49 protein-coding genes are annotated in these 55,948 nt (G+C 73.8%); 30 read left to right on the top strand and 19 right to left on the bottom strand.

Annotated features, from left to right (window positions below):
* Both ACFWIS_RS05460 and ACFWIS_RS05455 read right to left on the bottom strand, forming a co-directional pair.
* Positions 1-1,265 (bottom strand): putative Ig domain-containing protein (locus ACFWIS_RS05460; protein ID WP_380451667.1); only part of this gene is annotated, 1,265 nt, incomplete at its 3' end.
* 186 nt (positions 1,266-1,451) lie between these two features.
* Positions 1,452-2,348, bottom strand: a complete 897-nt coding sequence (locus tag ACFWIS_RS05455; RefSeq protein ID WP_380451669.1) for a hypothetical protein — start codon at positions 2,346-2,348, stop codon at positions 1,452-1,454.
* Between the two features lie 179 nt (positions 2,349-2,527).
* Between ACFWIS_RS05455 and ACFWIS_RS05450 the strand changes: the two genes are divergently transcribed.
* Entirely contained in the window at positions 2,528-3,649 is a 1,122-nt protein-coding gene (locus ACFWIS_RS05450; protein WP_380451671.1) for an alpha/beta hydrolase, read from the top strand.
* Positions 3,650-3,816: 167 nt separating this feature from the next.
* The gene (locus ACFWIS_RS05445; protein WP_380451673.1) at positions 3,817-6,297 is read left to right on the top strand and encodes an ArnT family glycosyltransferase; all 2,481 of its coding nucleotides are present in this window, start codon (positions 3,817-3,819) and stop codon (positions 6,295-6,297) included.
* A 191-nt stretch (positions 6,298-6,488) separates the two neighbouring features.
* On the opposite strand, the gene ACFWIS_RS05440 is transcribed toward ACFWIS_RS05445, so the two are convergent.
* The 3 genes from ACFWIS_RS05440 to moaA all read right to left on the bottom strand — a co-directional run bounded on the left by ACFWIS_RS05440 (position 6,489) and on the right by moaA (position 10,156).
* Complete coding sequence (locus ACFWIS_RS05440) at positions 6,489-8,054, bottom strand: alpha/beta hydrolase (RefSeq protein ID WP_380451675.1); 1,566 nt, start codon at positions 8,052-8,054, stop codon at positions 6,489-6,491.
* Positions 8,055-8,175: 121 nt separating this feature from the next.
* Positions 8,176-8,928, bottom strand: a complete 753-nt coding sequence (locus ACFWIS_RS05435) for an HNH endonuclease family protein (protein WP_380451677.1) — start codon at positions 8,926-8,928, stop codon at positions 8,176-8,178.
* Between the two features lie 232 nt (positions 8,929-9,160).
* Positions 9,161-10,156 carry a GTP 3',8-cyclase MoaA gene (gene moaA / locus ACFWIS_RS05430; RefSeq protein ID WP_380451679.1) on the bottom strand — a complete coding sequence of 332 codons (996 nt, stop codon included), beginning with the start codon at positions 10,154-10,156 and terminating at the stop codon, positions 9,161-9,163.
* 237 nt (positions 10,157-10,393) lie between these two features.
* Between moaA and ACFWIS_RS05425 the strand changes: the two genes are divergently transcribed.
* The 5 genes from ACFWIS_RS05425 to ACFWIS_RS05405 all read left to right on the top strand — a co-directional run bounded on the left by ACFWIS_RS05425 (position 10,394) and on the right by ACFWIS_RS05405 (position 15,570).
* Positions 10,394-10,966 carry an NTP transferase domain-containing protein gene (locus ACFWIS_RS05425; protein ID WP_380451876.1) on the top strand — a complete coding sequence of 191 codons (573 nt, stop codon included), beginning with the start codon at positions 10,394-10,396 and terminating at the stop codon, positions 10,964-10,966.
* Positions 10,967-11,139: 173 nt separating this feature from the next.
* The gene (locus tag ACFWIS_RS05420) at positions 11,140-12,000 is read left to right on the top strand and encodes a hypothetical protein (RefSeq protein ID WP_380451681.1); all 861 of its coding nucleotides are present in this window, start codon (positions 11,140-11,142) and stop codon (positions 11,998-12,000) included.
* Positions 12,001-12,246: 246 nt separating this feature from the next.
* Positions 12,247-13,083, top strand: coding sequence for a hypothetical protein (locus ACFWIS_RS05415; RefSeq protein ID WP_380451683.1), 837 nt, complete (start codon positions 12,247-12,249; stop codon positions 13,081-13,083).
* A gap of 170 nt (positions 13,084-13,253) precedes the next feature.
* The gene (locus tag ACFWIS_RS05410; RefSeq protein ID WP_380451685.1) at positions 13,254-14,249 is read left to right on the top strand and encodes a (2Fe-2S)-binding protein; all 996 of its coding nucleotides are present in this window, start codon (positions 13,254-13,256) and stop codon (positions 14,247-14,249) included.
* A gap of 229 nt (positions 14,250-14,478) precedes the next feature.
* Positions 14,479-15,570 (top strand): DUF2637 domain-containing protein, encoded by a 1,092-nt coding sequence (locus ACFWIS_RS05405; RefSeq protein ID WP_380451687.1) that lies wholly within the window; start codon positions 14,479-14,481, stop codon positions 15,568-15,570.
* A gap of 31 nt (positions 15,571-15,601) precedes the next feature.
* On the opposite strand, the gene ACFWIS_RS05400 is transcribed toward ACFWIS_RS05405, so the two are convergent.
* Positions 15,602-17,866, bottom strand: coding sequence for a SpoIIE family protein phosphatase (locus ACFWIS_RS05400; protein ID WP_380451689.1), 2,265 nt, complete (start codon positions 17,864-17,866; stop codon positions 15,602-15,604).
* Positions 17,867-18,242: 376 nt separating this feature from the next.
* Positions 18,243-18,758, bottom strand: coding sequence for an ATP-binding protein (locus tag ACFWIS_RS05395; RefSeq protein ID WP_380451691.1), 516 nt, complete (start codon positions 18,756-18,758; stop codon positions 18,243-18,245).
* 550 nt (positions 18,759-19,308) lie between these two features.
* On the opposite strand from ACFWIS_RS05395, the gene ACFWIS_RS05390 reads away from it, so the two are divergent.
* The 4 genes from ACFWIS_RS05390 (at position 19,309) to ACFWIS_RS05375 (ending at position 23,488) form a co-directional block, all read left to right on the top strand.
* Positions 19,309-20,019, top strand: coding sequence for an urease subunit gamma (locus tag ACFWIS_RS05390; protein WP_380451692.1), 711 nt, complete (start codon positions 19,309-19,311; stop codon positions 20,017-20,019).
* Complete coding sequence (locus ACFWIS_RS05385) at positions 20,016-21,737, top strand: urease subunit alpha (RefSeq protein ID WP_380451694.1); 1,722 nt, start codon at positions 20,016-20,018, stop codon at positions 21,735-21,737. The genes ACFWIS_RS05390 and ACFWIS_RS05385 overlap by 4 nt, the downstream gene beginning before the upstream one ends.
* A gap of 26 nt (positions 21,738-21,763) precedes the next feature.
* Entirely contained in the window at positions 21,764-22,810 is a 1,047-nt protein-coding gene (locus tag ACFWIS_RS05380) for an agmatine/peptidylarginine deiminase (RefSeq protein ID WP_380451696.1), read from the top strand.
* A gap of 78 nt (positions 22,811-22,888) precedes the next feature.
* Positions 22,889-23,488, top strand: a complete 600-nt coding sequence (locus tag ACFWIS_RS05375; protein ID WP_380451698.1) for a TetR/AcrR family transcriptional regulator — start codon at positions 22,889-22,891, stop codon at positions 23,486-23,488.
* A 167-nt stretch (positions 23,489-23,655) separates the two neighbouring features.
* Here the strand turns inward: ACFWIS_RS05375 and ACFWIS_RS05370 are convergent, their stop codons facing one another.
* The gene (locus ACFWIS_RS05370) at positions 23,656-25,275 is read right to left on the bottom strand and encodes a hypothetical protein (RefSeq protein ID WP_380451700.1); all 1,620 of its coding nucleotides are present in this window, start codon (positions 25,273-25,275) and stop codon (positions 23,656-23,658) included.
* A 327-nt stretch (positions 25,276-25,602) separates the two neighbouring features.
* Here ACFWIS_RS05370 and ACFWIS_RS05365 point away from each other — a divergent pair, with 327 nt between their 5' ends.
* From ACFWIS_RS05365 to pth, 4 genes are all read left to right on the top strand, one after another.
* A complete protein-coding gene (locus tag ACFWIS_RS05365) occupies positions 25,603-26,109 on the top strand; it encodes a hypothetical protein (RefSeq protein ID WP_380451702.1) in 507 nt (168 codons plus the stop codon).
* Between the two features lie 100 nt (positions 26,110-26,209).
* Positions 26,210-26,872 carry a DUF3105 domain-containing protein gene (locus ACFWIS_RS05360; RefSeq protein WP_380451704.1) on the top strand — a complete coding sequence of 221 codons (663 nt, stop codon included), beginning with the start codon at positions 26,210-26,212 and terminating at the stop codon, positions 26,870-26,872.
* Positions 26,873-27,024: 152 nt separating this feature from the next.
* On the top strand, positions 27,025-27,657 hold the full coding sequence (locus ACFWIS_RS05355; RefSeq protein ID WP_380451877.1) for a DUF305 domain-containing protein: 633 nt from the start codon (positions 27,025-27,027) through the stop codon (positions 27,655-27,657).
* Positions 27,658-27,752: 95 nt separating this feature from the next.
* Positions 27,753-28,337, top strand: a complete 585-nt coding sequence (pth, locus tag ACFWIS_RS05350) for an aminoacyl-tRNA hydrolase (RefSeq protein WP_380451706.1) — start codon at positions 27,753-27,755, stop codon at positions 28,335-28,337.
* Positions 28,338-28,401: 64 nt separating this feature from the next.
* On the opposite strand, the gene ACFWIS_RS05345 is transcribed toward pth, so the two are convergent.
* Positions 28,402-29,922 carry an MFS transporter gene (locus tag ACFWIS_RS05345; RefSeq protein ID WP_380451708.1) on the bottom strand — a complete coding sequence of 507 codons (1,521 nt, stop codon included), beginning with the start codon at positions 29,920-29,922 and terminating at the stop codon, positions 28,402-28,404.
* Between the two features lie 144 nt (positions 29,923-30,066).
* Here ACFWIS_RS05345 and ACFWIS_RS05340 point away from each other — a divergent pair, with 144 nt between their 5' ends.
* Together ACFWIS_RS05340 and ACFWIS_RS05335 are read left to right on the top strand one after the other, a co-directional pair.
* Complete coding sequence (locus ACFWIS_RS05340; protein WP_380451710.1) at positions 30,067-30,582, top strand: MarR family winged helix-turn-helix transcriptional regulator; 516 nt, start codon at positions 30,067-30,069, stop codon at positions 30,580-30,582.
* A gap of 76 nt (positions 30,583-30,658) precedes the next feature.
* Positions 30,659-31,168: a GNAT family N-acetyltransferase gene (locus ACFWIS_RS05335; RefSeq protein WP_380451712.1), complete on the top strand. Its 510-nt coding sequence runs from the start codon at positions 30,659-30,661 to the stop codon at positions 31,166-31,168.
* Positions 31,169-31,189: 21 nt separating this feature from the next.
* On the opposite strand, the gene ACFWIS_RS05330 is transcribed toward ACFWIS_RS05335, so the two are convergent.
* From ACFWIS_RS05330 to ACFWIS_RS05315, 4 genes are all read right to left on the bottom strand, one after another.
* On the bottom strand, positions 31,190-31,699 hold the full coding sequence (locus tag ACFWIS_RS05330) for a methylated-DNA--[protein]-cysteine S-methyltransferase (protein WP_380451714.1): 510 nt from the start codon (positions 31,697-31,699) through the stop codon (positions 31,190-31,192).
* Positions 31,696-33,279, bottom strand: a complete 1,584-nt coding sequence (locus tag ACFWIS_RS05325; RefSeq protein ID WP_380451716.1) for a DNA-3-methyladenine glycosylase 2 family protein — start codon at positions 33,277-33,279, stop codon at positions 31,696-31,698. The genes ACFWIS_RS05330 and ACFWIS_RS05325 overlap by 4 nt, the downstream gene beginning before the upstream one ends.
* Before the next feature lie 422 nt (positions 33,280-33,701).
* Positions 33,702-34,823 carry a ribosome small subunit-dependent GTPase A gene (gene rsgA / locus ACFWIS_RS05320; protein ID WP_380451718.1) on the bottom strand — a complete coding sequence of 374 codons (1,122 nt, stop codon included), beginning with the start codon at positions 34,821-34,823 and terminating at the stop codon, positions 33,702-33,704.
* Positions 34,824-35,302: 479 nt separating this feature from the next.
* Positions 35,303-36,337, bottom strand: a complete 1,035-nt coding sequence (locus ACFWIS_RS05315) for a cytochrome c oxidase assembly protein (protein WP_380451720.1) — start codon at positions 36,335-36,337, stop codon at positions 35,303-35,305.
* 322 nt (positions 36,338-36,659) lie between these two features.
* Between ACFWIS_RS05315 and ACFWIS_RS05310 the strand changes: the two genes are divergently transcribed.
* Complete coding sequence (locus ACFWIS_RS05310) at positions 36,660-38,396, top strand: FtsW/RodA/SpoVE family cell cycle protein (protein WP_380451722.1); 1,737 nt, start codon at positions 36,660-36,662, stop codon at positions 38,394-38,396.
* Positions 38,397-38,711: 315 nt separating this feature from the next.
* Here the strand turns inward: ACFWIS_RS05310 and ACFWIS_RS05305 are convergent, their stop codons facing one another.
* Positions 38,712-40,007, bottom strand: a complete 1,296-nt coding sequence (locus tag ACFWIS_RS05305) for a YihY/virulence factor BrkB family protein (RefSeq protein WP_380451724.1) — start codon at positions 40,005-40,007, stop codon at positions 38,712-38,714.
* A gap of 260 nt (positions 40,008-40,267) precedes the next feature.
* On the opposite strand from ACFWIS_RS05305, the gene ACFWIS_RS05300 reads away from it, so the two are divergent.
* From ACFWIS_RS05300 to ACFWIS_RS05250, 11 genes are all read left to right on the top strand, one after another.
* A complete protein-coding gene (locus ACFWIS_RS05300; RefSeq protein WP_380451879.1) occupies positions 40,268-40,351 on the top strand; it encodes a putative leader peptide in 84 nt (27 codons plus the stop codon).
* Between the two features lie 197 nt (positions 40,352-40,548).
* Positions 40,549-42,282, top strand: coding sequence for a nitrite/sulfite reductase (locus ACFWIS_RS05295; protein ID WP_380451725.1), 1,734 nt, complete (start codon positions 40,549-40,551; stop codon positions 42,280-42,282).
* A gap of 99 nt (positions 42,283-42,381) precedes the next feature.
* A complete protein-coding gene (locus ACFWIS_RS05290; protein WP_380451726.1) occupies positions 42,382-42,561 on the top strand; it encodes a hypothetical protein in 180 nt (59 codons plus the stop codon).
* Positions 42,542-43,243, top strand: a complete 702-nt coding sequence (locus ACFWIS_RS05285; protein ID WP_380451728.1) for a phosphoadenylyl-sulfate reductase — start codon at positions 42,542-42,544, stop codon at positions 43,241-43,243. The genes ACFWIS_RS05290 and ACFWIS_RS05285 overlap by 20 nt, the downstream gene beginning before the upstream one ends.
* Positions 43,244-43,290: 47 nt before the next feature.
* Positions 43,291-43,872 (top strand): adenylyl-sulfate kinase, encoded by a 582-nt coding sequence (cysC, locus tag ACFWIS_RS05280; protein ID WP_380451881.1) that lies wholly within the window; start codon positions 43,291-43,293, stop codon positions 43,870-43,872.
* A complete protein-coding gene (gene cysD, locus ACFWIS_RS05275) occupies positions 43,869-44,825 on the top strand; it encodes a sulfate adenylyltransferase subunit CysD (protein WP_380451730.1) in 957 nt (318 codons plus the stop codon). Before cysC ends, cysD begins: the two co-directional genes overlap by 4 nt.
* A complete protein-coding gene (locus ACFWIS_RS05270) occupies positions 44,826-46,154 on the top strand; it encodes a sulfate adenylyltransferase subunit 1 (RefSeq protein ID WP_380451732.1) in 1,329 nt (442 codons plus the stop codon). It abuts the gene before it with no gap.
* Between the two features lie 246 nt (positions 46,155-46,400).
* Positions 46,401-47,564: an aliphatic sulfonate ABC transporter substrate-binding protein gene (locus ACFWIS_RS05265; RefSeq protein WP_380451734.1), complete on the top strand. Its 1,164-nt coding sequence runs from the start codon at positions 46,401-46,403 to the stop codon at positions 47,562-47,564.
* Positions 47,565-47,684: 120 nt separating this feature from the next.
* Positions 47,685-48,488 (top strand): ABC transporter ATP-binding protein, encoded by an 804-nt coding sequence (locus tag ACFWIS_RS05260; RefSeq protein ID WP_380451736.1) that lies wholly within the window; start codon positions 47,685-47,687, stop codon positions 48,486-48,488.
* Positions 48,475-49,377, top strand: coding sequence for an ABC transporter permease (locus ACFWIS_RS05255; protein WP_380451738.1), 903 nt, complete (start codon positions 48,475-48,477; stop codon positions 49,375-49,377). Before ACFWIS_RS05260 ends, ACFWIS_RS05255 begins: the two co-directional genes overlap by 14 nt.
* Positions 49,378-49,388: 11 nt before the next feature.
* The gene (locus ACFWIS_RS05250) at positions 49,389-50,117 is read left to right on the top strand and encodes a sirohydrochlorin chelatase (RefSeq protein WP_380451740.1); all 729 of its coding nucleotides are present in this window, start codon (positions 49,389-49,391) and stop codon (positions 50,115-50,117) included.
* 13 nt (positions 50,118-50,130) lie between these two features.
* Here ACFWIS_RS05250 and ACFWIS_RS05245 read toward each other — a convergent pair whose 3' ends face one another.
* Positions 50,131-50,379 carry a PIN domain-containing protein gene (locus ACFWIS_RS05245; RefSeq protein ID WP_380451742.1) on the bottom strand — a complete coding sequence of 83 codons (249 nt, stop codon included), beginning with the start codon at positions 50,377-50,379 and terminating at the stop codon, positions 50,131-50,133.
* 33 nt (positions 50,380-50,412) lie between these two features.
* The gene (locus ACFWIS_RS05240; protein ID WP_380451744.1) at positions 50,413-51,429 is read right to left on the bottom strand and encodes a hypothetical protein; all 1,017 of its coding nucleotides are present in this window, start codon (positions 51,427-51,429) and stop codon (positions 50,413-50,415) included.
* Positions 51,430-51,544: 115 nt separating this feature from the next.
* Here ACFWIS_RS05240 and ACFWIS_RS05235 point away from each other — a divergent pair, with 115 nt between their 5' ends.
* On the top strand, positions 51,545-52,417 hold the full coding sequence (locus tag ACFWIS_RS05235; protein WP_380451746.1) for a helix-turn-helix transcriptional regulator: 873 nt from the start codon (positions 51,545-51,547) through the stop codon (positions 52,415-52,417).
* 75 nt (positions 52,418-52,492) lie between these two features.
* Here ACFWIS_RS05235 and ACFWIS_RS05230 read toward each other — a convergent pair whose 3' ends face one another.
* The 3 genes from ACFWIS_RS05230 to ACFWIS_RS05220 form a co-directional block, all read right to left on the bottom strand.
* Positions 52,493-53,206 (bottom strand): ricin-type beta-trefoil lectin domain protein, encoded by a 714-nt coding sequence (locus ACFWIS_RS05230; RefSeq protein ID WP_380451748.1) that lies wholly within the window; start codon positions 53,204-53,206, stop codon positions 52,493-52,495.
* A gap of 273 nt (positions 53,207-53,479) precedes the next feature.
* Entirely contained in the window at positions 53,480-55,213 is a 1,734-nt protein-coding gene (locus tag ACFWIS_RS05225; RefSeq protein ID WP_380451750.1) for a DEAD/DEAH box helicase, read from the bottom strand.
* A gap of 168 nt (positions 55,214-55,381) precedes the next feature.
* A complete protein-coding gene (locus ACFWIS_RS05220) occupies positions 55,382-55,588 on the bottom strand; it encodes a cold-shock protein (RefSeq protein ID WP_196949043.1) in 207 nt (68 codons plus the stop codon).
* Positions 55,589-55,948: the final 360 nt, after the last annotated feature.

Below are 55,948 nucleotides of genomic sequence, written 5' to 3'. Positions count from 1 at the left end.
TGCGACAGCGAGTCGGTGTGGGTGCTGCCGTACCCGTCCAGGTACGCCTTCCAGCTGCCACCGTGGGCCGGCTCGGAGGAGCTGTTGTCCACCACGCCGCTCGAAGCCGTCCACGGCGAGGCCGTGCCGGTCTCGAAGCCCGCGTTGCCGAGCAGCTGGGCCGGGGTGCAGCTGCCCCCGCCACCACCGGCGACCGTCCAACCGAAGCTGGTGGTGGCCGACTTGCCGGCGGCGTCGGTCACCGTGACGGTGACGGTGGAGCTGCCGGCCGTGGTGGCGGTGCCGGAGATCAGGCCGGTCGAGGAGTTGATCGACAGGCCGGCGGGCAGGCCGCTCGCGGCGTAGGACAGCGGGGCGGTGCCGCCGGAGGCGTTGAGCTGCAGGTTGACCGCGCCACCGACGGCGGTGGACTGGTCACCGGGGCTGCTCAGCGAGACGGAGGCGCCGGCCGGCTTGGTGAGCAGGCAGCCGGGCACGTTGAGGTCGATGGCGCGGGCGGAGTTCAGGCAGGTGGTGAACCAGTAGGTCTCCTCGCCGTAACTCTGGCCCTTGAAGGCCTTGGTGGAGCCGTCGGCGGCAACCTCGCAGGGGTTGTTGAGGGTGCACATCTCACCGTCGTCGTTACCGGTGTTGTTGATGCCGACGATCCGCCCGCTCGCGGAGTCGATGATCGGCGAACCGGAGGTGCCGTGGGTGGTGTTGCAGCCGGAGCTGTAGCGCAGCGAGTCGTGCCAGGTCCACTGGTCCTCGCGCAGGGTGGGCACGAACCCGTTGACGGAGCAGTTCCAGACCTGCTTCCAGTACGAGGACGGGATGTACATCGAGGCGCCGTCGGTCGGGTGGGTGTCGTTGACCGTGAGGGCGGTGGCGCCGTACTTGGAGGTGATCGAGGCGTAGGTGTCGGTGAGTTCGTAGAGGGCGACGTCGGTGCCGGTCATCGTCGCGTAGATCACCTTGTCGGCCTGGACGGTGCCGAGGGTGTTGCCGGCGCCGTCCAGCAGGGTGCCGCTGCGGCTGGCGCTGACGTTCTGGATCACCTGCCCGTACGGGGGCATGGACGGCAGGCAGTGCCCGTTGGTGAGCATCATGGCCCGGTCGCCGGCCGCCGAGACGGGGAACCGGACCAGCGAGGCGGAGCAGTCGTCCAGGGCGATGGTCGACGTCAGGTCGGCGGCCTGGACGGCGTGTGCGGGGGCGGCGGCGAGGACCAGCCCGCTCGCGACGACGGCGCTCGTGCCGGCCATCGCGACAAGTCTCTTGAACATGGCTCTCCTTGTGGGGGATCGCGGACTGCCCGGCTGGTCGCCGAGGCCCGCGCCCGCACGAAAGTGCCATGGTCACTTCAAGCGGTCAACAGTTCCCGCACAACTCGCCACTGCACGGGACGGGTTGTGCCACCGGTTGGCAACAACCCGTCCTGGTATGCCCGTTACGGGCGGTGGCGGCGAACGCTACGGCTGGGGAAGCGGACTGGATTTCATCCACTCGATGTCGCGCCGCTCCTTACCGTCCGGCGAGATGACGGTGAGAGTCCAGATCGTGCCGCCCCGGTCCGGCGTGAAGTCGTGCGTACCCGTGAACCTGGCGAACGCGCAGCCCTGGGTGAATTCCTTCGCCCCCGAGTCCCAGTCCACCCCGGTGGTGAAGTAGAAGTCGTACACCCCGTCCGCGATGCCCTCGATGGTGGCCTGCTGCCCCTTGGCCGCGTACACCGACGCCACCGCGGTGCCGTTCGCGGCGATCGTGAAGACCGCGTCCGTCTGCCCGGTGTTGTCGACCTTCACCACGCCCTTGCCGCCCTTGCTTCCTTCCCGGACCGCGGTGCCGTTCTCCAGGCTCCGCGACTGCGCCTGCGGCTTGGGCAGCTCCGGAACGGCGAAGGCGGTCCGGTAGCCGGCCGCCGTCAGCTTGGCGAGCGCCGCCGAGACCCCGGCCACCCCTTGGCCCGCGCCGAACTGCGCCAGTCCGCCGCCGACGGAGCACACCTTGTGCACCGAGATGTCCTTCCGGACGGCCTCGGTGTCCGTGGCGAGCGCGGTCAGGGCGGTCGCCAGGTCGGCCCGCCCCGCGGTGGCTCCGGAGGGCGCGGTGGCGGCGTTCACGTTCCGCGCGGCCCGGTTGGCGTCGGACGCCAGGCGGGACAGCACGGTGTCGAGGTCGAAGGCGCTCTTGGCCGAGGCCGCCTCGTCGAAATCGGTGCCGACCGGCGCGAGGGCCTGGTCGAGCGACGTGCCGAACGGCGTCGCCGCGGCGGACGGCGTTGCACTCGGCGCAGCCGCACCGCCGCCCCCGCCCGAGCACGCCGCGAGCAACAGCGCCGCACCGACGGCCAGACCGGACCTACCCATGGACCCCGAGAACTTCACAACCCCACCCGGCTGACACCGTGCGCACACCCCGTGCACATGCGGAGCGAGATGATGCCGATCATGGACCGCGCGGTCAACCGGTTTGAATCCGATCACCGAACCCGATCACCGAAGGGGCCGTCCCGGGCCGCCCGTCGGGGTCAACTACGATCGGGCCCGTGCTCAGTCTCACCGGACTCCCCCTGCAGATCATCACCTCGGTCATCGCGATCGTCGTCTTCGCCGCCACCATGTGGTTCTGGCCGAAGTTCGGCGGCAAGGGCTGGAAGTCCTGGGTGGGCCGGATCGGCGCCTTCCTGGCCACCCAGCTGGCGGTGCTGGCGGCCATGGGCCTGATCGCCAACAGCTACTTCGGCTTCTACAGCTCCTGGACCGACCTGCTCGGCACCAGCGGCGGCCTCGGCACGGTGGTCGACCACCAGCCCAACGCCTCCGGTGTGACCGTCACCGGCGAGCAGAAGTTCTACTCGTCGCAGGGCTCGGAGCCGGACCGCTCCGGGCAGATCCAGAAGGTCGACGTCAAAGGAGCCGGCACCGGTCTGAGCACCGAGGCGTACGTCTACCTCCCGCCGCAGTACTTCCAGCCGGACTACGCCAAGCAGCGCTTCCCGATGGCCGTCGTGCTCACCGGCTATCCGGGCATCCCGGAGAAGCTGATCTCGCTGATGCAGTACCCGGCGTCGGCCCTGGACGCCATCGAGCAGAAGAAGCTGCCGCCGACCATCCTGGTGATGACCCGGCCCACCCTGGTCGACAACCGGGACACCGAGTGCGTCGACGTGCCGAACGGCCCCCAGGTCGAGACCTTCTTCACCACCGACCTGCCCAAGGCCCTCGCCACCACCTACCGGATCGGCACCGACCCGGCGAACCGGGCCGTGATCGGCAACTCCACCGGCGGCTACTGCGCGCTCAAGTTCGCCCTGCGCAAGCCCGACTCCTACCCGGCGGCGGTCGCCCTCTCCGGCTACTACAGCGCGGCCCACGACCCGACCACCGGCGACCTCTTCGGCGGCGACGACAAGCTCAAGCAGGAGAACGACCTGCTGTGGCGGCTGAAGAACCAGCCGGCCGCCCCGGTCTCGCTGCTGCTGACCACCGCGTACGACGAGAACAACTACGACGAGACCAAGGCGATGGTCGCCGCCTTCAAGGCCCCCACCAAGATGTCCACGATCACCCTGGACACCGCGGGCCACAACTTCCACACCTGGACCCGGGAGATCCCCCCGGCCCTGGAGTGGCTGGGCAAGCACATCACCATGCCGGCCGCCGCCTGATCCCCGAGGCCGACCGGACGCCGGACACCTGACGCCGGACGCCGGACACCTGACGCCGGACGAGAACCGGTCGAGCCCGTCACCGGAAGGGTGAAGCGGGGCACATCACACCCGTCTCACAGCCGTATCTCACGGTTCTCTCAGCCACGCCACGCACGGTATGGCGCATGACCACGAGCAGCTACTCCCCTCCGGCCGGCGATCCGTGGCCCGAGGCCGCGAACTACCCGCCGCCGGAGGTGCAGCCGGACGCGGCCCGGCCGGACCCGGCGCCGCTCTTCCCCGAGCAGCCCCTGCCGCCCGTCGGCCCCAAGGGCCCGGCCTCCTGGTCCGGACGGCTGCGCACCCTGCCGGTCCGCGCCTGGCGCGGGCGCGCGGACGACCCACGCTGGGTGCGCCCCGCCCTGCTGGCGCTGCTGGCCGCCACCGTCGTGCTCTACCTGTGGGGCCTGGGCGCCTCCGGGTGGGCGAACGCCTTCTACTCGGCGGCCGTCCAGGCCGGCAGCCAGAGCTGGAAGGCCTTCTTCTTCGGCTCCTCCGACGCCGGCAACTTCATCACCGTCGACAAGCCCCCGGCTTCGCTGTGGCCGATGGCGCTGTCGGTGCGGCTGTTCGGCCTCTCCTCCTGGTCGATCCTGGCCCCGCAGGCGCTGATGGGCGCCGCCACCGTGGGCGTGCTGTACGCGACGGTCCGCCGCCGCTTCTCCCCGCTCGGCGGGCTGCTGGCCGGCGCCGCGCTGGCGCTCACCCCGGTCGCGGCGCTGATGTTCCGCTTCAACAACCCGGACGCGCTGCTGGTGCTGCTGCTCACCCTGTCCGCGTACGGCATGGTGCGGGCGGTCGAGACGGCGAGCACCCGGTGGCTGCTGTTCACCGGCGCGATGTTCGGCTTCGCCTTCCTCGCCAAAACGCTGGCGGCGTTCCTGATCCTGCCGGCCTTCGCGGTGATCTACCTGGTCGTGGCGCCCACCGGCTTCTGGCGGCGGCTGCGGCAGACCCTGCTCGCGGGCGTGGCCCTACTGGTCTCCGGCGGCTGGTGGGTGGCGATCGTGGAGCTGCTGCCCGCCTCGGCCCGCCCGTACGTCGGCGGCTCGCAGGACAACGACTTCCTGTCGCTGACCTTCGGCTACAACGGCCTGGGCCGGGTCGACGGCAACGAGCGCGGCAGCGTGGGCGGCGGCGGCCGGATGCCGGCCGGGCTGGACCTGCCGGCCGGCGCCGGGCACAACCGCGGCTGGGGCCAGACCGGCATCACCCGGCTGTTCGGCAGCGACATCGGCGGGCAGATCGCCTGGCTGCTGCCGGCCGCGCTGGTCCTGCTGGTGGTCGGCCTGTGGGCGACCCGCCGCTACACCCGTCCGGACACCGCCCGCGCGGCCTTCCTGGTCTGGGGCGGCTGGCTGATCTCCACCGCGCTGATCTTCAGCTTCATGTCCGGGATCTTCCACCAGTACTACACGGTGGCGCTGGCCCCCGCCGTCGCGGCGCTGGTCGGCATGGGCGTGGACGGGCTGTGGCGGGCGCGGCACCGGCTGCCCTACGCGCTGGTGCTGGCGGGCGTGCTGGCGGTGACGGCCGGGTGGGCGTTCGTCCTGCTCGGGCGCAGCTCCGGCTTCCTGCCCTGGCTGCGCTGGGCGGTGCTGATCGGCGGGCTGGCGGCGGCGGCCGCGCTGGTCGCCGGGCAGTTCGCCGGCCAGGTGTCCGGACGGACCGGGGCGCGGATCGCCTCGGTGGCGGGCCTGGTGGGCCTGGCGGCGGCGCTGGGCGGGCCGGCCGCGTACGCGGTGGACACCGTGGGCACCGCGCACAACGGCTCGATCATCACGGCCGGGCCGTCGGTGAAGGGCGCGGGCTTCGGACCGGGGTCCTTCGGCCGCAAGGGTGGCAACGGCGCAGCCGGCAACGGCCGGATGTTCCCCGGCGGCGGCCAGGGCGGCTTCCCCGGTGGCGGTCAGGGCGGCGGCCAGAACGGCCAGGGCTTCCCGGGCGGCTTCGGCGGTGGCCAGAACGGCCAGGGCGGCCAGGGCGGCTTCGGCGGCGGTCAGAACGGCCAGGGCTCGCACCGTCCGGGCGGCTTCGCCGACGGCTCCGGCCGGGGCTCCGGCGGCACCGCCCCCGGCGGCCGCCACGAGCGCGGCGCGGGCGGCTCCACCGGCTCCGGCGGCGCCACCGGTGTGCCCGGCTTCCCCGGTTTCCCCGGCGGCCAGGGCCCGGAGGGCGGCGCGGGCGGCTTCGGCGGCGGCATGGGCGGTCTGCTCGGCGGCACCAAGGTGAGCTCCGAGGCGGCGGCGCTGCTCTCGCAGGATGCCGGCCAGTACACCTGGGCGGCCGCCACCACCGGTTCGCAGAACGCCGCGAGCTACCAACTCGCCACCGGCAAGCCGGTGATGGCTCTGGGCGGCTTCAACGGCACGGACCCCTCGCTCAGCCTGGCGGGCTTCCAGAAGTACGTCCAGGAGGGCAAGGTGCACTGGTTCATCGGCGGCGGCTCGCACCGCGGCTTCGGCGGGGGCGGCGCGAACGGCGAGGGCGGCGAAGGCGGTCAGGAGACCGAGGCGGCCCAGATCGAGGCCTGGGTGACCGGCCACTTCGCCGCCAAGACGGTCGGCGGCGCCACCTTCTACGACCTGACGGCCCCGAAGTCCTGACCCCGCAGTCCTGAACGACGGAGTCCTGACCCCGGAGCCGTCGTCCCGAGACCCGGGCTTCCGGAACCCTGACCGGGAGCCCGAACTCCCCAGGGGGCGTGCCGCGTTCGCGCGGCACGCCCCCTCTCGCGTTCCCCTCTCGCGTTCCCCTCTCGCCCTCCCCGCCGTGTTCCCCCGCCGCGCGGCCCGGCTCAGTCCGAGGCGCAGTGCGCCCCCGCGGCCGGCAGCGCGCCGTCCACCAGGAACGCGAGGACGGCGTCGCGCACGCACCCGCTGCGGTCCCAGGACATGTGCCCGTCGCCGTCGCGGGTGAGCAGCACGCCGTGCTGCAGTCCGGCGGCCATCCGCTGCGCCCACGGGTAGGGGGTGACCGGGTCCTCCGTCCCGCCGATCACCAGGATCGGGGCGCTGCCGGGGGCCGTGACGGTGTGCGGCCGCTCGGTGGAGCGGTACGGCCAGGGGCGGCAGTCCGGGTCGAGCAGGGTGACCCGGGTGTCGTGCCGGCTGATCAGCGGGGCCCGGGCGGCGAGGTCGGCGAGAGCCGCGCGCAGGTCGGTGTCGGTGGGGGCGAGCGGGGCGTCCGCGCAGTGGATGGCCGCGTAGGCGTCGGCGGCGCTGTCGTAGTGGCCGTCCTCGTCGCGGCCGGTGGTGGCGTCGGCGAGCTTGAGCAGTTCGTCGCCCTCGCCGCGGTCGAGGGCCGGGTCGAGGGCGGCGCGCAGCCGGGGCCAGTTGCGGCGGCCGTCGGCGAGCGAGTCGGTGACGCCGGTCCAGGCGAGGGCGGCGGTGACGGTGCGTCCGTCGCGGGCGGGCAGCGGGTGGTCCTTGAGGCCGTCGAGGAAGGTGGCGAGGCGTTCGGGGGCGGCGGCCGGGTCGCTGCCGAGCGGGCAGCCGTCGTCCTCGGTGGCGCAGCCGGCGGCGAAGGCGCGGAAGGCGGCTTCGGTGGCGACGGCCTGCTCGCCGTTGAGGTGCATCAGGTCGGTGCTGCGTTCGACGGCACCGTCGAGGACGAGTCGGCCGGTGCGGTCGGGGAACTCCTCGGCGTAGAGGGCTCCGAGGTAGGTGCCGTAGGAGAGACCGAAGAAGTCGAGCTTGCGTTCGCCGAGGGCGCTGCGCAGCACGTCCAGGTCGCGGGCGGTGTCGCGGGTGCCGAGGCGGGGCAGCACGTCGGCGTACTTGGCCTCGCAGGCGTGGGCGAGGATCCGGCCGCGGTCGTAGGCCGGGTCGTCGGTGCTGGTCCACTGTTCGCGGGTGCGGTCGTCCAGGCAGTGGACGGGGAGGGTGCCGCCGGCGGCGCGCGGGTCGAAGCCGACCAGGTCGAAGCGCTCGTTCAGCGGGCTGCCCTGCCAGCGCCGGGCCATGCTGACCCCGGAGATGCCGGGCCCGCCGGGGTTGATCAGCAGGGGGCCGATCCGGTGCGCGGGGTCGGTGGCGGGGATCTTGGCGACCGGGACGTCGATGCTGCGGCCGCCGGGGTCGGCGTAGTCCAGCGGGGCCTTGAGGGTGGCGCACCGGGGGGCCGTCTCGTCCTGGTCGTCGCCCGGGTCGGCCGCGCCGTCGCAGGGCACCCAGTCGAGCCGCTGGTCGTAGTAGGCCCGTAGGGCCGGGGAGGCGCCGGCGGAGACCCGTTCGGCGAGCGGCGGACGGCTCGTCGGTGCGCCCACGGGGTGCGTCGCGCCCGGGCCGGAGCAGCCGGCGGGCAGGGCGAGCAGCAGGGCCGCGAGGGCGGGAAGGGCGCGCCGCGGCAGGCGGCGGGTCATCGGGGGCACCGCCCACGAATACCATCCGGCGTGCGGTCGGGTCACCTCGCCCTCCCCGTCCTGCCGCGTCCTTGGCGCGGCCGCACGACCGAGGGGGTGTCCGGCGGGGAGGATCGTTTCCTCAACCGCCGCACTGCTGGAGCATCGCCTTCTTGTCGGCCTCGGTGACCGGCAGCTGGTACTTCAGCGAGACCTGGGCGAAGCGCACCGCGTAGGAGCAGCGGATCTCGGTGCTGGCGGGCAGCCAGTCGGTCGGGCCGGAGTCGCCCTTGGAGCCGTTCTGCGAGCCGTCGGCGGGGATCAGGTTGAGCGGGTCGTTGGCGATCCGGACCCGCTTGGCCTTGTCCCACCGGGCGGCGCCCATCTGCCAGTCGTACGACAGCGGCATCACGTGGTCGATCTGGATCTTCGAGGCCTGCTGTTTGGTCCACTGGACGGTCTTGCCGGTGTACGGGTCGTGGATGGTCATCGCGGTGACCACGCAGTCCGAGCCGTCCTTGCGCTCGACGCCGCTGCCGTCCCGGGCGAGCAGGTCGTTGCGGGTGTCGCACTTGTTGCCGCCGAACGGGACGCCCTCGACGCTGTCCGTCCAGGCCGGGCCGAACTCGTTGCGGTCGTAGCCGTCCTTGGGGCCGGTCCGGGCGGTGGCGACCTCGGCGATGAGGTCCCGGGCGGCCTTCTGCTCCGCGGGGGTGGTCAGCGGCGCCAGGCCGGGCTTGGTGCCGTCCGGGTTCTCCAGCGGGCTGGTGCCGATCCCCGCCGCGGAGCCGCCGGTCGACGCGCGGTCGCGGCCTTCGACCAGCCAGCCGACCAGGGCGAGCACGCATATCAGGAAGACGGTGGCGGCGGACAGCCAGGTACGGCGGGCGGGCACGGAGAACTCCCGAGGTCAGCGGCGGGTTGACGGCGAACCAGCAGACCAGCCGCCCCAAGAGGAGGTCAAGCCGACGCCACGGGGAGGCCAAGGAGCATGTCGAAGCTCACACCCCGCCAGACCGGTTCGCCCGAAACCGAGTCGGCGGCGCCCCGCCGCTCAGCCGCCGCCCACCCGTCCGCACCCCCGCGCCCCGCCGCTCAGCCGCTCAGCCGCTCAGCCGCTCAGCCGCTCAGCCGCCGATCGCCGACATCGGCCGCTCCGGCCGCACGAACTCCGCGCTGCCGATGGCGTGTCCGGGCCCCTTGCCCGCCACCGAGGCCCGCCAGGCCGCCTCGATCCGCGCATCGTCCGCGCCGCCGCGCAGCAGGGCGCGCAGGTCCGACTCCTCGGTGGCGAACAGGCAGTTGCGCAACTGCCCGTCGGCCGTCAGCCGGACCCTGTCACAGCCGCCGCAGAACGGCCGGGTGACGGAGGCGATCACGCCGATCACCGTGTCCGTCCCGGCGATCCGCCACTCCTCCGCGGGGGCGTTGCCGCTGCGCCCCACCGGCACCAGCTCGAAGCGCTCGCCCAGCCGGGCCAGCACCTCCTCGGCCGTCACCATCGCGGCGCGGTCCCAACTCCCCTGCGCGTCCAGCGGCATGGACTCGATGAAGCGCATCCGGTAGCCGTGCTCGACGGCGAAGGACGCCAACTCCGGTATCTCGTCCTCGTTCACGCCGCGCACCGGCACCGCGTTGACCTTCACCGGATCCAGCCCGGCCGCCTTCGCCGCCGCCAGGCCCGCGAACACGTCGGCGATCCGGTCCCGCCGGGTGAGCGCGGCGAACCGGTCGGCGCGCAGGGTGTCCAGGCTGACGTTCACCCGGCCCAGCCCGGCCTCCCGCAGGCCGGCCGCGGTCCGCGCCAGGCCGATGCCGTTGGTGGTCAGCGACAGTTCCACGCCGAGCGCGGCCAGCCGCCCCACCAGGCCCACCAGGCCCCGGCGCAGCAGCGGCTCCCCGCCGGTCAGCCGCACCGAGCGCATCCCCAGCCGCTCCACCGCGACCCGCACCAGCCGGACCACCTCGTCGTCGTCGAGCGTGTCCGCCCGGGGCAGCCAGTCCAGCCCCTCCGCCGGCATGCAGTACGTGCAGCGCAGGTTGCAGCGATCGGTCAGGGAGACCCGCAGATCGGTGTGGACCCGTCCGAAGCGGTCCACCAGCGGGCGCGGTGCGGTGTTCATCGCCCCAGTACAGGGGCAAGCGCGCCGCGGGACCAGCGGCCGAACCGCCGGGGAGCACCCGCGACCTGCGCCTTCGCCTTGTGGATTCGTACAACCGCCGACCCGCTGCGCGGCCGCCCCCGAACCGGGCAGGCTGGGCCCATGCAGACCCCGCACGGCCCGGCCCCCGCCCCGGCCCCCGCCCTGGCGGCCGCCCCGGCCCCCGCCCTGGCGGCCGCACCCTCCGCCGTCCCCGCCCTGGTGCTCGCCGCCGGGGGCGGGCGGCGGCTGGGCGGGCGGCCGAAGGCGCTGCTCCGGTACGCGGGGCGGCCGCTGGTGGAGCACGCGGTGGCCACCGTACGGGCCGGCGGCTGCCCGGACGTCACGGTGGTGCTGGGCGCGGACCGCGAGCGCGTGCGCTCCACGGCGCACCTGCCGGGCTGCCGGCTGGTCGCCAACCCGGACTGGGCGCAGGGCATGGGCTCCTCGCTGCGGGCCGGGCTGGCCGCGCTGGCGCCGGGCGCCCCGGCGGTGCTGGTGATGCTGGTGGACACCCCGGGCGTCACCCCGGCCGCGGTGGCCCGGCTGCTGGCCGCGCACCGGGGCGGCGCCGAGCTGGCCGCGGCGGCGTACGGCGGGAGGCGCGGGCACCCGGTGCTGATCGGCGCCCGGCACTTCGCCGAGGCCGCCGGGGGCGCCACCGGCGACGCCGGGGCCCGCGCCCTGCTGACGGCGCACGCCGCGGAGCTCGTCCTGGTCGAGTGCGCGGACATCGCCGTCCCGGACGACCTGGACACCCCCGCCGACCTGGCACGCTGGTCGGCCGGCTGACCGCCGTCCGTACGCCGACCGCGCATCCTCCCCGCGAAGGGTCCGGCCTCAGCCTGCCCGGTCACCGGCCCCTGATCCATCCCTGAGGATTGCCCCATTCCGCGCCCAGGACCGGAGGTTTCGGGGAGCATGGGAAGCACCCACCCACCCCACACCGACGGACGGAGCCCGCGATGGCAGGACTGCCCGACGACTTCACCGGACACGACCCCGCGCGGCCAGGGCCGGGGGCGGGCGGTGCCGCCCGGGCGATCCGCTGCCCCGCCTGCCGCCGCGAGCACCTGTACGAGCCGCCGTCGCTGCCCTGCCCGTGCGGCGCCTCGCTGAAGGTGCCGCTGCTGCGCGGCGGGGTCCCGGTACAGGTGCGGTTCCGGTCCTGGGAGGACTCCTGGCTGAGCATGCGCTGCCCGCACTGCGGCCGCTCCGACCAGTGGCCGCAGCCCGAGTTCACCTGCAACTGCGGCGCCACCGTCCGGCTCCCGGTGGACCGCACCACCCGGCTGAGCGGCGGTACCGCCGGTCCGCTCGCCGCCCCCGGCCCGCAGGCCGCCCGCCCGTACCCCGCCCACCCGGTGAACGCCCCGGCGCCCGCCCCGCCCGCGGCGCCCGGCGGGTCGACGGCCCGCTCCCGCCCGTTCCGCCACCGCGCCCCGTTCCGGCCGCACCCGGTGCGCACCTCCCAGGACGCGGTGTTCACCGCCGCCCGCTACCTGGAGTGGCTGGGCTTCGACGACCTGGAGCTGACCGAGGCCCAGGAGCGCGAGGGGGTCACCCTGTTGGGCAGCCGGATGGTCGCCCAGGTGGACACCTGGACCGAGCCCGCCGACGTGAAGTCCGTCGAGTGCCTGTGGCTGCAGACCCTGCACGCCGAGGAGATGGCCGCCGCCATGTTCACCCTGGCCGGCTACTCCCACCAGGCCACCGTGCGCGGCGAGCAACTGCTGGTGGCCCTGTTCAGCCTGGACCTCGCCGGGGTGCCGCAGCCCGCCAACGGCGCCGCCGAGGCCCTGATGGAGACCGGCTGGACCTCCTGACCACCGACGGGCCTCTCTAGATCATCTCCTTGGGAAAAGCAACAACCTCCGCTCGTGATCTGGTGCACAAGCTCACCCCCGTGTTGAATTGCCGCCACAGCGTGGGCCTTTCGCCCTGCCGTCGCCATGCCGTTGTGCTGCCGTTTCGCTGCCACAGCGCAGCCGTTCCGCAGCGGCCGGTCGCGCACGGCAGGGCACCAGGGGCAGGCCCGCGTCCTGCTGGATGGCGCACACAAGGAGGTGGCGTTGTCAGAGCACGGATGGAGCCCGAGCGGCCCGGAGGGGCGGGGGCGAGCGGCAACGGGGGAACCGGGCGACACCGTGTGGCGACTGCGGTCCCGGGCGTGCTGGCAGGAGGCCGCCGAACTGCTGCGCCCCGCCGCCGAACACGACCCGCCCGTGGCCCTCGCACGCGCCGAACTACTCATCGAACAGTGCCTGTTCACCGCCGCCCAGTGGACCCAGGCGGAACAGGCGTTACGACTGGCGGAGGCCCTGGCGGAGGGCACCGAACAGCGCGCCGCCGCCGCCTGCGCCCGCGGCTTCCTCGCCTACCTGGCCAGCGTGCTCGGCCCGCGCGACCGGCTGGACGAGGCCCAGGCCGCACTCGGCCGCACCTCGGCCCTGCTGCCGCCGGACGCACCGGGCCGCCCGCTGCTGGACTTCCGGCGCGGACTGGTGGCGGAGAACCTGCTGCGCGACCGCAGCGCCGCCTGGATCGCCTACCGCCGGGCGCACGAGGGCGCCGGGGAGCGCGGGGACGAACTGCTGCGCTCCTACACCTGGCGCCACCTGGCCGCGCTGGCGCTCTCCCGGGGGGACCGCGGCAACGCCCGGGAGGGCTTCGACGCCTCACTGCGACTGCGCGAGCAACTCGGCTTCACGGTCGGGGTGGCGCCGGCGCTCGCGGCGCTCGCCGAGGTGTCCGAACCCGCCGAGGCGGCGCGGCTGCGCGCCGAGGCCACCCGGCTGGTGCACGCCCTGGGCGGGGTGCCGGTCTGGCTCGCGCGCCAGCTGGGGCGCGCGCCGGGGCCTCCCCCGGACGGGCGCATCACCCGCGAGACCAGGGGGACAATCAGCTAAGGTGAGCCTTACCTGTCCGGGGTGAGCAGTACCCCGGACAGGTCGCCTTGCTGTCCCCCGGGCACCGCCGTGCCCCGGTCCGGCAGGCCCCGGCCCGGCGGCCCCATCGCCCCGGCCGGGCCCGCCGGACGGTCCGCACGCGGCCCCGGTCGACCCGATGGGGCCCGCCCATGACCGCGAGCAGCACCCGGCCCGGCCCAGCGCCGTGCGCCCCCCGCACCACCGAGGCGCACGACCACGCCCACACGCCGGACAGCCCCGCCCCCTGCGCGCCGTCGTACCACCGGCTGACCGCGCTGACCCCGGTCCTGAGCGTGCACTGCGCCCCGCCCCGCAGCGGCGACGGCTGGCTGCCGGTCGCCGACCTCACCACCGACCCGGCGGCGGTGCGCGAACTGGTCGCCCACGACGCCCGCCAGGGCCTCGCCCGCTACGGGCGGCCGCTGCGCCCGGACGTGGCGGCCGGCTTCGGACTGCACCGCTTCGTCTGGCCGGTCTCACTGCTGTTCACCCTGCCCTGGTTCCTGGAGCGGCGCGTCCCGCTGCTCGGCCCCGGCGGGGTCTCGGTGCGGCGCGGCCCCGGCTCGATCGAGCTGACGGTGCTCCCGGAGGCCTTCGTCTGCCTGCCGGACGACTCGGCGGCCGGCTCACCGGTGGCCCGTACGGCGCCGGACGAGAACGCGCTGGCGGCCGAACTGCGCTGCGCGCTGGCCGAGTTCCTCGCACCGGTGCTGGCCGCCTTCGGGCCGGAGGCGCGGCGCGGGCCCCGGGTGCTGTGGGCGATGGCCACCGACGCGGTCGTGGAGGGGCTCTGCCACGCGGGCGGGCTGCTCGGGGAGCCGGAGCGGGCGCGCACCGAACTGTCCGCACTGCTGGCCCCCGGGCCGTCGAGCGCGCCGTCGGTGCCGTCCGCGCCGGGCGCGCCGTCCGTGCCGCCGCCGCCCGTGCCGTCGGCACCCGGGGGGCGGGCCGCGCGCACGCCCGGCGCGGGCCGGGGGCCCGCTCCCGCCCCGGCCCCCTTCACCCCGGGCGCCGGTTTCGCACCCCCGGCGCCCGGCCGCACCGGTGCTTCGGGTACGGACCGGGCCCGAGCCAGCTGTTGCCTCGTCTACACCGCCGAACCGGGGGAGATGTGCGGCGGCTGCCCCCGCGTCACGCGACGTTGACGAAAACACGTCCGATTACGGATTCGAAAAGCCCGTGATTCCGGGAATGCCCCACACCGAATTCATATGACAATCCGATTGGCGACAGGTCAGAAATCCCCCTCCCCAGCGCATTGACAGCGAATCAGTCATTCCCCCGCCGAGCATCCGTCATGATGGTCCCCGCCGCGCTGCTGGAACGCAGTGGGCGGCGCAGGACGCGACGCAGAAAGCGAGGCTGGTTCCGGCAATGAAATTGTCCGACATACCGCTCGGCTGGGCCGTCACCGGGGTAGCGGGGCTGCTGGTCAGCGCGCTCCTGGTGGCCCTGGCCCGAAGCCGGGGATCCGCCGCCGGCGCGGATTCCTGGGAGCGTTCCGAGGAACGGCGCCGCAACAAGGAATCCCTGTACGGCGCGGCCTCCTACACGCTGCTGTTCTGCTGCGCCGGGGTCGCGGCCGCACTCTCCTTCCACGGCCTGGTCGGCTTCGGCGTGCAGAACCTCGGCCTGTCCGGCGGCTGGGAGTACCTCGTCCCGTTCGGGCTCGACGGCGCCGCGATGTTCTGCTCGGTGCTCGCCGTCCGCGAGGCCAGCCACGGCGACGCGGCGCTCGGCTCCCGGCTGCTGGTCTGGCTCTTCGCCGGCGCCTCGGCCTGGTTCAACTGGGTGCACGCCCCGCGCGGCTTCGGCCACGCCGGCGCCCCGCAGTTCTTCTCCGGCATGTCGCTGTCCGCCGCGATCCTCTTCGACCGCGCGCTCAAGCAGACCCGCCGGGCCGCACTGCGCGAACAGGGCCTGGTACCAAGGCCGTTGCCGCAGATCCGGATCGTCCGCTGGCTGCGCGCCCCGCGCGAGACCTACGCGGCCTGGTCGCTGATGCTGCTGGAGGGCGTGCGCAGCCTGGACGAGGCGGTGGACGAGGTCCGCGACGACAAGCGGGAGCGCACGCTGGAGAAGGAGCGCCGCAAGCTGGCCGGGCGCCGGGAGCGGGCCGAGATCCGGGCGATCAACCGCAGCAGCGGCTGGCGCGGACGCGGCGGCGCCGCACGGCAGTTGGAGTCGGCCGGCTCGGAGCCCGCGATAGCCGGCGGGCCCGGGGCGGAGCGGCCTGCGGGCGCCCGGGAGGTCGGGCCCGCGAGCTCTCCCGAGGCGGGCGCCCGCGAGGTCGAGGCGGGCGCCCGCGAGGTCGGTGAGGTCGAGGGCACGGTCGTCGAGCCGGGTCTGCCGGCCCGTCCGGAACGGCGCACCATCGATCTCACCGTCGACGAGGACACCGTCACGCTGCCCCGGCTGGACTCGCTGGAGCGCAAACTGAAGGACCTGGAGCAGCAGTTCGGCTGACCAACCCCCCAGGGGGTGACCCCGGGGGCGGTCAGGCCGCGCTCGTCCCGCTGAGCTCGAACCACATCCGCTTGCCGGACCCGCGCGGCTCCACGCCCCAGGCGTCCGCCAGCGCCTCGACCAGCATCAGCCCGCGCCCGGAGGAGGCCTGCTCCCCCGGCGTCCGACGGGTCGGCCAGAGGTCCGACTCGTCCTCCACCTCGACCCGCAGCCGGGCCCGGCCGCCGTCCGAGGCCGACTCCCGGTAGAGCCGGGCGGTGAACATGGCGTCCCGGTCGGTGTGCCGGATCGCGTTGGTGACCAGCTCGGAGGAGAGCAGTTCGGCGGTGTCGATGAACTCGGCGACGCCCCAGCGGCGCAGCGCGTCGCGCAGTTCGGCCCGCACCTCGGCGACCCGGGCGAGGTCCGCCTGGCCGATCCGGCGGCGCAGCTGCTGGGCGGCCAGGCCGCCCTCCGGGCCGTCCCAGCGGAGCAGCAGCAGCGCTATGTCGTCCTCGCGCTCGTTGGAGTCGGCGGCCTGCGAGGCGATCCGGTCGGCCAGTTCCTCCAGCGGGTCGCGGGCCGCCTGGTCGGCGACCGGCAGCGGACGGGCCAGGACACGGGCGAGCCGGCCGATGCCCTCGTCCAGGTCCATGCCGCGCGCCTCGACCAGGCCGTCGGTGCACAGCAGCACCGTCTCGCCCGGGTCCAGACTGAACCTGGTCACCCGGTACTCCTGGTCCGGGTCGATGCCCAGCGGCAGCCCGCCGGCCACGGGCAGCACGGCGGCGGTGCCGTCCGCCCGGCGCACCATCGGGTCCAGGTGGCCGGCCCGGACCGCGTAGACCACGCCGTAGTCCACGTTGACCTCGGCGTAGGTGCAGGTCGCGAAGTGGTCGGTGTCCAGGTCGGCGAGGAAGCGGGAGGCCCGGGCCATCACCGCGGCGGGCGGGTGGCCCTCGGCGGCGTAGGCGCGCAGCGCGATCCGCAGCTGGCCCATGATCCCGGCGGCGTGCACGTCGTGCCCCTGGACGTCGCCGATCACCAGGCCGACGTGCCCGCCGGGCAGCGGCACCACGTCGTACCAGTCGCCGCCGATCTGCAGGCCGGAGCCGGCCGCGAGGTAGCGCACCGCGGTGGTGACCCCCGGCACGGAGGGGACGGTGCGCGGCAGCATCACCCGCTGCAGGCCGGCCGCCAGCTCGTGCTCGGCGTCGTGCAGCCGGGCCCGGGCCAGCGACTGGGCGACCAGCCCGCCCAGGGTGGACAGCAGGGTGCGCTCGTCCGCGTCCAGCTCGCGCTCGTCGTCGAAGCTGACCACGCAGACGCCGATCGCCCGGCCGCTGGCCACCAGCGGCAGGTACGCCCAGGAGCCGCGGCCGGTGCGGCTGGTCTGCTCCCAGACGTCGGGGTGGCGGTCGCGGAAGTCCTCACGGTTGGAGATGAAGACCGGGGCGCGGTACTTCAGCGCCTCGGCGGCCGGGTGGCCGGCCGGCAGCACGGTGCGGTCCCACACGGCGAGGGCCTGCGAGCGGTAGCCGGAGGCGCCCAGGATCCGGGCCCGGCCGGCCTCGAAGGAGGCCAGCACCAGGCCGTCCGGCGGCAGCCCCGGCAGCGGCAGCTCGGTGAACACCCGGGCCACGTCACGGACGGTGACCGCTTCGGAGAGGGCGCGCGCGGCCTCCTTGATGAACCGGGAGCGCTCCTCGCGCAGCAGGGCCATCCGGTCGGCGCGGTCGCGCTTGTGCAGCTCGACGGTGGCGTCCCAGACGAAGCCCACCATCCGGGAGGCCCGGCCGAAGGCGTCCGCGAGCACCCGGCCGCGGAAGCGCACCGCGCGCATCGTCCCGTTCGGCCCGACGGTGCGGTAGTAGGCGCCGCACTGGCCCAGCTCGGCCACCGCGCGCTCGACCCGGCGGCGCACCACGGGCGCGTCCTCGGGGTGCAGCAGGGACAGGAAGGAGGCGGCGGTGCGGTCGAAGCGGTCCCGCTCGACGGCGTCCAGACCGATGATCGCGCAGGCCCGCTGGTCGCCCTCCAGGACGTCGCGGCGGATGTCCCAGTCGAAGGAGCCGATGCCGTTGGCGGCCATCGCGGGCTCCAGCCAGTCCGGCATGGAGTCGGTGGAGGACGGCGGCAGGCCGCCGGACAGCACGGGCGCCAGCCGGCCGGAGGCGAGCACCGGGGGCGTGCGCGCGGAGTTGCGGCGGGTGGCCTGCGCGGGCGGGCGCGGGGCCGTTGGCTGCGGCTGGTGCGGCTCTGCGGCGGACGCGCCGGGAGGAAACGCCGGCCCCGGCGACTCGGGCTCAGTGGGCATGCTGCTCCTGCCGCTGCCGTGGCGGACCGCGCCGACCGTCCGGACGGGCCGCATGGCGGTGTGATGGGTCGTGCTGGATCGGACGGTGCCGACGGACGGTGGTCAGTCGAGGTTCGGTCTCCCCGCTGCTTCCCGCACGTGGACACACATTCCCACCATCCTGTCCAATGTTCGGCCGAGCGGCAATGGCAACGGGCCGGAAATCTTGCGCTCCACCTTGCGTTCAGGGCTTGCTTCGGGAACGGATCGATCGACGGCGAACAATCGTACGGGCAGTGCGTTCCGGCGGTGCGTACGGACACCACGCATGGACACCGCGTGCGGGCAGCGCGTACGGGGAGTGCGCACGGAGGCTCCGGGCACGGCCGGGACGGGACTACGGCAGGGCGAGTTCGAACCAGGTGACCTTGCCGTCCCCCCGCAGCTGCACCCCCCAGGAGTCCGCGAGCGCCTCCACCAGCAGCAGCCCGCGCCCCGAGGTCGCGTACTCGGCCTCCGGATCGCGCCGCCGCCCGGGCAGCCGGCTCGCGCCGTCCTGCACCTCGATCCGCAGCCGGCCGTCCACGTCGAGCACGGCGTCGAAGACCGCGCCCTTGCCGGTGTGCAGCAGCGCGTTGGTGACCAGCTCGGACGAGAGCAGTTCGGCGGTGTCGGACAGCTCCGGCACCCCCCAGTGGCTCAGCGCCGTGCGCAGCCGGTGCCGCACCGAGCCCACCGCGACCAGGTCGGCCGGGTCGAGCGCCAGGTGCAGGCGTCGGTGCAGTGCGCACCCCGGGGCCGAGGCGCCCGGCAGGGTCGTACCGGCGCCGACGGCCGGGCCCTGGGCCGGCCCGGACCGGTAGGCGTCGCCCGAACTCGTCCGCTGCCGCGGGAATCGCGACTGACCGTCCATCAACACATGCCCCCGCCCTCAAATCCGGGCCCCCGCCTCCGGATCCCCCGCCGGCCGGGTGGCCCCCTCGTTCTGACCACCCATCCTCATGCCCAGTTGACGGCGTTTGCAACAGTGTGCGTCCGATCACGTGGGGTGAAAGGGGCACGGGGAGGTTCACGTGATCCAACTGCCCGCGCCGGACGGGTTTGCGAAGCGCAGAGGCTGTTTTCGAGCCCGCCCCCGCCCGATCCCGCGCACACCCGGCGCCCGTACGGACCGTGCGCGGGGCCGCGCGCCCCGCGCTCCGCCGCGCCGTGCGCCGCCCTCCACTCCGCCGTGCGCCGCCCTCCCGCGTCGTTCTCGGGCGTCGCCCTTGCGCGCGGCCCGCCCCGGCCCGGTCACCCCCGCCGCCCACCCGGGGAGCCGAACCCCCGGGGAGCGGCAACGCTGGACACGGCGCCCCGGTGCGGGTTCAATGACCCCGAGATGTTTGAACGCCGTTCTAACATCATCCGGAAGCCACCGGCCCCGAGCCGACCCCCTCCCCGGCGACCGCGAGCGAGGAACCGTGCGACTGACCCCCACCGAGCGGGACCGGCTGCTGATCTTCACAGCAGCCGAACTGGCCCGCGCCCGCCGTACCCGGGGCGTGCGCCTCAACATCCCCGAGGCGACCGCCCTGATCGCGGACACCGTCTGCGAGGCCGCCCGCGACGGCCGCCGCCTGGCCGAGGCCATCGAGGCCGGCCGCTCCGTACTGACCGCCGACGACGTGCTGCCCGGCGTGCCCGACGTGGTCACCGTCATCCAGGTCGAGGCCGTCTTCGAGGACGGCACCCGCCTCGCCGTCGTCAACGACCCCTTCAAGGGCGCCGGCTCGCTCGGCGACGAAGCCCCCGGCGGTGCGCTGGCCGGCGACGGCGCCGGCTACGACCCGGTCGAGGAGACGCTGGTCATCCCCGTCCACAACACCTCCCAGGTGCCGATCTCGGTCACCTCGCACTTCCACTTCTTCGAGGCCAACCCGCGCCTGGCCTTCGACCGCGCCGCCGCCTACGGCACCCACCTCGCCGTCCCGGCCGGCTCCTCGGTGCGCTTCGACCCCGGCGCCACCGTCGAGGTCGGCCTCGTCCCGATCGGCGGCGCCCGCGTCGCCATCGGCTTCGCCGGGCTCGTGGACGGCCCTCTGGACGCCCCCGGCGCCAAGGAGGCCGCCCTCGCCAAGGCCCGCGCCACCGGCTACCTCACCGGCTTCGACGACACGGAGGTGCCGTCATGAGTTCGATCACCCCGCACGACTACATCTCCGTGCACGGCCCCCGGGCCGGCGACCGGATCCGGCTCGGCGACAGCGGACTGATCGTCCGGGTCGAATCCGACTCCCAGGCCCCCGGCGACGAGTTCCTGGCCGGCTTCGGCAAGACCGCCCGCGACGGCCTCCACCTCAAGCCCGCCGCCGTCCGCGACACCTGCGACGTCGTGATCAGCAACGTCCTCGTCATCGACGCCGTCCAGGGCATCCGCAAGACGTCCATCGGCCTGATCGGCGGCCGGATCGCCGCCATCGGACGGGCCGGCAACCCGGACACCCTGGACGGCGTGGACGTGGTCGTCGGCACCGGCACCACCATCGTCTCCGGCGAGGGCCTGATCGCCACCGCCGGCTCCGTCGACACCCACGTCCACCTGCTCTCACCGCGGATCATGGAGGCTTCGCTCGCCTCCGGCGTCACCACGATCATCGGCCAGGAGTTCGGCCCGGTCTGGGGCGTCGGCGTCAACTCGCCCTGGGCGCTGCGCCACGCCTTCAACGCCTTCGACGCCTGGCCCGTCAACATCGGCTTCCTCGGCCGCGGCTCCTCCTCCGACGAGGCCCCGCTGATCGAGGCCCTGGCCGAGGGCGGCGCCTCCGGCTTCAAGGTGCACGAGGACATGGGCGCGCACACCCGAGCACTGGACACCGCGCTGCGCGTCGCCGAACAGTACGACGTCCAAGTCGCCCTGCACACCGACGGGTTGAACGAATGCCTGTCGGTCGAGGACACCCTGAAGGTGCTGGAGGGCCGGACCATCCACGCCTTCCACATCGAGGGCTGCGGCGGCGGACACGTCCCCAACGTGCTCAAGATGGCCGGCGTGCCGAACGTCATCGGCTCCTCCACCAACCCCACCCTGCCGTTCGGCCGCGACGCCCTCGGCGAACACTTCGGCATGATCGTCTCCGCGCACGACCTCAAGGTCGACCTGCCCGGCGACGCCGCCATGGCCCGCGACCGGATCCGGGCCGGCACCATGGGCGCCGAGGACGTCCTGCACGACCTCGGCGTCATCGGCATCACCTCCTCCGACGCCCAGGGCATGGGCCGCGCCGGCGAGACCGTGCGCCGCACCTTCGCCATGGCCGGCAAGATGAAGGCCGAACTCGGCCCGCTCGACGGCACCGGCTCCTACGGGACCACCGAGAGCGGCGACGACAACGAACGCGTCCTGCGCTACATCGCCAAACTCACCATCAACCCCGCCATCGCCCACGGGCTCGCCCACGAGGTCGGCTCGATCGAGATCGGCAAACTCGCCGACATCGTGCTCTGGCGCCCCGACCACTTCGGCGCCAAACCGCAGCTCGTCCTCAAGTCCGGCTTCCCCGCGTACGGCGTCGTCGGCGACCCCAACGGCTCCACCGACCGGTGCGAACCCCTCGTCCTCGGACCGCAGTTCGGCGCCCACGGCGCCACCGCCGCCGACATCTCGGTCGCCTTCGTCGCCCAGGCCGCCGCCGACGCCGCATACCTCGACCGCCCCGCCGACGGACTCCCCACCCGTCGGCGGCGCGTCGGCGTCCGCGGCACCCGGGGCATCGGACCGCGCGACATGGTCCGCAACGCCCGGACCGGCCAGGTCGAGGTCACCGAGACCGGCCTGGTCTCCCTCGACGGCGCACCACTGCGCTCCGAACCCGCCGACAGCGTCTCGCTCAGCCGCCTCTACTTCCTCTGACCCTCCCCGTCTCCTCCAAGGATCCGATGATGACCACCCCCACGCCCGCCGCCCTCGGCTACCGGATGCCCGCCGAGTGGCACCCCCACGACCGCACCTGGATGGCCTTCCCCACCGCCAACCCCACCTTCGACACGCCCGAGAGCCTGCACACCGGGCGCCAGGCCTGGGCCGCCGTCGCCAACACCGTCGTCCGGTACGAGCCGGTCACGCTGGTCGTCAACACCGGCGAGACCGCCGACGCCCGCAGGTACGTCACCGAGGCCGTCGAGATCGTCGAACGCCCCCTGGACGACGCCTGGATGCGCGACATCGGCCCGTCCTTCCTGATCGACGGCAACGGCTCGCTCGCCGCCGCCGACTGGATCTTCAACGGCTGGGGCGCCCAGTCCTGGGCCCGCTGGGACAAGGACCAGCACATCGCCGAGCACATCAGCGAACTGACCGGCGTCCAGCGCTTCGCCTCCCGGCTGATCAACGAGGGCGGCGGCATCCACGTCGACGGCGAGGGCACCGTCCTCGTCACCGAGACCGTCCAGCTCGGCGAGGGCCGCAACGCCGACTGGACCAAGGAGGACGTCGAAGCCGAACTGCACGCCCACCTCGGCACCACCAAGGCCATCTGGCTGCCCCGCGGACTCACCCGCGACTACGACGAGTTCGGCACCCGCGGCCACATCGACATCGTCGCCTCCTTCGTCCGCCCCGGCGTCGTCGTCGCCCACGTCCAGCCCGACCCGGCCCACCCCGACCACGCCGTCTGCCAGGAGCTCGTCACCATCCTGCGCGCCGCCACCGACGCCCGCGGCCGGCAGCTCGACGTCATCGAACTGCCCGCCCCCACCGTCCTGTTCGACGAGGACGGCGAGCCCGTCGACTACTCCTACATCAACCACTACGTGGCCAACGGCGCCGTCGTCCTGTGCGCCTTCGACGACCCGCGCGACCAGGAAGCCGCCGACATCCTCGCCAAGGCCTACCCCGGCCGCACCGTCGAACTCGTCGACGCCCGCGAGATCTTCGCCAACGGCGGCGGCATCCACTGCATCACCCAGCAGCAGCCCAAGGCCTGACCGCCCCGGGGTGGGGGCACCCGCCCCCGCCCCGGTAGCCTTCGGACCTCCCCCTCCTCCCAGGAAGCAGCCCCACCAATGGCCGACCCCCGCCCGCGCCGCCCGGCGCGCCCCCGCGAGGAGGTCTACGCCACCGCCCGGACCGCCATCGCCGAACACGGCCTCGCCAAACTCACCATGGCCGGACTCGGCAAACAGCTCCAGATGAGCGCCGGACACCTCCTCTACTACTTCGGCAGCAAGGACCAGCTCCTGCTGGAAACCCTCCGCTGGAGCGAGGACCAACTCGGCACCCGCCGCCGCCAGGCCCTCACCGACCCCGCCCTCGACCCCTGGCAGCGCCTCGACGCCTACCTGCGCCTCTACCTGCCCGAAGGCCCCGGCGACCCGCGCTGGATCCTCTGGGTCGAGGTCTGGGGCCGCTCCCCCGCCAGCGCCGAACTCCGCCGGGGCCAGCAGGAGATCGAAGCCCCCTGGCAGGCCGACCTGGTCACCCTCATCGAACAGGGCACCGCCACCGGCCACTTCACCCCCGGCCCCGCCGCCGACCGCGCCGTCCAACTCCGCGCCCTCCTCGACGGCCTCGCCGTCCCCCTCGCCATCGGCCTCCCCGACACCCACCCCCCGACCGCCCTCACCCACGCCACCACCGTCGCCGCCGCCCTCCTCCGCACCTGAGGCCGGTACGGCCGGCGCAGGGGACGAGCTCACACGGCCGGCCTTGCGCGGGCAGCCACCGTCATCACCCCGTACCGCCGAACCGCCGGGCCGCCGAGCCGCCACGCGGACGCGGGCCTGGCACCAGAAGTCGAATGGGCCGACTTCCGGTGCGGGCCCGCCTGGCTTCATTCGGTCCAGATGGCGGCGGCAGTGCGGTCGTCGGCGTAGCCCTTGGCGCGGACCTGGACCTGGCGGAGGAAGTCGACGGTGCCCGGGGGGTGGGGGTGGGCCCAGTGGGAGGAGAGGAAATGGGCGACAGCGGGCTCGTCGGCGATCGGGCGGGACAAGCCTGGGGTGCAGAGCAGCAGGATGTCGCCCGGGGTGGCGGGGACGAGACGGAAGCGGAACGGGCGCGGGTCGGGGACGGGGGCTTCCGGGGCGGGCGGCTGGCCGTCCGGGTGGTGGAGCAGCCGGGCCGCGTAGGCGTCGATCCAGTGGCCGGAACGCAGCAGGTAGAGCCCGCCGGGGCCGACGCCGAAGGCGGCGCGGTAGCCCGCCGCCGGGTCGAGCGACACCAGCAGGCAGTGCAGTGCGGCCGGGGACGGGGTGTCGTCCCCGTCGGCCCGGGGAGCCAGCGCGCGCAGCGGGGCGACGGCGCCGGTGGCCAGGCGCTGGAGGCCGTAGCGCAGCCGGTCGCGGGCGCCGTCGCGCAGGTCGGTGGCGAGGCCGGTGCGGCTGCGCCCGATGGCCGCGGCGAGTTGGCGGCAGGCCTCGCCACCGGCGGCGGAGACGGCGTGCGGGGTGAGCGACTCGTCCTCTGCGGCGGTGCGGTCGTGGCCGGCGAGGACGGCGAGCAGCAGCCCGTCGGGGCCGTCGCCGAACCGGGTGACCAGCAGGCTGTCCCGGCGCGGCTCGCCCCGGTAGCGGGCGGAGTCGCCGCGGACGGAGACGGCGCGCAGCACGGTCGTCCCGTACTGGGCGCCTTCGAGGGCGGTGTCCGGCAGGACCGTGGCGAGCGAGGCCGGGTCCGCCTCCGGTACGGCCGTCGGCTCGGGCCCGTAGGTCGGGGGGCGCTCGCCGACGTGGGGGACGGCGGGCGGGGTGCGGATGGCGAGACGGGGGTCGGGGATGGGGACGGCGGCGGGCTCGGGGTCGGGCTGCGGCGCGTGGTCGGGCTCGGGTTCGGGAGTGGGTTCCTCGACGGCGGCCGGGGGTTCGGGGGTGGGTTCCGGTTGAGGCTCGGGGTCCGGTTCGGGGTCGGGGTCCGCTGCCGCAGCGGGTTCGGGCTCGACGGCGGCCGGGGGTTCGGCGGCCGGGGGTTCGGCGGCCGGGGGTTCGGGGGCCGAGGGTTCGGGGGCCGGGGCGGGCTTCTCCAGGGAGACCGGGACAGCCGGCGGCTCGGGCTCGGGCGCGGGCTCAGGAGCGGGCGCGGGTTCGACGGCGACGGTGACGGTCTCGGTCGAGGTGCGCTGGTGTCCGATACCGCCGGTGACCCCGGTGCCGCCCGTGTCCTCGATCACGCCGAGCGCGTCGTCGAACCAGTCGTCGAGGCTGTCCCGTGCCTCGGCGGGCTCGGCGGCGACATCCGCAGTCGGCTCGGCGGCCAGCTCGGCGGCCGGCTCGGCCGGCGCCGTGCGCTGGGATCCGATGAGCCCGGCGGCGGTGTCGAACCAGTCGTCGACGCTGCCGTGGCCGGGGTCGGCGTGCGGGGTGTCGGAGAGGGTGCCCGCCGGACCGTCGTAGACGGTGTCCCACCAGCCGTCGTCGGGCCGGGGCGGCTGTGCGGGTGCACCCTGCTTGCTCATCTGGCGGCTCCTGGTCGGTCCGTGGTCGCGCCGCCCCCGGCGGGGCCGGACTGGCGTCATTGTCTCCAAGTGCAACGACGCTGTCCGGGTTTCGGCGACAACCGGTCACCGATCGGATCATCCCGGCCACCGCGCTCACCTGCCGGTTCACGGCCAATGGGGTGGAGGGGCGGCGTGGGTGCCGACGCGGCGTCCGGTTCCGTTCCGTCCGTGCTTGCCGGGTCTGCCCCGAGCAGGGCGTTTCCTGGCCATTACGGGGTGTTGGGGGTTGAAAATGTGGGCCGAGGAGGGGCATCGCTTCACCCGTTCGGCTGATTAAATGTGCGCATGACCGCGTCGGCCCCGAGCTCGCCCCGACCGGGGAGGGCCGCACCTGCGGGCCACCCGGCGGGTGCGCTGTTGGTCCTGCTGCTGGTCGCCCTGCTGACCGCGCTGCCGTGTTCGGGCCTGGCGAAGGCGGACGCTCCCGTGCGCCCGGCCCCGGTTCCGGTGAGCGCCGTGTCGGTGGTCACCGCGGCGGAGGCCACTGCACCGGCCCCGCACGCCCGCGACACCGTCCGGGTGTCCGATCACCAGCACCGGCTCATGGGTCGGCAGGACCACTGGATCCTGTGCACCGCCGACGGCCGGCCGCCGAACGACAACGGCTGTTCCAGCCACCCGTTCTGTCCGCAGGACGCCCAGCTCCCGAATCCGCCGCCGCACCCGCAGCCCGCCGTGTCACCGCTGGCCGCCCCGGCGCCCGAGGCGCTGCCCCGGGTGGTGGCCGCGGGTCTGCTGGACGGTCCGCGCCCGGCGCCGGATCTGCACGCGCTCCAGGTCCACCGGTCCTGAGCGGAACCCACCGCCGACGTGCCGTCGGCGGGTCCGCCCCTCCCCCCACTTCAGCCGACCGCTGCCACGTCCGTGTGCGGCGGGGACAAGGACAACCATCATGGGTTCCGCCTCCAAGCAGTCCAACAAGCCCGGAGACAAGGGCGGCGTCGACCGCCGTGCCCGGATCGCCGAGCTGCGCGCCGCCGAGCAGCGCCGCGACCGCCGCAACAAGATCGTCGCCTCGGTGGCCGCCGGTGTGCTGGTGGTCGGCGCGATCGCCACCGGCACCTGGCTCGTCATGGACCAGAACCAGAAGCAGAAGGACCGGGTGGCCGCCTCCAACGCGGACATCCCGGGCGTGAAGACCTTCGGCGACCTGAGCCGCAACCACGTCACGAACAAGGTCGACTACCCGATGACCCCGCCGGTCGGCGGCGACCACAACGCGGTCTGGCTGGACTGCATGGGCCACGTCTACGACAAGCCGGTCGAGAACGAGCGCGCCGTCCACTCGCTGGAGCACGGCGCGGTCTGGGTGACGTACAACGGCAAGGCCACGGCGGACGACATCAAGACGCTCTCCGACAAGGTCAAGACCACCCCGTACTCGCTGATGAGCCCGTACCCGGACGAGCAGGGCACCATCACCCTGAACGCCTGGAGCACCCAGCTGATCGTGGACAGCGCCAGCGACCCGCGGGTCAACGAGTTCTTCACCAAGTACGTCCAGGGCAAGCAGACCCAGGAGCCGGGCGCCTCCTGCACCATGGGGGCGATGTGACCGCCGACCGGTCCCGCCCCGAGAAGCCTGCGGAGAAGCTCACCGCGAAGCTCGCGGCGGACCTCCCCGAGGACCTCCCCGACGACCTCGCCGGCCCGGACACCGAGCAGCCCGAGGGCGCTGCGGCCCCCGCCCGCCCCGGCCGCCGCCGGCTGTGGTGGCCGGCCGCGGTGGCCGCCGCGGTGGCGCTGGCGCTCGGGGTGCCGGCCCTGGTGGCCGGCGGGACGTCGGCCTCCGGCTCGTCCTCGCTGGCCGTCCCGGCGGACGACTCCCCCGAGGCCGGGTTCGCCCGCGACATGGCGACCCACCACCAGCAGGCGGTGGACCTCTCGTTCATCGTTCGGGACCGCACCTCCGACGAGCCGACCCGCACCCTCGCCTTCGACATCATCAACACCCAGGCCAACCAGCGCGGCATGATGATGGGCTGGCTCGACCAGTGGGGGCTGCCGCAGCACTCGCCGGCCGCGCCGATGGCATGGATGAAGATGGGCCACGACTACCAGGCCCACGACGGCTCGCTGATGCCCGGCATGGCGACCAACACCCAGATGGCGAAGCTGCGCACGCTCAGCGGCCGGGACGCCGAGGTGTACTTCCTGCAGCTGATGATCGAGCACCACAAGGGTGGCGTCGAGATGGCCCAGGGGTACGTCGACATGGCGAAGAACGACATCGAGAAGCGGCTCGCCCAGTCGATGGTGGTCGCCCAGACCTCCGAACTCCAGCTGATGACCGACATGCTGAAGGAGCGCGGCGCCGCCCCCGGCGTCCCCGCGTCCTGATCCGCTGTTCCCCGGACGGCCGGGGCGCCGGAGCGGTCCCACGACCTGCCCGCGGCGCTCCGGCCGTCCGCCGTTCCCACCCCTGGAGCACCCGCATGACCCCCGACGCGCCCTGGCTGATCGCCGGACTCGGCAACCCCGGCCCCTGGTTCCGGCTGACCCGGCACAACGCGGGCTTCCTGACCGTGGACCGGCTGGCCGAACGGCACGGCGCCCGGTTCCGCCGGCGCGGGATCGGCGCCGTGGTCGCGGAGATCGAGGTGGACGGCCGGCGGGTGCTGCTGGCCAAGCCGCAGTGGTTCATCAACCTGTCCGGCCGCCCGGTGGCCGCCCTGCTGCGCCGGTACGGGGTACCGGCGCAGCACCTGGTGGTCGTCCAGGACGACCTGGACTTCGCTTACGGCGCCGGCAAGTTGAAGCGCGGCGGCGGGCCGGGCGGGCACAACGGGGTGCGCTCGGTGGGCGACGTGCTCGGCACCCGGGACTTCGTCCGGCTGCGCTTCGGCATCGGGCGTCCGCCGAAGGGGCAGAGCATCGGGGACTGGGTGCTGAAGAAGTTCTCGGACGAGGAACTGACCGCGATGCCGGGGGTGTTGGACCGTTGCGCGGACGCCCTGGAGACGCTGGTGCGGCTCGGCCTGAACCGGGCCCAGGACGCGCTGAACGCCAACTCCTCCTGAGGCCCTTCGCGCCCCCGGGCGCTTCCGGTCAGTGGCCTGCCGGGGTGCGGCCGGGCCGGGCACCTCACCGGCGTGCGGCCGGGCGGGTCGCCTTACGGGGTGCGGCCGGGCGGGTCAGGGCGACGGCCGCCACCGCGACCGCCGCGAGGGCGGCCAGCACCGTCCGCCCACCGGACGCCGCGCCCGCCAGGTGGACACCGAGGACGGACAGCGCCATGCCGAGCGCGGTGCCCAGGCTGCGCGCCATGTTCACCATGCCGCCGCCGACCGCCGAGCACTCGGCCGGGATCGCCCGCATCACCAGGGCGTTGTTGGCCGGCAGCAGCAGGCCCAGCCCGTACCCGGCGAGCAGCAGCGGGGCCGCCACCGCCGGGCCGGAGACCGGCAGCACCGCGAACAGCAGCAGCCCGGCGGCGGCCAGGGCGGAGCCGAAGCGGCACCGGGTCACGTCCGACCAGCCCCGGGGCAGCAGTGCGCCGCCGACCGTCGCGGCGACGGCGAACCCGGCGGGCAGCAGGGTGACCACCAGTCCGGCGGCGGCCGTGGACACGCCCGCGCCGGTGAGCAGTACCGGGCCCAGCACCAGCGGGCAGAACAGCAGCAGGTAGCCGATCAGCGCGACCACCAGCCCGGAGCGCACGCCCGGGGCGTTGACCAGCCCGGGCGCCAGGATCGGCCGGGCCGCCCGCCGCTCCTGGCGCACCAGGGCCAGGGTGAGTCCGGCGGCGGCCGACAGCAGCACGGCGACGCCCCAGCCGGGCAGCGGCAGGCCGGAGGCGGTGGACAGGGCGAGCAGCAGCGCGGTGGTCGCGCCGGTGAGCAGCAGCATGCCGGGCAGGTCGAAGCGGGGCCCGGAACGTCGGCACTCGGGCTTACGGGCTCCCGGGACGAAGGCGGCGGGCCCGTCGGCGGGAGTCCCATCGACGGCGGATCCGTGGGCGGGAGGCCCATCGACGGCGGTCCGGGTGCGGGGCAACAGGTACCAGCCGGCCACGATGCCGAACGCCGCGATCGGCACGTTGACCCAGAACACCCACTGCCACGAGGCGTGCTCCACCAGCAGCCCGCCCAGGCTCGGCCCGAGCGCCAGCCCGAGGCCCTGGGCGGCGGCCTGGATGCCGAGCGCGCGCCGCATCGCGTGCTCCGGGACACCACGGGCGACCAGGGCGACGCTGTTGGACTGCATCATCGCGGCGCCGACGGCCTGCACGGCCCGGCAGCCGACCAGGATCCACAGGCTGCCGGCGAATCCGGCACCGAGCGAGGAGAGGCCGAAGACGGCGAAACCGCCGATGTACATGGTCTTGCGGCCGAGCAGGTCGGACAGCCAGCCGATCGGGGCCAGCAGGGCGACCAGGACGAGCAGGTAGGCCAGGGCGACCCACTCGACGGCGGCGAAGCCCGCGTCGAAGTGGCGGCCGATGGCGGGGAAGACCAGGGCGATGACGCTGGCGTCGAGCTGGCCGAGGAAGGCGCCGAGGCAGACCGTGCCGACGGCCAGCCAGTGGGCGTGGCGCCAGCCGGCTATGCCGCGGGGCCGGGGCCGCTCGGTGAGCAGCCGTGCGGCAAGGGCAGTGGCGTTCATGCCGCAAATATATCGGATACAGATATGTTCTTTCTACGAGTTGCTCGTCCCGCGATACGAAAGATCTCGCGGTGCGTCCAGCCCGCGTCCGAGGAGCGGACGGCACCCCGGGAACGCCCCGTACCAGGCGATACGCTGTCCGCCATGCCGTCGTCACCACTCGTTCCCGACCCCGCCACCGAAAGCCCCGACCCGGCGGTCGAGCACGCCCGGCGGCTGACCGACACCGTCACCCGGCTGCGCCGCGCCCTGCGCAGCAGCATCCGCACCGACTACCCGTGGGAGTCCCTGCCGATGGCGCAGGTCGAACTCCTCCAGACGCTCGCCGCCGCCCCGCTGCGGGTCGGCGAACTCGCCGCCCGCCAGCGGCTCGCCCCCAACACCGTCAGCGGACTGGTCGGCAAACTGCTGGAAGCCGGGTTCGTCGACCGCCAGGCCGACCCCGGCGACCGGCGCACCGCCCGGATCGCGCTCACCGAGGCCGGGCGGCGCCAGCTCGACGACTGGCAGCACGCCCACGAACGCCGGATCGCCACCGCCCTGGGCACCCTCGACCCCGCCGACCGGGCGACGGTCGTCCACGCGCTGCCCGCACTGGACCGGCTCGCCCGCGCCCTCGCCCAGCCCGGAACCGGCCCCGAGGCGCCCACCGCCGGATGAAACCGGTGGCGACCGGAGCACCGCGGGCACCGAAACCGGTGGTCACCGGAGCACCACGGGCGCTACCGTCCCCGGCATGACCAGCACCGAACTACGGATCGAGCCCTGGACGGACACCGACCTGGCGCTGCTCCGCCGGGTGAACACGCCGGAGATGAAGAAGCACGTCGGCGGGCCGGAGACGGAGGAGCAGCTGCTCGTCCGGCACGCGCGCTACCTGGACTTCGTCCCGTCCGGACTGGGCTGCATGTACCGGATCGTGCTGCTGCCCGAGGGCGAGGCCGTCGGCACGGTCGGCTACGGCACCCGCGACTGGGAAGGCGAGACCGTGCACGAGATGGGGTGGAACGTCCTGCCCGGACACCAGGGGCGGGGCATCGCGGCCGCCGCGACCCGGGCCGCCGTCGCGGCCGCCCGGCGCGAGGCCGCGCACCGCTTCCTGCACGCCTTCCCCTCGGTGGACAACCCCGCCTCCAACGCGGTGTGCGCGAAGGCAGGGTTCACGCTGCTCGGCGAGACCGAGTTCGAGTTCCCACCCGGGCGGTACATGCGCAGCAACAACTGGCGGGTGGACCTCCGGAGTTGAGCACCCCCAGCGGCGTGTTCGTCAGAACAGGGTGCCGCTCTCCAGCTCCAGCAGCCGACGCTTGCGGTCCACGCCCGCGGCGAACCCGGTGAGCGAACCGTTGGCTCCGAGCACCCGGTGGCAGGGGCGCACGATCAGCAGCGGGTTGGCGCCCACCGCGCCGCCGACCGCCCGGACCATCCGCGGCGACTGCCCGGCCAGCTCGGCGAGTTGGCCGTAGGTGACGGTCGTGCCGTACGGCACCTCGTCCAGCGCGGCCCAGATCCGGCGGCGGAACTCGGTGCCCTCGGGGGCGAGTCGGAGGTCGAAGGTGGTGCGCTCGCCGGCGAAGTAGGCGGTCAGCTGGGCGACCGGCTCGGCCAGGGCCTCCGGGTCGAACTCCCAGTCGTCGGCGGGCTCGGCCAGCGCGTACTTCTGCCCGGGCGCGGTGACGGTGGCGAGGGCCGCCGGGCCGCCGTCCTCGGGCAGCGCGCCGCTGAGCAGCAGGCGGCCGAGGGGGCTCTCCATGGTGGTGTAGACGGTGGTGCTCATGCCGGGTCGTTCTCCGTTCCGGAGTTGGTGCTCATGCTGGTGGTGCTGCTGGTGCTGGTGCGCGTGGTGGCGCCGGCGCCGGTGTCGCCGTTGCTCGGGGCGGGGCCGGCCCACAGCCGGTGGACGGCGTAGGAGCGCCACGGGGCCCAGGCTCCGGCGGCGCAGGCGGCGGCCTTGGGGTCCCCGGGGGCGCCGAGCCGGAGCAGGCCGTGCTTGACGCCCACGTCGCTCGGGAGGAAGACGTCGGGGTCGGCGAGGGCGCGCATCCGCAGGTAGCCGACCGTCCAGGGGCCGATGCCGGGCAGGCCCAGCAGCCGGGCGGCGGCCTCCTCCCGGTCCACGCCGCCGTCCAGGCGCACCACGCCCTCCGCCAGCGCGGCGCACAGGCCGGTGAGCGCGCGGCGACGGGCCGCGGGCATCGCGAAGTCCTCCGGGTCGGCGGTGGCCAGGGCCGCCGCCGTGGGGAAGAGCAGGCGCAGGCCGCCGCTCGGTTCGGGCAGCGCGGTGCCGTACTTCTCGGCGAGCCGGCCCGCCAGGGTACGGGCTGCGCCGACGGTGATCTGCTGGCCGAGCACGGCGCGGACGGCGAGCTCGTGCGGCTCCACGTGGCCGGGCGAGCGCAGCCCGGGGCGCTCTCGGACCAGCGGGCCCAGCACCGGGTCGGCGCCGAGCTGCTCGTCCACGGTGTCCGGGTCGGCGTCCAGGTCGAACAGGACCCGCAGGCGCTGGACGGCGGTGGGCAGGTCCCGCAGATCGGCGAGCAGCAGGCGGCAGTCGAGCCAGCCCCGGGTGCGCCGATCCTCCGGGGCGAGGCCGTCGACCTCGGCGATGCCGTGCCCGTACGGGAGCGCGAGGGTGCGCCGGTAGGTGCGCACGCCGGGACGCGCGCCGGGCACCACTTCCTCCACGCCGGGGACGGCGCGCAGTTCCAGGAAGTCGATCAGGTGGTCGCTGTCGAACGCGCCGCGGTAGGCCAGGCGCAGCGTGAGACCGCCGGCCGGGGTCGCGGTGCGACGGCCGGACGTCACCTCGGCGCGCAGGCCGCTGGGGGTGCGGTCGTAGACCTCGCGGACGGTGTCGTTGAACTGGCGGACGGAGGCGAAGCCGGCCGCGAACGCGATGTCGGTCACGGGCAGCTCGGTGGTCTGCAGGAGCAGTCGGGCGGTCTGGGCCCGGCGGGCGCGGGCCAGCGCGATCGGGCCGGCGCCGAGCTCGGCGGTCAGCTGGCGCTGCAGCTGGCGGGCGCTGTAGCCGAGCCGGTCGGCCAGGCCTGCCACGCCCTCGCGGTCCACCACGCCGTCGCCGATCAGGCGCATCGCCCGGCCGACCAGGTCGGCGCGGTGGTTCCACTCCGGGGAGCCGGGCACCGAGTCCGGGCGGCAGCGGCGGCAGGCGCGGAAGCCCGCGCCCTGGGCCGCAGCGGCGCTCGGGTAGAAGCGGCAGTTGACGCGCTTGGGGGTCACGGCGGGGCAGCTCGGTCGGCAGTAGATGCCGGTGGAGGTGACGGCTGTGAAGAAGACGCCGTCGAAGCGGGCGTCGCGGCTGTCCACGGCTCGGTACCGGATGTCGTCGTCGATCACGTTGTCCAGTTTGCGGCACTAGGCGGGGGGTGACTGGCGGGAATCGGACATCGCCGTTGGGGGCCTCCCCCTCCCCCTCCCCACCCTCCCGCCACCACCACCGCGCGCCAACCCACCGCGCGCCAACCCACCGCCCACCACACTTACCGCCCACCACACCCACCGCTCGCCTGCCCGCTCGCCCGCGCTCCCCACGTGGTGGGCTCCGCACTCGCGCGCCCCTGGCCTGCCCTCGGCAGGCCCTGCGCCGATCCTGCGCCTGCCCGGGGCCCAACCTTCCCGGCCCTGCACCTCCCCAGGGCCCACTCTCCCGGCCCTGGACCACCCCGCCTCACCCCCGCACTGCCCGGCCGCCGGCCGACCGGTCAGTGCGGGTGGTCAGGCCCGGCCGCGTCGGGCCGAGGCTCAGCCGTCAGGCCAGGTCAGCGCTTCACCGGACCTCCCGTCGCACGCATCGACTTGGTGATCGCCTTCCACTTGTTCAGCCGGGCCTTGGCGACCCGGGCGTCCGTGCGCGAGGCGATCCACTCGTTCTCGCGCTGGAGCTTGAGGTAGCTGTCCATCCGGCGCTGCGGCAGGGTGCCGGCGTCCAGCGCCGCCCGGACCGCGCAGCCGGGCTCGGTGTGGTGGTTGCAGTCGTGGAAGCGGCAGGCCTCGGCCAACTCGGCGATGTCCGCGAAGGCCAGGTCCACCCCCTCGCCACCGTAGAGGCCGACCTCGCGCAGCCCGGGGGTGTCGATCAGCACGCCACCACCGGGCAGCGGTATCAGTTCGCGGGTGGTCGTGGTGTGGCGCCCCTTCTGGTCGGCCTCGCGGGCCTCCTGGATGGTCATCACCTCGGCGCCGACCAGCGCATTGGTGAGGGTGGACTTGCCCACGCCGGACTGGCCGATCAGCACCGTGGTGCCGGGGGCGCAGGCGCGGAGGACGTCGATGCCCTCGCCGGTCTCGGCGCTGACCACCAGCACGGTGACGCCCGGTGCGACGCCTTCGACGTCGGCCCGGATGAACTCGGCGTCGTCGACGAGGTCGGCCTTGGTGAGGACGACCAGCGGTTCGGCGCCGGACTCCCAGGCCAGGGCGAGGAAGCGCTCGATCCGCCCGAGGTCGGGATCGACCGCGAGCGAGGCGGTGATCAGGACGGTGTCGACGTTGGCGGCCAGCACCTGGCCGTCGGAGCGCTTGCCGGCCACCTTGCGGATGATCGCGGTGGAGCGCGGCAGCAGCGCGGAGACGGCGGCCATCGGCTGGGCGTGCAGGTCGACGGCCGCCCAGTCGCCCGTGCACGGACAGTTGATCATGTCGGCGTCGCCCACCGGCCGGGTGTCGAGCCGGACGGTGCGCAGCTGGCCCGTTTCCGGATCGGCCAGGACGGCGTCGCACTGGCCGCGGTCGACCCGGACGATCCGGGCCGGGAGCAGCCCGGCTTCGGCGAGCGGGGCGAAGAGTTCCTGGAGCTCCGGTGTCCAGCCGTAGCGGGCCAGCGGGGAGCTCTCGGTGGAGAGGGAAGAAGAGAACGACGAAGCGGAGGCAGCGTTGAACAACGCAGTGGCCCTTCGGGAGGAGATGGTCCCGGCGGGCTACGGCTGGCGCGAAGGGCTCAGCCGGCGGCCGGGAAGGGGAGGTGAACGCGCGTGCTGCCCAGGGCAGCTATCGGGGCGACAACGACCACGGGGGTTCACCTCCTGCTCTCTACTCCTCGGGCGGCCCAATGGCCCCCGAACCTGATGTGTCACACGCTAACGGGGCGGTGGATCGCCGCCAACCTATTTTTGACCTGCGGAAATGCGTTCCGGAGAGGGCACAGCGGGCCCTTGGGGGCCAAAGTTGGACCGGCACCCGGCGATGACACGCCGATTGCCCGGCGAGGACGCCGACGAAGCCCCCGTCCCGACCCCGACCCCGTCCCGACCCCGTCCCGACCCCGACCCCGACCCCGACCCCGACCCCGACCCCGACCCCGGGCTCCGACTCCAACCCCCGACCCCCGACCCCGCCACGTGCCCCACGCCCCGGACGGGCCCTACCCCCCGTACCGGTGCTTGAGGTTGGGGTCGTCCAGCCACCACGGCCGCATGCCGGTCTCCTCTTCCTCCGGCAGCCCGGCCGCCCGGGCCTCGGCGGCCTGCGCCTCGAAGCGGGCGTCCAGCTCGGCGTCCACGGCCTTGATCTCCTCGCGCCCCTGCACCACCATCCGCCGCACCAGCGCGGCCACGAACGGCAGCCCGACGAGGTCCCCCAGCACCCAGAAGGCGTTGCCGCCCCAGGTCTGGTCCTGGGCCAGGCTCGGCCCCCAGGGCCGCCCGAGTGCCACGTAGTAGTGCTCGGCGACGAGGTGGCCACCGTAGATCAGCACGATCCCCAGCCCCGCGTCGAAGATCACCTCGGCGAAGGTGATGAACAGCCCGACCAGGTGCGGGTACTCGTGCCCGACCGGGTCGAGCTGCAGTCGCGGCCAGAAGTAGGCGAGTCCCAGCAGCACCAGTGCCAGGTGCAGCACCACGTTCCCGACGCCGCTGGAGAGCGACCACTCGTACCAGGGCGTGAAGTAGAGCAGCCACGGCGGCGCCATCAGCAGCGCCGTGGAGACCGCGGGGAACATCAGCACCTTGGACGGCCGGCTGCGCAGCGCCCGCAGGATCCGCTCCCGCCGGTGCTCCGGCGAGGAGTCGGCCAGCAGCGAGACGGGGGCCCCGAGCGCGAGCAGCAGCGGGACGACCATCAGCAGCAGCACGACCTGCACGGCCCGGTCGGTGAAGAGGATCCGCTCGTACACCCCGAGACCGGAGCAGGTGCACCAGATCCACAGCAGCAGCCCGCCGAGGAAGGCCGCGGTGCGGGTGGGCTGCCAGCGGTCGCCGTCGCCGCGGTTGACGGTGCGCACCGCGGCCAGGTACCAGGCGCCGAGCAGGACCGAGAGGGCGAGCACCAGCGGTTCGAGGGTCCAGGAGGTGGCCAGGTCGGACCACTGCCACGCGGGCGGCCCGCTGTAGGCGAGCGCCCGCACGGCGCCGCCGTGGCCGAGTGCCTGGAACGCGCCGTCCGCCGCGCCGTTCATCCGTCCGCCCGCCTCTCCCGCACCCGCCACCCGGCCGTCGCCGGGGAGGCGCCGGGAGTCGCCGGAGAGGCGCCGGGAGTCGCCGGGCAGGGGCCGCGGCGCCCGGCCATGATGGCCTTCCGGACCCGCCCCGCCGCAGCCGGGGCCCACCTCTATACCCCGGCCTGACCAAAGCTTTACCGGAGCCCAACAAAGCTTTGCCCAGGCAAAGTTCTGCCCTTGCCGGGCCCGGAGGCGCAACCGGCGCGGGGTGACGTTCGTCTGGCAGGATGCACCGTCGGCGATACCGGCCACGTGGGTGACAACAAGGGGACGACAAGAGGTGCAAAGCACTGCACGCGGCGAGGGCCGCCGGCTGGCCGCGCGCCACCGCAACATCGAGCTGGGCCTGCTGGCGCTCGCGGTGGCCGTCTGTCTGGCCGGACACATCGACGCCTCGCTGGCGCTGACCGACAAGCTGCCGCCCGGGCTGCTCGTCCACGGTCTGTCCCTCGGGGCGCTGGTCGCGGTGGCGCACCTGGCGGTGCGCCGGTTCGCGCCGTTCGCGGACCCGCTGATCCTGCCGCTGGGCGTCTTCCTGACCGGCTTCGGCCTGATGCTGCTGGACCGGCTGGACTTCAGCTACAAGGCCGCGCACGCCGCCAAGGGCGACTACCAGAAGCTCCCGGCCGCGCCCTCGCAGCTGATGTGGGTGTTCATCTCGGTGGCGGCGGCGCTCGCGCTGATCGTCTTCGTCAAGCACCACCGCTTCTTCCAGCGGTACGTCTACGTGATGATGGCTGGCGCGCTGATCCTGCTGGCCGCGCCGGTGTTCTCGCCGACCGACAGCTTCGGCGCCAAGCGCTGGATCAAGCTCCCCGGACTGCCGTCCTTCGAGCCGGACGAGTTCGTGAAGGTCGCGATCACGATCTTCTTCGCGGGCTACCTGATGGCCTCCCGGGACGCCCTGGCACTGGCCGGGCGGAAGGTCTGGGGGATGACCCTGCCGCGCGGCCGGCACGCCGGGCCGGTGCTGGCGATCTGGGTGGTCAGCCTGATGGTGCTGATCTTCGAGCGCGACCTCGGCACCTCGCTGATCTTCTTCGGCGTCTTCGTCGTGATGCTGTACGTGGCGACCGAGCGCACCAGCTGGGTGGTGCTGGGCCTGTTGATGGCGGTCGGCGGCGCGGCCGTGGTCGGCACCGTGGAACCGCACGTGCACGGGCGCGTCGAGGCCTGGCTGCATCCGCTGAACTACTACCCGCCGGTGAGCGACAAGGCGATCTCCGAGCAGCCCGCCGAGGCGCTGTTCAGCCTCGGCACCGGCCACATGACCGGGACGGGCCTGGGCTCGGGACGGCCGTGGCTGATCGGCTTCGCCGGGCGCAGCGACTTCATCTTCACCACCATCGGCGAGGAGCTGGGCCTGGCCGGGGTCACGGCGATCCTGCTGGTGTACGTGCTGCTGATCCAGCGCGGACTGCGCACCGCGATCGGCCTGACCGACCCGTTCGGCAAGCTGCTGGCCACCGGGCTCTCGGCGGCGCTCGCGCTGCAGGTGTTCGTGGTGGTGGGCGGCGTCAGCGGGCTGGTGCCGCTGACCGGCAAGGCGCTGCCGTTCCTGGCGGCCGGCGGCTCCTCGCTGCTGGCGAACTGGCTGATGATCGCCCTGCTGATCAAGCTGAGCGACTCCTCCGGGCGCACCGCGCTGGACCCGGTCCAGCCGAGCCCCGAACCGCTCCCGGCGCAGCCCGGCCCGGCCTCACCGGGCGCGGGCCGGAACCCCGGCCCGGGCCAGACCCTGGGTGCCGGTCAGAGCCTCGGTGCGGGCCTGGACCCGCTGCCGGGCACGGACCCCGACCCGACCGCCGGAACCGGCGGAACCGGCGCCGCGGGGCCCGGCCCCAGCGACCCCGGCGCCCCCACCGAGCTGCGCCCCTCGTTCGGCCACACCCCCGCCGCGCCGCCGCAGCAGCACGCCGCACCGCAGCCCTCGTACGGGTACCCCGCCGTCGACCAGCAGCCCACCCACGGCTACGGCCGGCCGCAGTCGCCCTCCCCGAACCCGACGAACGGCTGACCGCCGGCCCACCGCGCCTGCGCGCACCCGGTCGGCCATCGATCGCCCCCGAACAGCCATCGACACGAATCGAACACGAACCGCGCACGACCCGATCGCGGCCGGACGGACACGGCCACAACTACGGCTGGACAATGCGCAGGGCCTCCCCCGCACTGGGGTGTTGCAACGACTCTTAGAACCCACGCCCGCGGGGGAGGCCCTGCCGTACGAGAGGCCCTGCCGTACGGAATGCCCTGCCGTACCAAAAACCCTGCTGTACCACCCGCCCAGCCGGCCGCACCGGCCACCGCCGCACCGGCCACCGCTGCCCGGCTACCGCTCCTCCCACGGCGGCCGCGGCGGCCGCGGCGGGTACCCCGGCCGCTCCGGCGGCGGCCCCGCCGGCCGGTCGCTGTCCGGCGGCGGCGGGGCGGGCCGGTGGTGCGGCCCGGGCCGGGCGGTGAGGCGCCCGCGCACGTTGTCGGCGGCCAGGACGTCGGCCCACCGCTCGGGGTACTCGGCGGGCGCGTCGACGTCGTCGACCTCCTCCTCGCCCCACTCCTCCTCCATCCCCTCGGCCAGGCCCAGCTCGCGGGCGCGCCGGGCCCGCTCGACGGCCCGCCGGGCGGCGACCTCGCGGACCACCGCGGCCGCGGCCTCCTCGTGGGCGCGCTCGTTCTCGGCGCGGGCGTCGGCGGTCTCCAGGGTGGGCCAGCGGCGGTCTATGGCGGCGTTCATGGCGGCGCCGATGAGAACCGCCAGGGCGACCACGAAGATCCACAGCAGCACCGCGACCGGCGCGGCCAGCGAGCCGTACACCGAGGGGCCCTCGACCGAGCTGATCAGGTAGACCCGCAGGCCGACGCTGCAGAAGACCAGCACCACCAGGGCGACCAGGGCGCCGGGGATGTCCTCGCGCCAGGGCGTGGAGACGGGTACGGCGAGGTGGTAGAGGGTGGTCAGCGAGACGATCAGCAGCAGGATCGCGACCGGCCAGTAGGCGGCGCCGACCAGCCCGGCGGCGCCGGGGACGGCGTTCTCGACCAGTCCGGGCCCGGCCATCAGCAGCGGCAGCACCAGCGAGCCGATCACCAGGGCGCCGAGGTAGAGGCCGAGCGAGAGCAGCCGGGTCTTGACGATGCCGCGCTTGCCGTCGAGTCCGTACATGACGGTGATGGTGTCGATGAAGATGTAGAGCGCCCTGGAGCCGGACCACAGCGACAGCAGGAAGCCGATCGAGATCAGGTCGGGCCGGGTGTGGTCGAAGACCTGGCTGAGCAGCGGTTTGACGACCTCGTTGACGGAGGAGTCCGACAGGACCGTCCCGGAGGCCGAGACGATGTCGTGCTTGAGCCGCTCGATGGCGTCCGCGCCGACGAACTCGTCGAGGTAGCCGAGGGTGGCGGCCAGGCCGAGGAGCAGCGGCGGGATGGACAGCAGGGTGAAGAAGGCCGCCTCGGCGGCGAGGCCGGTGACCCGGTACTCGACGCAGGTGTTGGTGGTGTCCCTGACCAGCTCCCACGCCGTACGGCGCCAGGTGGCCTGTTTGGCCGCGCGCCGGGAGCCCTTGCCCCGGCGCCGGGAGGGCCGTTCGGGGTTCGGTCTGCTCGTATCGCCTGCTGCTTGCACAGGGGTAACGGTATCGGGCCGGGGCCGTCCGGTTGATCTCCACGGGGGTACGGGCGCGTGTACCCCGGCGGTACGGGCGCCCCTCGGCCCACCGCCCGGTCCACCCCTCGGCCCACCCGTCGACCCACCCCTCGGCCCCCTCGACGGAATGCCCGGCCCGGAGCGGCGGCGACGGCTCGACGTCCCACCTGTCGAAACTCCAGCGTCCATTATTCGGACGTTAGTGGACCGCGAGTCCCGCGCCATGCGAATCTCTTGCCATGCCTAGCGCCGGAACCACCCTAGTAGGTCGACTCCACGTCGATCTCCTTCGCGTGTCCAGCGCCATGTGTCCGGTGACCTGAGCCCACACCCCGCCGCACCACCGCACCCGGCGCCGATTCCACCGCCATCCCCGCACGAGCGGATGCGCAGGCGCCCGCCCGGCCCGGTCACTGCTCTCCCGGCCCTGAGAAACCCGCAGGTCACAGCAGCACCGCACGGCTGAGCACGCCCCGCGACCCATCCGGCGCCAGCGCCACCTGCCCAGAAGGACTTCACCATGGCCACCTCTCCCGAGACCGCCGAGCCCACGGCCGACCGCGCGGCCGCGCGCCGCCCCGCCGCAGCCGCCGCGGCTCGCAAGGTGACCCGCCACCGCGGCGAGGGCCAGTGGGGCATGGGCCACTACACCCCGCTGAACGCCAACGAGCAGGTCAAGAAGGACGACGACGGTCTCAATGTGCGGACACGTATTGAGACGATCTACGCGCACCGGGGCTTCGACTCGATCGACCCCGCCGACCTGCGCGGCCGGATGCGCTGGTGGGGCCTCTACACCCAGCGCAAGGAGGGCATCGACGGCGGCAAGACCGCCATCCTCGACCCGCACGAGCTGGACGCCGAGTACTTCATGCTCCGGGTGCGGATCGACGGCGGCCGGCTGACCGTCCCCCAGCTGCGGGCCATCTCCGAGGTCTCCGAGCAGTACGCCCGCGGCACCGCCGACCTGACCGACCGGCAGAACATCCAGTTCCACTGGATCCGGATCGAGGACGTCCCGGCGATCTGGCAGAAGCTGGAGGCCGTCGGCCTGTCCACCACCGAGGCCTGCGGCGACACCCCGCGCGTTGTCCTCGGCTCCCCGGTGGCCGGCGTCGCCCAGGACGAGATCATCGACGGCACCCCGGCGATCCTGGAGATCCAGCGCCGCTTCATCGGCAACCCGGACTTCTCCAACCTGCCGCGCAAGTTCAAGGCCGCCGTCTCCGGCTCCCCGCTGCTGGACGTCGCCCACGAGATCAACGACGTCTCCTTCGTCGGCGTGGTCCACCCCGAGCACGGCCCGGGCTTCGACCTGTGGGTCGGCGGCGGCCTGTCCACCAACCCCAAGCTGGGCGTGCGGCTCGGCGCCTGGGTCCCGCTGGAGCAGGTGCCGGACGTCTTCGGCGGCGTGATCGGCATCTTCCGCGACTACGGCTACCGCCGGCTGCGCAACCGCGCCCGGCTGAAGTTCCTGGTCGCCGACTGGGGCGTGGAGAAGTTCCGCCGGGTGCTGGAGGACGAGTACCTCAAGGAGAAGCTGGTCGACGGCCCCGCGCCCGCCGAGCCCGTCGCCCGCTGGCGCGACCACGTCGGCGTCCGGCAGCAGAAGGACGGCCGCTACTACATCGGCTTCGCCCCGCGCGTCGGCCGGGTCGACGGCAAGCTGCTCGGCCGGGTCGCCGACCTCGCCGCCGCCCACGGCAGCGACCGGGTGCGCACCACCACCGAGCAGAAGATGCTCATCCTCGACGTCGCCGAGGAGCACGTGGAGGCGGTGGTGGCCGGCCTGGAGGCGCTCGACCTGCGGGTCACCCCCTCGCCGTTCCGCCGCGGCACCATGGCCTGCACCGGCATCGAGTACTGCAAGCTCGCCATCGTCGAGACCAAGGAGCGCGGCCGCACCCTGATCGACGAGCTGGAGCAGCGCCTGCCGGACTTCGCCGAGCCGCTGACCATCAACATCAACGGCTGCCCCAACGCCTGCGCCCGCATCCAGGTCGCCGACATCGGCCTCAAGGGCCAGCTGGTCACCGACGAGCACGGCGACCAGGTCGAGGGCTACCAGGTGCACCTGGGCGGCGCGCTCGGCCTGGAGGCCGGCTTCGGCCGCAAGGTCCGCGGGCTCAAGGTCACCAGCGCCGGCCTGCCCGACTACGTCGAGCGCCTGCTGACCCGCTACCAGGCCGACCGCACCGAGGGCGAGCGCTTCGCCCAGTGGGCGGCCCGGGCCACCGAGGAGCAGCTGTCGTGAGTGAGCGAAGCACGGGGGTCCCCCCGGCCGAAGGCTGGGGGAGAACCAATCGGGCAGGGCGTGTTCGCGATGCGAACGCCGGGCGCGGCGAGGTGGGCGATGAGTGAGCGAGCCGCACCGTTCTTCTGCCCGTACTGCGGGGACGAGGACCTGCGCCCGTCCGAGGCCGGCCACGGCGCCTGGGAGTGCCACGGGTGCCGCCGCGCCTTCCAGTTGAAGTTCCTCGGCCTGCTGTCACCGACCCACGGGGGTACGTCACATGAGCGGCACGACGACTGACCACGCCGAGCTGGCGGAGCGGGCCGGCCGCGAGCTGGAGGAGGCGACCCCGCAGGAGGTGCTGCGCTGGGCCGCCGACACCTTCGGCAAGCGGTTCTGCGTCACCTCCTCCATGGAGGACGCGGTGGTCGCCCACCTGGCCTCCTCGGTGTTCCCCGGCGTGGACGTGGTGTTCCTGGACACCGGCTACCACTTCCCGGAGACCATCGGCACCCGGGACGCGGTGGCCGCGACCATGCCGGTCAACGTCATCACGCTCACCCCGCTGAAGACCGTCGCCGAGCAGGACGCCGAGCACGGGCCGCACCTGCACGACCGCGACCCGGACCTGTGCTGCGCGCTGCGCAAGGTCGAACCGCTGAACCGCGGCCTCGGCGGCTACGACGCCTGGGCCACCGGGCTGCGCCGCGACGAGTCCCCGACCCGGGCGAACACCCCGGTGGTCGCCTGGGACCCGAAGCGCCGCAAGGTCAAGATCGCCCCTATCGCCCGGTGGACGCAGGAGGACGTGGACGCCTACGTCGCCGCCAACGGCGTGCTGCTCAACCCGCTGCTGTGGGAGGGCTACACCTCCATCGGCTGCTCGCCGCTGTCCTGCACCCGCAAGCCGGGCGAGGGCGAGGACGCCCGGGCCGGCCGCTGGTCCGGCTCCGGCAAGACCGAGTGCGGCATCCACCTCTGACCGACCGTCCACCACTGCGTAAGGAAGACACCGTGACAGCGAACACTCTGGCCGCCGATGGAGCCGCAGAGGCGGCCCCCGCGGCCGCCCCCTGCGAGCGCGGCGCCACCGTGTGGCTGACCGGGCTGCCGAGCGCGGGCAAGACCACCCTGGCCTTCGCGCTGGCCGAGCGGCTGCGCGCCGAGGGCCACAAGGTCGAGGTCCTGGACGGCGACGAGATCCGCGAGTTCCTCTCCAAGGGCCTCGGATTCTCCCGCGAGGACCGGCACACCAACGTCACCCGGATCGGTTTCGTCGCCGAGAAGCTCGCCGCCAACGGCGTCAAGGTGCTCGCCCCGGTGATCGCCCCGTTCGCCGACTCGCGCGCCGCGGTGCGCGAGCGGCACGCCGCGGCCGGCACCGAGTTCCTGGAGGTCCACGTCGCCACCCCGGTCGAGCTGTGCGCCGAGCGGGACGTCAAGGGGCTGTACGCCAAGCAGGCGGCCGGCGAGATCTCCGGCCTGACCGGCGTGGACGACCCGTACGAGGCCCCGGAGAAGCCGGAGCTGCGGCTCCAGACCCAGGGCCGCGCGGTCGCCGATTCCGCCGCCGAGCTGCACGACTTCCTGACCGAGAGGGGTCTCGCATGACCACCGTGAGCGACGTTCCGGTCCGCACCGAGGCGCAGAACGAGGATTCGAGGGTCCCCTTCGCGCTGTCCCACCTGGACGTGCTGGAGGCCGAGTCGGTGCACATCTTCCGCGAGGTCGCGGGGGAGTTCGAGCGCCCGGTGATCCTGTTCTCCGGCGGCAAGGACTCCATCCTGATGCTGCACCTGGCGCTCAAGGCCTTCGCGCCCGCGCCGGTGCCGTTCTCCCTGCTGCACGTCGACACCGGGCACAACTTCCCCGAGGTGATCGCCTACCGGGACCGCGTCGTCGCCGAGCACAACCTGCGCCTGCACGTCGCCCACGTCCAGGACTTCATCGACGACGGCCGGCTGCGCGAGCGCCCCGACGGCACCCGCAACCCGCTGCAGACCGTGCCGCTGCTCGACGCGATCGAGTCCAACAGGTTCGACGCCGTCTTCGGCGGCGGCCGCCGGGACGAGGAGAAGGCCCGCGCCAAGGAGCGCGTCTTCTCGCTGCGCGACGAGTTCGGCGCCTGGGACCCGCGCCGCCAGCGCCCCGAGCTGTGGTCGCTCTACAACGGCCGGCACGCGGCCGGCGAGCACGTGCGGGTCTTCCCGCTGTCCAACTGGACCGAGCTGGACGTCTGGCAGTACATCGAGCGCGAGGGCATCGAACTGCCGGAGATCTACTACGCGCACGAGCGGGACGTCTTCTCCCGCGGCGGCATGTGGCTGACCGCCGGCGAGTGGGGCGGCCCCAAGGACGACGAGCCGGTCCAGCGGCGGCTGGTCCGCTACCGCACCGTCGGCGACATGTCCTGCACCGGCGCCGTCGACTCCGACGCCACCACCATTGAGGCCGTGATCGCCGAGATCGCCGCCAGCCGCCTCACCGAGCGCGGCGCCACCCGCGCCGACGACAAGCTGTCCGAGGCCGCGATGGAAGACCGCAAGCGCGAGGGGTACTTCTAAATGAGCACGACCATCGAGACCAGCGCCACCTCCCTGCTGCGCTTTGCCACCGCCGGCTCCGTCGACGACGGCAAGTCCACCCTGGTCGGCCGGCTGCTGCACGACTCCAAGTCGGTGCTCGCCGACCAGCTGGAGGCCGTCGAGCGCGTCTCCCTGGGCCGCGGCCAGGAGGCGCCCGACCTCGCGCTGCTCACCGACGGCCTGCGCGCCGAACGCGAGCAGGGCATCACCATCGACGTCGCCTACCGCTACTTCGCCACCCCCCGGCGGCGGTTCATCCTCGCCGACACCCCCGGGCACGTGCAGTACACCCGCAACATGGTGACCGGCGCCTCCACCGCCGAGCTCGCCGTCGTCCTGGTCGACGCCCGCAACGGCGTGGTCGAGCAGACCCGCCGGCACGCCGCCGTCGCCGCGCTGCTGCGGGTGCCGCACGTCGTGCTGGCCGTCAACAAGATGGACCTGGTCGACTACGCCGAGCCGGTCTTCGCCGCCATCGCCGAGGAGTTCACCGCCTACGCCGCCTCGCTCGGCGTGCGTGACGTGCTGGCGGTGCCGATCTCCGCGCTCGCCGGGGACAACGTCGTCGAGCCGTCCGCGCACATGGACTGGTACGGCGGCCCGACCCTGCTGGAGCACCTGGAGACCGTCCCGGTCGGCAGCGACCCGAGCGCCGAACCGGCCCGCTTCCCGGTCCAGTACGTGATCCGCCCGCAGACCGAGGAGCACCCCGACTACCGCGGCTACGCGGGCCAGTTGGCCTCCGGGGTGCTGCGGGTCGGCGACCCCGTCACGGTGCTGCCCTCCGGCCTGACCACCACCGTCGCCGCGATCGACGCGCTCGGCCGCCCGGCGGACCTCGCCTGGGCCCCGCAGTCGGTCACCGTCCGGCTCGCCGACGACCTCGACATCTCCCGCGGCGACCTGATCGCCGCCGGGGCCGCCGCCGCCCCCACCAAGGACGTCGAGGCCACCGTCAGCCACCTCAACGAGCGGCCGCTGCGCGCCGGGGACAAGGTGCTGCTCAAGCACACCACCCGTACGGTGCGCGCCCTCGTCAAGGAGATCTCCTACCGGATCGACATCGACACGCTCGAACGGCGCAGCGGCGCCGAGGGGTTGAACGTCAACGACATCGGCCACGTGAAGCTGCGCACCGCCGAGCCGCTGGCCCTCGACGACTACACCGACAACCGCCGCACCGGGTCGTTCCTGCTGATCGACCCGGCCGACGGCACCACCCTCACCGCCGGCATGGCGGGCGAGGCCTTCGCGGCCGCGCCCGGTGGCGACGCCCCCGGCGTACCCGAAGAGGAGGACTGGGTCTGATGCCCAGCGAGGCGTTCTCGGGCATGGACAAGGAAGGCGGCCGCATCGGCAGCGGCGTCCTCGGCAGCGGCCAGGGCGGCTTGACCCGATGTGCGGGCCGACGGGGCTGAGGACGCCCCGTCACCGGGCTGTCTTCCCCACGGCCGCCCGGCCTGCCCCGGCACACCGCTGCCGAGCGCACCGCCTTCCGAACTCCAGCCCCGAGACCGCCTCCTGACGGTCCGTCCGCGAACAGGACCCACCATCATGGCACCGAACCCCTCCTCCTCCCATACCTCCGCACGCCCGGACGCCGGGCGGATCAGACGCTCCGCCGCGGCCGCCGTCGCCGGCCTGACCGCCGTCGCCCTGCTGTCGGCCTGCGGCTACGGCTCCAAGGCGGACAAGTCCGACGACAAGGCCGACACCGCGGCCACCGTGGGGAGTGCCGCGTCCGGCCCGAAGCTGTCCGCGGCCACCGTGAAGATCGGCTACTTCGCCAACCTGACGCACGGCACCCCGCTGGTCGGCCTCCAGGAGGGCATCTTCCAGAGGCAGTTGGGCGCCACCCAGGTCAAGACCCAGGTCTTCAACGCGGGCCCGGCCGAGATCGAGGCGCTCAACGCGGGCTCCATCGACATCGGCTGGATAGGCCCCTCCCCCGCGATCAACGGCTACACCAAGTCCGACGCCAAGTCCCTGAAGATCATCGGGGGTTCGGCCTCCGGCGGGGTCAAGCTGGTGGTCAACCCGGACAAGGTCTCCTCCCTGGACGACCTCAAGGGCAAGAAGATCGCCACCCCGCAGCTGGGCAACACCCAGGACGTGGCACTGCTCAACTACCTGGCGGGCAAGGGCTACAAGGTGGACGCGGCGTCCGGCGCGGGCGACGTCTCGGTGGTGCGCACCGACAACAAGGTCACCCCCGACGCCTATCGGCAGGGCTCCATCGACGGCGCCTGGGTGCCCGAACCCACCGCGTCCAAGCTGGTCGCCCTCGGTGCGAAGGTCCTGCTCGACGAGAAGGACGTCTGGCCGGACAAGAAGTTCGTGATCACCAACATCATCGTCTCGCAGAAGTTCCTCAAGGAGCACCCGGACGTGGTGGAGGCCGTGCTGCGCGGCTCGGTGGACACCAACGCCTTCATCAAGGCCAACCCCGACAAGGCCAAGGCCGACGCCAACGAGGCCATCAAGAAGGAGGCCGGCAACGCGCTGGAGCCGGCCGTCCTCGACCCGGCCTGGGCCGACATCGACTTCCTGGACGACCCGCTGGCGAACACCCTGCAGGCCGAGGCCGACCACGCGGTGACCGCCGGGCTCCTCAAGAAGCCCGATCTGAAAGGCATCTACGACCTCACCCTGCTGAACAAGGTCCTCGCGGCCAAGGGCCAGCCGCCCGTGGCGGACGCCGGACTCGGCACCAAGTAACTCCGTGGTCCGGTCCCGCCCGCCCGGTCGATCCCCGATCGATGCCCACCGGGTGGGCGGGGCCCGGACCCCGGCTCCGACTCGCCAGCCAGCCCGACCACTCACGCAGGAGGTGCCCGGATGACCCCGGCACTGACCACCTCGGCGGACGCCCCCGGCGCCGACGCCCACGGCGGCGCGCCCGCCGTCCGGATCTCGCACGTCCACAAGTCCTTCGGCCGCCCCGGCGCCCGGACCCACGTGCTCGACGACATCACGCTCGACGTCGCGCCCGGCGAGTTCGTCACCCTCCTCGGCGCCTCCGGCTGCGGCAAGTCCACCCTGCTCAACCTGGTCGCCGGCCTGGACGAGCCCAGCCGCGGCAGCATCGAGGTGCCCGGCGGCCGCCCCGCCCTGATGTTCCAGGAACACGCGCTGTTCCCCTGGCTCACCGCCGGCCGGAACATCGAACTCGCCCTCAAGCTGGCCGGCGTCCCCCGACCCGAGCGCCGCGCCGAGGCCGAGCGGCTGCTCGAACTCGTCCGCCTGAACGGCGCGTACGGCAAGCGGGTGCACGAGCTGTCCGGCGGCATGCGCCAGCGCGTCGCGATGGCCCGCGCCCTCGCCCAGGGCAGCAAGGTGCTGCTGATGGACGAGCCGTTCGCCGCCCTCGACGCCATCACCCGCGACGTCCTGCACGACGAGATCACCCGGATCTGGGCCGAACGGCAGCTGTCCGTCCTGTTCGTCACCCACAACGTGCGCGAGGCCGTCCGGCTGGCCCAGCGGGTCGTCCTGCTCTCCTCCCGGCCCGGCCGGGTCGCCCGCGAGTGGCGGATCGACCTGCCGCAGCCGCGCCGCATCGAGTCCGCGGGCGTGGCCGACCTGTCCATCGAGATCACCGAAGAACTGCGTGGGGAGATCCGTCGCCATGGCCAGCACTGACACCGCCCCAGTCCTCGACAAGAGCCCCGGGTCGGACAGCGCCGACGTCGGCGCCGGCCTGGACGCCCTCGACTCCGTCGCCGCGCAGCGCAGTTCGCTCGGCGAGGTGCTGCGCACCAAGGCGCTGCCGCCGCTGATCGGCGTTCTGGTGGTGCTGGCGCTGTGGCAGGGCGCGTACAGCTTCCACCTCACCTCCTCGTACAAGCTGCCCAGCCCCGCCGACGTGTGGCACTCCCTCCAGGACCTCTGGTACCAGGGCACGCTGTTCTCGATCATCTGGACCAGCGTGTGGCGGGGCCTGTCCGGCTTCCTGCTCGCCGTCGTCATCGGCACCCCGATCGGCCTGGTGGTCGCCCGGGTCAGGCCGGTGCGCACCGCGATCGGCCCGGTGCTCCAGGGCCTCCAGTCGCTTCCCTCGGTCGCCTGGGTGCCGGCCGCCGTCATCTGGCTCGGCATCAACGACTCGATGATGTACGCGGTGATCCTGCTCGGCGCCGTCCCCTCCATCGCCAACGGGCTGGTGGCCGGCATCGACCAGGTGCCGCCGCTGTTCCTGCGGGCCGGGCGCACCATCGGCGCCACCGGCCTCACCGGCGCCCGGCACGTGCTCATCCCGGCCGCGCTGCCCGGCTACCTGGCCGGGCTCAAGCAGGGCTGGGCGTTCTCCTGGCGCTCGCTGATGGCCGCCGAACTGGTCGCCTCCTCCCCCGACCTCGGCCGCGGCCTGGGCCGGTTCCTGGAGGACCAGCGCGAGTTCTCCGACATGTCCGGGGTGCTGCTCGGCATCATCCTCATCCTGTTCGTCGGCATCGCCATCGAGCTGCTGGTGTTCACCCCGGTCGAGCGCCGGGTGCTGCGCAACCGCGGCCTGCTGGCCTCCGGCAAGTGAGGCGGCCGCCGGTGCCCGCCCTCCTGCTGATCGCCCACGGCAGCCGCGACCCGCGGCACGCCGCGACCGTGGCCGCGCTGGTCCGGGAGGTGCGGGCGCAGCGGCCCGCCCTGGAGGTCGCCACCGCCTACCTGGACCACTGCGCGCCGCGGATCCCCCAGGTGGTCGGCCGGCTCCCGGACGCGGTGGCCGTCCCGCTGCTGCTCAACCGGGCCTTCCACGCCAAGCACGACATCCCCGCCGCGCTGCGCGCCACCGGCGCCGGGCTGCCGGTCGCCGACGTGCTGGGGCCCTCCCCGCTGCTGCTCGCCGCCCTGGACCGCCGACTGGCCGAGGCCGGGCTGGACGTCCGCTCGGCCGAGGCCCGCGCCCGGACCGGCGTGGTGCTGGCCGCCGCGGGCTCCTCCGACCCGGCCGCCGACGCCGCCACCCGCGCCGTCGCCGCCGACTGGTGCCGCACCCGCGGCTGGGCCGCCGTCGAGGTCGCCTACGCCTCGGCGGCCGGCCCGCGCGTCCCCGACGCCCTCGCCGCCCTGCGAGCGGTCGGCGCCGAGCACACGGCCGTCGCCCCGTACCTGCTGGCCCCGGGCCTGCTTCCGGACCGCATCACCGCGGCCTCGGACGGGGCCGACTCGGTCGCCGACGTCCTCGGCCCCGCCCCCGAACTGGCCACCCTGCTGCTCCAGCGCTACGACCGGGCCCGCCACGCGGCGCAGGCGCTCCCGGCCCTCACCGCCTGACCGCGCGGCAGACTCAGTCGTGGTCGAAAATGCTGTGCTCACTCAGGTCCGCGGCGTACCGCGCCACGGTGCGATAGTCCGCATCGTTGTGGATGACCGTGAGTCCGTGATGCGCTGCAGTCGCCGCGATCACGAGATCGACCGCCGAAGCGCTGCGCTGCTGCCCAGCGAGTGCCATCCGCCGCTGCACCGTGTCGATCCAGCGGCCCGCGTTCCCCGGCACCGAAACGTCCGGATAGAGCTCGGGGAACGTGTCTGACACCTCGTCGTACTCCCGACCGTCGCGCGCTGTGTGTCAGACCCGCCGCAGGGTGAAGCTGTCCCCCGGGTGGCCGGCGTTGGCGGCCGCCAGGCCGCCGGAGAGCTGGTAGAGGGCACCGCCGGGGCCGGTGGTGACGGCGGTGGGGGTGGGGTCGGCGGAGGGGTGGACGGCGGTGAGGCGGGCGGTGTGCCAGTGGTCGTCGGAGCGCAGTTCGACCTCGGCGTCGCGGCCACTGCCGAAGAAGGCGTTGGTGGCGCCCGCGAGGGCGCCGTCGGGGCGGGCGGTGATGCCGTCGAGGTGGAGCAGGGCGCCGCCGTCGGCGATCTCGACGCGGCGCACGGCGGACGGGTCCCGGAGCGGGAGCTGCCACAGGGTGCCGTCGTCCCACTTCCCGAGGACGAGCCGACCGTCGCGGTAGGCGATGCCGTTGAGGCCGTAGGCGCCGGGGGCGGGGGTGAGGCGGTCGTCGCGCAGCAGGACGGAGCCGGTGCCGTCGGGGTCGACCCGGTAGACCACGGGGGCGAAGGAGTCGGTGACGTAGGCGGTGCCGTCGGGGGCGACGGCGATGTCGTTGGCCAGGTGGCTGCCGCCGTCGCCGGCGACGGCGGCGAGGTCGGTGTAGTAGAGGCGGCGGCCGGTGTCGAGGTCGTAGGCGGCGATGCCGGCGACCCGGCCGAGGGTTGCGGGGCCGCTGCGTTCGCCGACGCCGTTGTCGAGGTTGGTGACCAGGATGCGGCGGTGGACCTGGTCGATCCGCAGGCCGGCGATCTCGATCAGGGTGCCGGGGTCGTCGATCAGGGTGCGGACGCCGCCGTCGAGGCCGACGGCGGAGACGGTGCCGTGCCGCAGCGAGCCGACCAGGAAGCGGTGGTGGGCCTGGTCCCAGACCGCGCTCTCGGGGACGAGGGTGGGGGCGTGGCCGTTGATCACGGCCGGGCCCGGGCAGTGGGCGGCCGCGGCGGCGGGTAGCGTACCGGCGGTGCCGAGCAGGGCGGCGGCCGCCGCGAGGGCGACCACGGTACGGCGGACGGTGTGGTTCTGACGATTCATCTGGCGTTCCTCGGAGCCGGCGCGTTCGGTGACGTGATCAAGCCTCTCGCGGGCGCCGGAGCGGCGGCAGTGCGTGGCGATACTGGTAGTTCGACCACCAGGAAGGACGGGGGAGATGGACGAGTCGGAGGAGCGCCGCACGGAGCTGTCGGGCTTTCTGCGCAGCCGACGGGCCCGGTTGACACCGCAGCAGGTGGGGCTGGCGCCGGGGGTGCGGCGGCGGACGCCGGGGCTGCGGCGGGAGGAGCTGGCGCTGCTGGCCGGGGTGGGGGTGACCTGGTACACGTGGCTGGAGCAGGGGCGGGACATCCACCCGTCGCCGGAGGTGCTGGCGAGTCTGGCCCGGACGCTGCGGCTGGACCGGGCGGAGACGGCGTACCTGTTCCGGCTGGCGGGCGGCCACCCGATGGACGGGGAGGTGAGCGCGCCCGCGGAGGTCCCGGCCGCGCTGCTGCGGCTGATGCACGCGCAGTGGCCGGCGCCGGCCTGGGTGATGGACGCCAACTGGGACCTGCGGGCGTGGAATCCGGGCGCGGACGCGCTGTTCGGGCTGACCGGGCGGCCGCCGCAGGAGTGCAACCTGGCCTGGGTGGTGTTCGGCAACGCCCTGCACCGCGACCGGGTGGAGCACTGGGAGGAGCACGCCCGGCGGTTCCTGGCCCAGTTGCGTTCGGCCTACGCGGAGCGCGGCGGCGAGGCCACGGCGGTGGGCCGGCACCTGGGCCGGATGATCCAGCACGTGCGGGACGAGCATCCGGAGGCGGACCGCTGGCTGGACGAGCACCAGGTGGCGGAGCGTTCGGGGGCCGAGAAGGTGGTGCGGCACGAGGAGTTGGGCGAGTTGCGGATCGACCAGCACGTGCTGTTGGCGGCCGAGGGGCTGCAGTTGATCGTGATGGCGCCGCGGGACGCGGAGACGGCGGAGCGGCTGCGCCTGCTGGCCCCTAAGGCAACGGCGGCGCCCCCGACGGCGGCGGCGACGGCGTAGCGCGGGCGTGAGCAGCCCGGTCCACCGCCCGACGGGGGCGCGGGCGGCGGACCGGACCACCCTCCTGATGTTCCGTCAGGCAGGCAGCTGCCACTTCTGATTGGCGGCGCCGTTGCAGTCCCAGATGCCGAGCTGGTTGCCGTTGGCGGTGGAGAAGCCGAGGTCGTCCAGGCAGCGGCCGGACTGCGGGTTGTACAGCGAGCCGTCGGAGCGGGCCTGCCACTGCTGTGCGCCGGTGCCGTTGCAGTCGTAGAGCTGGACCATGGTGTGGTTGGCGGTGCCGCCGCCGGCGACGTCCATGCACTTGCCGAGGGCGCGGACGGTGCCGTCGACGCCGATCCGCCACTTCTGCGCAAGGCTGCCGTTGCAGTCGTAGATCTGGACAGGGGTGCCGTTGCCGAGGTTGGCGCCCTTCACGTCGACGCACTTGCCGACGTAGCCGGTGATCTGGCCGGTCGGGCCGGCCGGCGGGGTGGCACCCAGGATGACCCGCGGGAACATGACGCTGTCGCCGACGCCGCAGGCCGCGGAGAGGCTGCCGTCCCCGATCGCGATGCCGCCGATGGCGGGGCGGGTGAACTGCACGGTGTGGGTGGAGTTCCAGTAGTAGCAGGTGGCGGTGACGGTCCAGGTCTGCATCGGGTCGAGGCCGCTGCAGCTGCCGATCGCGCTCCAGCCCGCGACGTAGGCGCCGCAGGAGGGCGCGGCCTGGGCGACGGTGGCGGGTGCGGCCAGGGCGGCGGCCCCTGCGAGCAGGGCGGTGGTCAGCAGGGCGGAGGTTCGGCGCATCGGGACGGTGGTCCTTCCGGTTCGGCGAATCACGTCAACTCGACAGCTGTGCACGGATGGTGACTGTGCGACAGTTGTGTGGGCCGTGTAGAAGAATCCGGGTTCGCCGGGCCACCGTCAAGCTCTCGTTCAAGGCGAGCTTCGACGGATTCACGCCAGCTGTTTGACCACCGGCCGGTAGGACGGGCCCGCGAACGCGGAACGGGCCCCGCACCCCCCTCGTACGGGGAGGTCGCGGGGCCCGTCCGTCGGGACCGGGAGCCGGGGCGGCCGTCAGTCGAACTTGCGGCGCTGGCGGCCCGTCCCGTAGTTGCCGCCGGACTGGGAGCCGCTGCCCGGCCGGGCCCGGCCGGAGGAGCGCCCGATGAACCCGGCGGCCTGCGGACGCTCGCCCTGGGCGGCGGCGCCGAGGCGCTGCTTGGGGCGCGGGCGGCGCGGGTTGCCGTTCATGTCGACGTCGGTGGGCAGCCCGGAGCGCTTGCCGGAGCGGCGGCGCGCGTTGCCGGACTTGCCGTCGGCGGAGCCGGCCGGGGCGGCGGGCTGGGCGACGACGGGGACGGCCAGCGCGACCGGGACGCCACTGGGGGTGCGGGCGCCGGTGATCCGGGTCAGGTCGGCGTCGCCGGGGCGGATCTTGGTGACGGTCGGGCGGATCCCGGCGACCGTCATCAGCCGGTTGACCTCGCGGCGCTGCTCGGGCAGCACCAGGGTGACGACCGTGCCGGACTCGCCGGCCCGGGCGGTGCGCCCGCCCCGGTGCAGGTAGTCCTTGTGGTCGATCGGCGGGTCCACGTTGACGACCAGGTCGAGGCCGTCGATGTGGATGCCGCGGGCGGCCACGTTGGTGGCGATCAGCGCGGTGACCTCGCCCTCGCGGAACTGGTCCAGGACCCGGTTGCGCTGCGGCTGGGACTTGCCGCCGTGCAGGGCGGCGGCCATAACGCCGGTGGCGCGCAGCTGCTTGGCGAGCCGGTCGGCGCCGTGCTTGGTGTGCACGAACATGATCACCCGGCCGTCACGGGAGGCGATGTGGGCGGTGGCGGAGGCCTTGTCGGCGGGCTCCAGCTGCAGGACGTGGTGGTCCATGGTGGTGACCGCGCCGGCCGAGGGGTCGACCGAGTGGGTGACCGGGTCGGTCAGGAAGCGCTTGACCAGCCGGTCCACGTTGCGGTCCAGGGTCGCGGAGAACAGCATCCGCTGCCCGCCCTCGGCGACCTGCTCCAGCAGCTTGCTGACCTGCGGGAGGAAGCCCATGTCGGCCATCTGGTCGGCCTCGTCCAGCACGGTGATGGCCACGTCGGACAGGTTGACGTCACCGCGCCCGATCAGGTCGTCCAGTCGGCCGGGGGTGGCGACCAGGACCTCGGTGCCGCGGCGCACCGCGTTGGCCTGCCGGCTGATGCCCATGCCGCCGACGACGGTGGTGATCCGCAGGTTGACGGCGGTGGCGTACGGGGTGAGCGCGTCGGTGACCTGCTGGGCCAGCTCGCGGGTGGGCACCAGGACGAGCGCCAGCGGGTGCCGGGAGTCGGCGCGGCGCCCGGCGGTGCGGGCGAGCAGCGGCAGACCGAAGGCCAGGGTCTTGCCGGAGCCGGTACGGCCGCGGCCGAGGACGTCGCGCCCGGCGATCGAGTCGGGCAGGGTGGCGCCCTGGATCGGGAACGGCTCGGTGACGCCCTCGCGGGTGAGCGCGGACAGGATCGCCTTGGGCAGGTCGAGCTCGGCGAAGGAAGCCGCCGGGGGCCGGGCCGGGGTGCCCTCGACGACGGTGAAGTCGGTGGGCTCCGGGGTGGCGGTGCGGGTGGCCTTCGGGGCGCCGGCGCGGTTGCGGGGCTTGCGCGCGCGGTCCGCGCCCTCGCCGTTGCGGCGGGGGCGCTCGGGGCTCTCCCCGCTGCGGCGGGGGCGGCCGGTGCGGCCTTCGGCGGTGCGCTCGGCCGAACGGGCGGTCGAGCGGTCGCCGGTGGTGCGGTCGCCACGGTCGCGGGGCGTGCGGGCAGGGGTGGTCAAGGGGTCTCCGTACGTCGGTCGGCAGCCCGCGGTCGCGGACTGGTCGGCCGTCGTCTCGAAGTGCGCCGCCCCGGCCGTACGGCGGCATGAACGAGGGCCCGCACCGTGCTCGGTGCGGGCCCCCGCTTCACGAGATCACAAGATCACGCGTCAGCTCGGAGGCTGACGTCAGGCGATGACCTGGATGTTCTCGCCCTGCGGGCCCTTCTGGCCCTGGGTGACGTCGAACTCCACGCGCTGGCCCTCGACGAGCTCACGGAAGCCGTTCGCCTGGATGTTCGAGTAGTGGGCGAACACGTCCGGGCCGCCGCCGTCCTGCTCGATGAAGCCGAAGCCCTTTTCGCTGTTGAACCACTTCACGGTGCCGGTAGCCATAACCGTCTCCTCCTATTGGGGCATCAGGGATCCACACCTCGTGAATCCCCAAGTAGCCGCGATCCCCATCCGGAGACTGAAACACCGGACAAAACAAATGCGCCTGTTGGTTGGAACCAGCAGGCGCACACAAGCGTTCATGGGAACCAAAACTGCAACTGACTCGACTGTAGCACGGCGACACCCCGATTGACCGGGGACTTTTCTGCCCGACAGATCACGTTTGACGCCCCGGGAAAACGGGGACGGGGGCCCCCCCGCGCCGGGGGGCCCCGGGGGTGTGGGCGCCGGCGGTGAATAAAAAAAAAAAGACCACCACCACGATGGAAAAAAGGTATTTGGTCCTGGTGGTGTTTAATT

Source organism: Kitasatospora sp. NPDC127060, assembly GCF_042724935.1.
Classification (GTDB): Bacteria; Actinomycetota; Actinomycetes; order Streptomycetales; family Streptomycetaceae; genus Kitasatospora.
Note: the sequence above shows the minus strand (reverse complement) of the source record. Positions and strands in the feature narration are given on the sequence as shown.

Bases quoted from the DNA above. Each gene is read 5' to 3' on its own strand.
- ACFWIS_RS05400 (WP_380451689.1), bottom strand. From the start codon at position 17,866: ATGCCCACTGAGCCCGAGTCGCCGGGGCCGGCGTTTCCTCCCGGCGCG.
- pth (WP_380451706.1), top strand. From the start codon at position 27,753: ATGACCCCCGACGCGCCCTGGCTGATCGCCGGACTCGGCAACCCCGGC.
- ACFWIS_RS05410 (WP_380451685.1), top strand. From the start codon at position 13,254: ATGACCGCGAGCAGCACCCGGCCCGGCCCAGCGCCGTGCGCCCCCCGC.
- ACFWIS_RS05255 (WP_380451738.1), top strand. From the start codon at position 48,475: ATGGCCAGCACTGACACCGCCCCAGTCCTCGACAAGAGCCCCGGGTCG.
- ACFWIS_RS05335 (WP_380451712.1), top strand. From the start codon at position 30,659: ATGACCAGCACCGAACTACGGATCGAGCCCTGGACGGACACCGACCTG.
- ACFWIS_RS05240 (WP_380451744.1), bottom strand. From the start codon at position 51,429: ATGAATCGTCAGAACCACACCGTCCGCCGTACCGTGGTCGCCCTCGCG.
- ACFWIS_RS05385 (WP_380451694.1), top strand. From the start codon at position 20,016: ATGAGTTCGATCACCCCGCACGACTACATCTCCGTGCACGGCCCCCGG.
- ACFWIS_RS05380 (WP_380451696.1), top strand. From the start codon at position 21,764: ATGATGACCACCCCCACGCCCGCCGCCCTCGGCTACCGGATGCCCGCC.
- ACFWIS_RS05235 (WP_380451746.1), top strand. From the start codon at position 51,545: ATGGACGAGTCGGAGGAGCGCCGCACGGAGCTGTCGGGCTTTCTGCGC.
- ACFWIS_RS05230 (WP_380451748.1), bottom strand. From the start codon at position 53,206: ATGCGCCGAACCTCCGCCCTGCTGACCACCGCCCTGCTCGCAGGGGCC.
- ACFWIS_RS05295 (WP_380451725.1), top strand. From the start codon at position 40,549: ATGGCCACCTCTCCCGAGACCGCCGAGCCCACGGCCGACCGCGCGGCC.
- ACFWIS_RS05405 (WP_380451687.1), top strand. From the start codon at position 14,479: ATGAAATTGTCCGACATACCGCTCGGCTGGGCCGTCACCGGGGTAGCG.
- ACFWIS_RS05440 (WP_380451675.1), bottom strand. From the start codon at position 8,054: ATGACCCGCCGCCTGCCGCGGCGCGCCCTTCCCGCCCTCGCGGCCCTG.
- ACFWIS_RS05260 (WP_380451736.1), top strand. From the start codon at position 47,685: ATGACCCCGGCACTGACCACCTCGGCGGACGCCCCCGGCGCCGACGCC.
- ACFWIS_RS05315 (WP_380451720.1), bottom strand. From the start codon at position 36,337: ATGAACGGCGCGGCGGACGGCGCGTTCCAGGCACTCGGCCACGGCGGC.
- ACFWIS_RS05290 (WP_380451726.1), top strand. From the start codon at position 42,382: ATGAGTGAGCGAGCCGCACCGTTCTTCTGCCCGTACTGCGGGGACGAG.
- ACFWIS_RS05370 (WP_380451700.1), bottom strand. From the start codon at position 25,275: ATGAGCAAGCAGGGTGCACCCGCACAGCCGCCCCGGCCCGACGACGGC.
- ACFWIS_RS05395 (WP_380451691.1), bottom strand. From the start codon at position 18,758: ATGGACGGTCAGTCGCGATTCCCGCGGCAGCGGACGAGTTCGGGCGAC.
- moaA (WP_380451679.1), bottom strand. From the start codon at position 10,156: ATGAACACCGCACCGCGCCCGCTGGTGGACCGCTTCGGACGGGTCCAC.
- ACFWIS_RS05345 (WP_380451708.1), bottom strand. From the start codon at position 29,922: ATGAACGCCACTGCCCTTGCCGCACGGCTGCTCACCGAGCGGCCCCGG.
- ACFWIS_RS05340 (WP_380451710.1), top strand. From the start codon at position 30,067: ATGCCGTCGTCACCACTCGTTCCCGACCCCGCCACCGAAAGCCCCGAC.
- ACFWIS_RS05365 (WP_380451702.1), top strand. From the start codon at position 25,603: ATGACCGCGTCGGCCCCGAGCTCGCCCCGACCGGGGAGGGCCGCACCT.
- ACFWIS_RS05270 (WP_380451732.1), top strand. From the start codon at position 44,826: ATGAGCACGACCATCGAGACCAGCGCCACCTCCCTGCTGCGCTTTGCC.
- ACFWIS_RS05420 (WP_380451681.1), top strand. From the start codon at position 11,140: ATGGCAGGACTGCCCGACGACTTCACCGGACACGACCCCGCGCGGCCA.
- ACFWIS_RS05455 (WP_380451669.1), bottom strand. From the start codon at position 2,348: ATGGGTAGGTCCGGTCTGGCCGTCGGTGCGGCGCTGTTGCTCGCGGCG.
- cysD (WP_380451730.1), top strand. From the start codon at position 43,869: ATGACCACCGTGAGCGACGTTCCGGTCCGCACCGAGGCGCAGAACGAG.
- ACFWIS_RS05265 (WP_380451734.1), top strand. From the start codon at position 46,401: ATGGCACCGAACCCCTCCTCCTCCCATACCTCCGCACGCCCGGACGCC.
- ACFWIS_RS05220 (WP_196949043.1), bottom strand. From the start codon at position 55,588: ATGGCTACCGGCACCGTGAAGTGGTTCAACAGCGAAAAGGGCTTCGGC.
- ACFWIS_RS05445 (WP_380451673.1), top strand. From the start codon at position 3,817: ATGACCACGAGCAGCTACTCCCCTCCGGCCGGCGATCCGTGGCCCGAG.
- ACFWIS_RS05330 (WP_380451714.1), bottom strand. From the start codon at position 31,699: ATGAGCACCACCGTCTACACCACCATGGAGAGCCCCCTCGGCCGCCTG.
- ACFWIS_RS05360 (WP_380451704.1), top strand. From the start codon at position 26,210: ATGGGTTCCGCCTCCAAGCAGTCCAACAAGCCCGGAGACAAGGGCGGC.
- ACFWIS_RS05375 (WP_380451698.1), top strand. From the start codon at position 22,889: ATGGCCGACCCCCGCCCGCGCCGCCCGGCGCGCCCCCGCGAGGAGGTC.
- ACFWIS_RS05285 (WP_380451728.1), top strand. From the start codon at position 42,542: ATGAGCGGCACGACGACTGACCACGCCGAGCTGGCGGAGCGGGCCGGC.
- ACFWIS_RS05300 (WP_380451879.1), top strand. From the start codon at position 40,268: ATGCCTAGCGCCGGAACCACCCTAGTAGGTCGACTCCACGTCGATCTC.